The sequence below is a fragment of the Acinetobacter legionensis genome (assembly GCF_048551735.1).
In the GTDB taxonomy this organism is placed as follows: domain Bacteria; phylum Pseudomonadota; class Gammaproteobacteria; order Pseudomonadales; family Moraxellaceae; genus Acinetobacter.
Window position 1 is genome coordinate 1 of the sequence record NZ_JBIMBV010000021.1, and the last position, 57,671, is coordinate 57,671.

Annotated in this window: 49 protein-coding genes and 2 pseudogenes (1 of these 51 running past the window's edge); 14 read left to right on the forward strand and 37 right to left on the reverse strand. The window is 39.2% G+C overall.

Translation table 11 applies throughout. The features are described from left to right. Window positions 1–350 precede the first annotated feature (350 nt). The 3 genes from ACG9ZL_RS17065 (at window position 351) to ACG9ZL_RS17075 (ending at window position 2,664) form a co-directional block, all read left to right on the forward strand. On the forward strand, window positions 351–1,271 hold the full coding sequence (locus ACG9ZL_RS17065) for a LysR family transcriptional regulator (protein ID WP_419360887.1): 921 nt from the start codon (window positions 351–353) through the stop codon (window positions 1,269–1,271). 56 nt (window positions 1,272–1,327) lie between these two features. Next, window positions 1,328–1,648 (forward strand): hypothetical protein, encoded by a 321-nt coding sequence (locus ACG9ZL_RS17070; protein ID WP_419360888.1) that lies wholly within the window; start codon window positions 1,328–1,330, stop codon window positions 1,646–1,648. Window positions 1,649–1,788: 140 nt separating this feature from the next. Beyond that, entirely contained in the window at window positions 1,789–2,664 is an 876-nt protein-coding gene (locus ACG9ZL_RS17075) for a LysR family transcriptional regulator (protein ID WP_419360890.1), read from the forward strand. 138 nt (window positions 2,665–2,802) lie between these two features. Here ACG9ZL_RS17075 and ACG9ZL_RS17080 read toward each other — a convergent pair whose 3' ends face one another. From ACG9ZL_RS17080 to ACG9ZL_RS17165, 18 genes and pseudogenes are all read right to left on the reverse strand, one after another. Continuing rightward, complete coding sequence (locus ACG9ZL_RS17080) at window positions 2,803–3,960, reverse strand: fimbrial protein (protein WP_419360891.1); 1,158 nt, start codon at window positions 3,958–3,960, stop codon at window positions 2,803–2,805. Window positions 3,961–3,963: 3 nt separating this feature from the next. Beyond that, a complete protein-coding gene (locus ACG9ZL_RS17085) occupies window positions 3,964–6,543 on the reverse strand; it encodes a fimbria/pilus outer membrane usher protein (protein WP_419360893.1) in 2,580 nt (859 codons plus the stop codon). 120 nt (window positions 6,544–6,663) lie between these two features. Beyond that, a complete protein-coding gene (locus ACG9ZL_RS17090; protein ID WP_336953949.1) occupies window positions 6,664–7,374 on the reverse strand; it encodes a fimbrial biogenesis chaperone in 711 nt (236 codons plus the stop codon). 31 nt (window positions 7,375–7,405) lie between these two features. Next, window positions 7,406–8,017 (reverse strand): fimbrial protein, encoded by a 612-nt coding sequence (locus ACG9ZL_RS17095; protein ID WP_419360894.1) that lies wholly within the window; start codon window positions 8,015–8,017, stop codon window positions 7,406–7,408. A gap of 875 nt (window positions 8,018–8,892) precedes the next feature. Continuing rightward, window positions 8,893–9,143 (reverse strand): annotated as a pseudogene (locus ACG9ZL_RS17100) (transposase); the annotation flags it as partial. A 417-nt stretch (window positions 9,144–9,560) separates the two neighbouring features. Then, window positions 9,561–11,984 carry a glucose/quinate/shikimate family membrane-bound PQQ-dependent dehydrogenase gene (locus ACG9ZL_RS17105; protein ID WP_336953951.1) on the reverse strand — a complete coding sequence of 808 codons (2,424 nt, stop codon included), beginning with the start codon at window positions 11,982–11,984 and terminating at the stop codon, window positions 9,561–9,563. Window positions 11,985–12,000: 16 nt separating this feature from the next. Next, a complete protein-coding gene (locus tag ACG9ZL_RS17110; protein WP_336953952.1) occupies window positions 12,001–13,326 on the reverse strand; it encodes a carbohydrate porin in 1,326 nt (441 codons plus the stop codon). Between the two features lie 17 nt (window positions 13,327–13,343). After that, entirely contained in the window at window positions 13,344–14,804 is a 1,461-nt protein-coding gene (locus ACG9ZL_RS17115; protein WP_419328174.1) for a right-handed parallel beta-helix repeat-containing protein, read from the reverse strand. 20 nt (window positions 14,805–14,824) lie between these two features. Then, entirely contained in the window at window positions 14,825–15,664 is an 840-nt protein-coding gene (gene aroD, locus ACG9ZL_RS17120) for a type I 3-dehydroquinate dehydratase (protein WP_419328175.1), read from the reverse strand. Window positions 15,665–15,946: 282 nt separating this feature from the next. After that, the gene (gene pcaG / locus ACG9ZL_RS17125) at window positions 15,947–16,576 is read right to left on the reverse strand and encodes a protocatechuate 3,4-dioxygenase subunit alpha (protein WP_336953954.1); all 630 of its coding nucleotides are present in this window, start codon (window positions 16,574–16,576) and stop codon (window positions 15,947–15,949) included. Window positions 16,577–16,588: 12 nt separating this feature from the next. Beyond that, on the reverse strand, window positions 16,589–17,314 hold the full coding sequence (gene pcaH, locus ACG9ZL_RS17130; RefSeq protein ID WP_004722139.1) for a protocatechuate 3,4-dioxygenase subunit beta: 726 nt from the start codon (window positions 17,312–17,314) through the stop codon (window positions 16,589–16,591). A 10-nt stretch (window positions 17,315–17,324) separates the two neighbouring features. Next, window positions 17,325–17,738, reverse strand: a complete 414-nt coding sequence (gene pcaC / locus ACG9ZL_RS17135) for a 4-carboxymuconolactone decarboxylase (protein ID WP_336953955.1) — start codon at window positions 17,736–17,738, stop codon at window positions 17,325–17,327. 43 nt (window positions 17,739–17,781) lie between these two features. After that, window positions 17,782–19,134 (reverse strand): 4-hydroxybenzoate transporter PcaK, encoded by a 1,353-nt coding sequence (gene pcaK / locus ACG9ZL_RS17140; protein ID WP_419360895.1) that lies wholly within the window; start codon window positions 19,132–19,134, stop codon window positions 17,782–17,784. A 42-nt stretch (window positions 19,135–19,176) separates the two neighbouring features. Beyond that, window positions 19,177–19,956 carry a 3-oxoadipate enol-lactonase gene (gene pcaD / locus ACG9ZL_RS17145; RefSeq protein ID WP_419360941.1) on the reverse strand — a complete coding sequence of 260 codons (780 nt, stop codon included), beginning with the start codon at window positions 19,954–19,956 and terminating at the stop codon, window positions 19,177–19,179. A gap of 8 nt (window positions 19,957–19,964) precedes the next feature. Further along, a complete protein-coding gene (gene pcaB / locus ACG9ZL_RS17150; RefSeq protein WP_419328176.1) occupies window positions 19,965–21,323 on the reverse strand; it encodes a 3-carboxy-cis,cis-muconate cycloisomerase in 1,359 nt (452 codons plus the stop codon). Between the two features lie 8 nt (window positions 21,324–21,331). After that, window positions 21,332–22,540, reverse strand: coding sequence for a 3-oxoadipyl-CoA thiolase (pcaF, locus tag ACG9ZL_RS17155; protein WP_419360897.1), 1,209 nt, complete (start codon window positions 22,538–22,540; stop codon window positions 21,332–21,334). A 13-nt stretch (window positions 22,541–22,553) separates the two neighbouring features. Further along, a complete protein-coding gene (locus ACG9ZL_RS17160) occupies window positions 22,554–23,207 on the reverse strand; it encodes a 3-oxoacid CoA-transferase subunit B (protein WP_336954157.1) in 654 nt (217 codons plus the stop codon). A gap of 2 nt (window positions 23,208–23,209) precedes the next feature. Next, window positions 23,210–23,893 carry a 3-oxoacid CoA-transferase subunit A gene (locus ACG9ZL_RS17165; protein WP_224965054.1) on the reverse strand — a complete coding sequence of 228 codons (684 nt, stop codon included), beginning with the start codon at window positions 23,891–23,893 and terminating at the stop codon, window positions 23,210–23,212. 250 nt (window positions 23,894–24,143) lie between these two features. Between ACG9ZL_RS17165 and pcaU the strand changes: the two genes are divergently transcribed. Further along, window positions 24,144–24,968, forward strand: coding sequence for an IclR family transcriptional regulator PcaU (gene pcaU, locus ACG9ZL_RS17170; protein ID WP_419360898.1), 825 nt, complete (start codon window positions 24,144–24,146; stop codon window positions 24,966–24,968). A 199-nt stretch (window positions 24,969–25,167) separates the two neighbouring features. Here pcaU and ACG9ZL_RS17175 read toward each other — a convergent pair whose 3' ends face one another. From ACG9ZL_RS17175 to ACG9ZL_RS17235, 13 genes are all read right to left on the reverse strand, one after another. Continuing rightward, the gene (locus ACG9ZL_RS17175; RefSeq protein WP_419360900.1) at window positions 25,168–25,821 is read right to left on the reverse strand and encodes an ATP-binding cassette domain-containing protein; all 654 of its coding nucleotides are present in this window, start codon (window positions 25,819–25,821) and stop codon (window positions 25,168–25,170) included. Further along, window positions 25,808–26,506 carry a molybdate ABC transporter permease subunit gene (modB, locus tag ACG9ZL_RS17180; protein ID WP_336952609.1) on the reverse strand — a complete coding sequence of 233 codons (699 nt, stop codon included), beginning with the start codon at window positions 26,504–26,506 and terminating at the stop codon, window positions 25,808–25,810. The genes ACG9ZL_RS17175 and modB overlap by 14 nt, the downstream gene beginning before the upstream one ends. An 11-nt stretch (window positions 26,507–26,517) precedes the next feature. Further along, the gene (modA, locus tag ACG9ZL_RS17185) at window positions 26,518–27,261 is read right to left on the reverse strand and encodes a molybdate ABC transporter substrate-binding protein (protein WP_419328478.1); all 744 of its coding nucleotides are present in this window, start codon (window positions 27,259–27,261) and stop codon (window positions 26,518–26,520) included. 28 nt (window positions 27,262–27,289) lie between these two features. Further along, entirely contained in the window at window positions 27,290–28,582 is a 1,293-nt protein-coding gene (locus tag ACG9ZL_RS17190) for a molybdopterin molybdotransferase MoeA (protein ID WP_419360902.1), read from the reverse strand. After that, complete coding sequence (gene moaCB / locus ACG9ZL_RS17195) at window positions 28,579–29,502, reverse strand: bifunctional molybdenum cofactor biosynthesis protein MoaC/MoaB (RefSeq protein ID WP_336952614.1); 924 nt, start codon at window positions 29,500–29,502, stop codon at window positions 28,579–28,581. Before moaCB ends, ACG9ZL_RS17190 begins: the two co-directional genes overlap by 4 nt. Window positions 29,503–29,570: 68 nt before the next feature. Further along, window positions 29,571–30,269 (reverse strand): molybdenum cofactor biosynthesis protein MoaE, encoded by a 699-nt coding sequence (locus ACG9ZL_RS17200; RefSeq protein ID WP_419328462.1) that lies wholly within the window; start codon window positions 30,267–30,269, stop codon window positions 29,571–29,573. A gap of 1 nt (window position 30,270) precedes the next feature. Beyond that, the gene (locus ACG9ZL_RS17205; protein WP_336952616.1) at window positions 30,271–30,582 is read right to left on the reverse strand and encodes a MoaD/ThiS family protein; all 312 of its coding nucleotides are present in this window, start codon (window positions 30,580–30,582) and stop codon (window positions 30,271–30,273) included. Between the two features lies 1 nt (window position 30,583). After that, complete coding sequence (gene moaA / locus ACG9ZL_RS17210) at window positions 30,584–31,693, reverse strand: GTP 3',8-cyclase MoaA (protein WP_336952618.1); 1,110 nt, start codon at window positions 31,691–31,693, stop codon at window positions 30,584–30,586. Between the two features lie 186 nt (window positions 31,694–31,879). Continuing rightward, entirely contained in the window at window positions 31,880–32,515 is a 636-nt protein-coding gene (gene mobA, locus ACG9ZL_RS17215) for a molybdenum cofactor guanylyltransferase (RefSeq protein WP_336952620.1), read from the reverse strand. Further along, a complete protein-coding gene (locus ACG9ZL_RS17220; RefSeq protein ID WP_419360905.1) occupies window positions 32,512–35,307 on the reverse strand; it encodes a molybdopterin-dependent oxidoreductase in 2,796 nt (931 codons plus the stop codon). The genes mobA and ACG9ZL_RS17220 overlap by 4 nt, the downstream gene beginning before the upstream one ends. A gap of 94 nt (window positions 35,308–35,401) precedes the next feature. Next, window positions 35,402–37,027 (reverse strand): nitrite reductase small subunit NirD, encoded by a 1,626-nt coding sequence (gene nirD, locus ACG9ZL_RS17225; RefSeq protein WP_336952623.1) that lies wholly within the window; start codon window positions 37,025–37,027, stop codon window positions 35,402–35,404. A 99-nt stretch (window positions 37,028–37,126) separates the two neighbouring features. Then, the gene (nirB, locus tag ACG9ZL_RS17230; RefSeq protein WP_419360907.1) at window positions 37,127–39,673 is read right to left on the reverse strand and encodes a nitrite reductase large subunit NirB; all 2,547 of its coding nucleotides are present in this window, start codon (window positions 39,671–39,673) and stop codon (window positions 37,127–37,129) included. A 38-nt stretch (window positions 39,674–39,711) separates the two neighbouring features. After that, window positions 39,712–41,088, reverse strand: a complete 1,377-nt coding sequence (locus ACG9ZL_RS17235) for an MFS transporter (RefSeq protein WP_336952625.1) — start codon at window positions 41,086–41,088, stop codon at window positions 39,712–39,714. Between the two features lie 431 nt (window positions 41,089–41,519). Here ACG9ZL_RS17235 and ACG9ZL_RS17240 point away from each other — a divergent pair, with 431 nt between their 5' ends. Further along, complete coding sequence (locus ACG9ZL_RS17240; protein ID WP_419328451.1) at window positions 41,520–42,107, forward strand: ANTAR domain-containing response regulator; 588 nt, start codon at window positions 41,520–41,522, stop codon at window positions 42,105–42,107. Between the two features lie 3 nt (window positions 42,108–42,110). After that, on the forward strand, window positions 42,111–43,100 hold the full coding sequence (locus tag ACG9ZL_RS17245) for an ABC transporter substrate-binding protein (protein ID WP_419360908.1): 990 nt from the start codon (window positions 42,111–42,113) through the stop codon (window positions 43,098–43,100). Window positions 43,101–43,290: 190 nt separating this feature from the next. Here the strand turns inward: ACG9ZL_RS17245 and ACG9ZL_RS17250 are convergent, their stop codons facing one another. From ACG9ZL_RS17250 to ACG9ZL_RS17260, 3 genes are all read right to left on the reverse strand, one after another. Beyond that, window positions 43,291–43,824: an Ivy family c-type lysozyme inhibitor gene (locus ACG9ZL_RS17250; RefSeq protein WP_336952631.1), complete on the reverse strand. Its 534-nt coding sequence runs from the start codon at window positions 43,822–43,824 to the stop codon at window positions 43,291–43,293. Between the two features lie 48 nt (window positions 43,825–43,872). After that, window positions 43,873–44,328: a hypothetical protein gene (locus tag ACG9ZL_RS17255; protein WP_419328435.1), complete on the reverse strand. Its 456-nt coding sequence runs from the start codon at window positions 44,326–44,328 to the stop codon at window positions 43,873–43,875. Window positions 44,329–44,437: 109 nt separating this feature from the next. After that, window positions 44,438–45,034 (reverse strand): DUF4189 domain-containing protein, encoded by a 597-nt coding sequence (locus ACG9ZL_RS17260; protein WP_419360910.1) that lies wholly within the window; start codon window positions 45,032–45,034, stop codon window positions 44,438–44,440. A gap of 460 nt (window positions 45,035–45,494) precedes the next feature. On the opposite strand from ACG9ZL_RS17260, the gene ACG9ZL_RS17265 reads away from it, so the two are divergent. From ACG9ZL_RS17265 to ACG9ZL_RS17300, 8 genes are all read left to right on the forward strand, one after another. Next, a complete protein-coding gene (locus ACG9ZL_RS17265; RefSeq protein WP_419360911.1) occupies window positions 45,495–45,956 on the forward strand; it encodes a hypothetical protein in 462 nt (153 codons plus the stop codon). An 849-nt stretch (window positions 45,957–46,805) separates the two neighbouring features. Further along, complete coding sequence (gene fimA / locus ACG9ZL_RS17270; protein WP_016539504.1) at window positions 46,806–47,357, forward strand: type 1 fimbrial major subunit FimA; 552 nt, start codon at window positions 46,806–46,808, stop codon at window positions 47,355–47,357. Window positions 47,358–47,409: 52 nt separating this feature from the next. Continuing rightward, the gene (locus ACG9ZL_RS17275) at window positions 47,410–47,895 is read left to right on the forward strand and encodes a fimbrial protein (protein ID WP_336952638.1); all 486 of its coding nucleotides are present in this window, start codon (window positions 47,410–47,412) and stop codon (window positions 47,893–47,895) included. Window positions 47,896–47,914: 19 nt separating this feature from the next. Further along, complete coding sequence (locus ACG9ZL_RS17280; RefSeq protein ID WP_419360912.1) at window positions 47,915–48,616, forward strand: fimbria/pilus periplasmic chaperone; 702 nt, start codon at window positions 47,915–47,917, stop codon at window positions 48,614–48,616. A gap of 5 nt (window positions 48,617–48,621) precedes the next feature. Next, window positions 48,622–51,240 carry an outer membrane usher protein FimD gene (fimD, locus tag ACG9ZL_RS17285; protein ID WP_419360914.1) on the forward strand — a complete coding sequence of 873 codons (2,619 nt, stop codon included), beginning with the start codon at window positions 48,622–48,624 and terminating at the stop codon, window positions 51,238–51,240. Between the two features lie 11 nt (window positions 51,241–51,251). After that, window positions 51,252–52,262 carry a fimbrial protein gene (locus ACG9ZL_RS17290; protein WP_336952641.1) on the forward strand — a complete coding sequence of 337 codons (1,011 nt, stop codon included), beginning with the start codon at window positions 51,252–51,254 and terminating at the stop codon, window positions 52,260–52,262. Window positions 52,263–52,271: 9 nt separating this feature from the next. Beyond that, on the forward strand, window positions 52,272–52,820 hold the full coding sequence (locus ACG9ZL_RS17295; protein WP_336952642.1) for a fimbrial protein: 549 nt from the start codon (window positions 52,272–52,274) through the stop codon (window positions 52,818–52,820). Window positions 52,821–53,068: 248 nt separating this feature from the next. Continuing rightward, a complete protein-coding gene (locus tag ACG9ZL_RS17300; protein WP_336952643.1) occupies window positions 53,069–54,148 on the forward strand; it encodes a helix-turn-helix domain-containing protein in 1,080 nt (359 codons plus the stop codon). A 170-nt stretch (window positions 54,149–54,318) separates the two neighbouring features. Here the strand turns inward: ACG9ZL_RS17300 and ACG9ZL_RS17305 are convergent, their stop codons facing one another. From ACG9ZL_RS17305 to aptA, 3 genes and pseudogenes are all read right to left on the reverse strand, one after another. Beyond that, on the reverse strand, window positions 54,319–55,710 hold the full coding sequence (locus ACG9ZL_RS17305) for an amino acid permease (RefSeq protein WP_419360916.1): 1,392 nt from the start codon (window positions 55,708–55,710) through the stop codon (window positions 54,319–54,321). Between the two features lie 99 nt (window positions 55,711–55,809). Continuing rightward, window positions 55,810–56,307, reverse strand: a pseudogene (locus ACG9ZL_RS17310) (aldehyde dehydrogenase family protein); the annotation flags it as partial. A gap of 241 nt (window positions 56,308–56,548) precedes the next feature. After that, a protein-coding gene (gene aptA / locus ACG9ZL_RS17315) for an omega-aminotransferase AptA (RefSeq protein WP_419360918.1) crosses the window boundary here: on the reverse strand, window positions 56,549–57,671 show its 3' portion. The gene runs 254 nt beyond the window's last position; the window shows 1,123 of its 1,377 coding nt (coding positions 255–1,377); the start codon falls outside the window, past its right edge; the stop codon is at window positions 56,549–56,551.

The following is a 57,671-nucleotide window of genomic DNA, read 5'->3' on the forward strand; positions in this document are numbered from 1 at the left end:
CTTCAAAGTTAAGATGATGGTATGACAATTTTATATACTCCATAAACCCTTTAAATTAATTAGGTGGTTTATGTCGCACTTCAAGTTTTACTCTGCCCTCACTTACAATTCAAAAAATATGAAAAATTTATTCGCATAATATAAAATTTAAAATTTCTTAAAAAAATTATAATTTTAGTAAATGTTTTGGATTAGATTTATCAAAAAATTATCCATTACTTTTTATCACAACTACACATGATTAATTATCAAATTATTTTTATTGCTAAGTATATCTTCACTATATATTATTTAAGATCGGTCTTAGTGATCACAATCAAGCTTATTTAATTTAAATATGAGAAACTTTTATGCTAAAAAAAAGAATTTCCTTAAATTCTTTTAAGTTTTTTTATTATGCAGCAATTTACGAAAGTTTAACAATTGCTTCAAAAAAGTTGAATGTTACTCATGGTGCAGTCAGTCGTCAAATTAAGAATTTAGAAGATAATTTAAATACGGTGCTTTTTATACGCAAAGGGAAAAAGATTGAAATCACCAATGAAGGTTTATTATTACTTAACTGTTGCCAAAATATTTTTCATGAAATAGATAAATGCCTCATCAAACTAAACAATAGAGATACAGAATTAAATGATCTGGTTATTTCATGTGAATCCACGCTGTGTATGAAGTGGCTAATCCCTCGTTTAAAAAGCTTCAATAATCTAGATAAATCATTTAAAATCAAAATTATAACCAGTAACAAATTATACGATTTAAATACTACTGATATCACAATTTGTCGAGATGATTTTCATTGGAAAGAACATATTTATAGCATTAAATTGGTCAATGAAATAATGTTCTTTATTCAAAATCCTAATCATATTGGAGATAATTTATTAATTTCTTCATCAAGACCAAAGTTTTGGGGAAGTTTGCTAAAAATGAATCAAATTAAAGATAGAATAAATCATCTCAAATATAAAGAACTTGACCATTTTTATTTATGTATCGAAGCATGCTTATCTGGTTTAGGAGTAACTTTTGCTTCCGGCTTTATGATCGAAAATGAATTAAAGCATAATAAACTTCAACCTATTATTGCACCATTTTATGATAATTCATCTTATTATCTTCTATCTTCCTCTCCATTTGAAGAAGATTATCGAAAAATTGTATTTAAAAATTGGCTCATTGAGGAATTACATAAAACTCAACAATACTTGGAAAAATATATTCATTCTTATGACTTTAATAATGTTATAGAACATTCCAAAAAAAAATAATGAAAATTTATTTTTCTCATTTCAAATCAAGCACAATATACTAAAAAAGGAACCAAATGTTTAAACCAGAAATATCATTTAAAACAAGAAAATGGACCTGCAAACACTGCGGTTTATTAAAAAACATATCAAAGTTGCAAATCAAAGCCGGAACAGAAGTCTTTTTCAATATTAGGTTTTTCAACAAGAATTTTGATAATACATTAAAAACAATAAGTGGAACTACTTTAGACCGACAGAATAATTTTCTCACTATTATAGACAAAAAAAATCAAGATATCTATTTTATTGATCAAGCTGAAGTTCAATTAAAATATTTACCTGCACTATTTTTATATAACATGTATGGAAAATGTGTATGTTATAGCAAAAATTGAGTTAATTTTATTTTACTTTCTTAACACGCAAATATATTGATAATTATCACACAAAGTAATAATATGAATTAGTTTATGTAATAAAGAATTAATATCTATTTACAACCTTCAATTCAATATGGTTTACCAGGGTTTTTAGTATGATAGAGAGGTTATCACTTAATTCACTAAAGTTTTTTTATTATGTTGCTATCGAAGGAAGTGTCACGATCGCTGCTGAACGATTGTATGTGACACAAAGTGCTGTAAGTCGACAAATTAAAAATTTAGAAGAGTTGTTAAATATTACTTTATTTGAAAGAAAAAATAAGTCTTTGATTCTTACCGCTGAAGGCAAGGTTTTGTTAGATTGCTGTCAAAATGTATTTAATCAACTCGACAATTGTATTATCGGTATTCGCCAACAAAAATATAAAAACAACAACTTAACAGTGTCTTGTGAGGCAACGATTTCAATGAAATGGTTAATTCCAAGAATGATGAAATTTAATGAGTTAGACCTTGGTTTTGGCATCACACTTTTAACTGGTGGTGGTCACTTAGATTTTCAAAATCAAAATATAGACCTTGCCATACGAAGAAATGATTTTGTATGGGCAAATCATCTTTTTAGCGAGAAAATTGCAGATGAATTTATGTTTTTAGTAAATTCCAACCAACAGAACGCCTCTAATTTAATCTTAAGTACCTCAAGACCAAAATTTAAAAACTATTTATTCAAAGCACATCCTGAAATTTCAAAGCTTAATACGATTGAGCTGGACCATTTCTACTTATGTATCGAAGCCTGTTTATCTGGCTTGGGGCAAACTATCGTATCGGGTTTTATGGTTGAACATGAACTGGAACATGATTTTATTCAAGTCGAAAAATATCTAGATTTAGATGATTCAGCATACTACCTACTCTCCTCCACACCGATTGAAGAAGATCATCGAAAAATTGTTTTTAGAGATTGGTTAATTAAAGAAATGCAATGCACCCAACAAAACTTGTTTAATAGATTTAGCTTTTAAAATGGCAAGCAATCTAAATATATATAATATTTTAAATAAATCAGTTTTAAATTAATTTTCCTCTGGAATATCAAAACCTAATATTGAAATATGATTTTCAATATTAAGCCCAATACTTTTTTATTACATAAGTTTAAATTATTTGTAATCTATAAATACTGTCGCTTGGGCTTGTACTAGACCTGGTGTCGCTATGCTTGCTGAACGGAAATATCTCGCTTTTAGCGCTTTGGTAAAAGTGGTCGAAGTAGAGCCTGTGGGTACTATGTAAAAAGAACTTTGGCTACCAATCGCCATTGGTGTGTCAGTCGCATCTCGTAATTGCACATCCACATTACTGCGGTTTGCTAAAGCAGGATGGTTTTTTAAAATACCCTTATTATTTATATTATTTGGTGTATAGCTATCTGTAATCATTGCCAATAATATTTTATTAGGCATTGTAGTCGTACAGTTTATGCTGACATTAAAATTCTTTTCATTGGCAGTTTGATTACTGCTTAATATGCTGGTGGGTACAGTCGCTAAATTTACGATTTGATTCGACATTGTACAAGTCGGGAGTGTAAAGCTCATCCTTAGGTTTACATATACTTCTGTTGTTCCTGTTTTAGGGACCCCACTTGGCTTGATTGTTGATCCATTATAATCATCAAACTTATAGCTGATTGTACCCAAATGAATTTGAACTATAGCATTACTCAAAGCATCAATCACTGCAGCAGAAGGTTTATAAGTCGAAAGTAATTTAAAATTGAATATTGAGGATCTTACAGCAGCAATCGCTGTTCCAGCATTTGTTGATCCTCTAAAATAAGATTCACCTGCAATTGTCACAGGTGTACCTAAACCAGTATTGGGTAAAATATTATAATCAGTATTCATAGATAATATATTTTGAATCATTGGAGGGCTATGATTACCATCATGCAAATTAAAAGAAATTTTTAAATTATTCATTAACCAAATCTTGGCTGCTGCTAAAGCTGTAGGATCTGTAATTGAACCTATAATTTTAATATCGGGTCCAACTGAAAAAGGACTGTTGCCCACCAAATCTGTCCTGCCTGTTATAGCAGCAAATGTAGAACGTACCGCCACAGATGGAGTGCAACTCAGTAACATAGATTCCGAATCTAAACTATTAATGGCCTGATCATAAGGAAAATTACTAATTGTCCCAACCACTCGATTAAAAGTCACTGAACTAGATGTGTTACAGTCCGCAATAGTCGCAAGTACAGACTGTGATAATGTAAATAATAATGGAACAGAGAACCAAAAAAGCTTATTCATAATTTATTTACACTCCACATCAACAATATTGAAGTTCACTGTGGTTTTTTGTTCGAGTTGCTGTTTAGAAATCGGTGCAATCTGACAACTTTCATTTTCACTGCTACCCCAGATCACACGACTGATATTCATTAATGGCTGTTCTTTGTTAACAATCACTTGATTGCCTGCCCCAAGAATTCCAATTGTATTATTCTCGCTATCTTTAAACTGACTGCCCATTGGCAAATCTTGCCGCTGCGTTGAATGGATACGCAATAGTAAATTACTGGATTTGTTGGCTTTAAATTCAACCAACTGCGAACTGTATTTACGCGGAATTACATCGCTCTGATTGGATTCCAATGTCACGTTTGTAGGTAAATTCTTCGGATCCAAAGTAATGGTATTTTTGCTATAGGCGGAGTTAAATGGGTAGATAGCGTTACCAAAGCGATCGACTTTTACGCCCCATGCATTTTCCACATTGGCACCCTTGCCATTTTTAGCATGGATGATGGTGTATGTTTCTGGCAAGCTGTTAACAGGGGTTAAGCCATAACGATGTCCAACCACTGCACCCAGTGTTGACAATGAGTACTGTATGCTATGTGAATCAGACGAGATCGTTGAACCAACATTCATCATAGGCAAGAGGTAACTAATATTGCCATTATAACGGGTATTGTTCTGTGCATCGGAAACACCTAAACCAAATGTAATCTCATTATTGGCACCTGCTATACCAGACAATCTTGCATTTGAAGTGACTTGATCATTTTCGTTACGCTGTACACTAGAACTTGCATACATCTTCTGTTTACGCCATTCCAGTGGAATCGAGATAGAAAAAAAAGCGGTGGTGCTGCGTTCATGCTCACGATTAGTGTAATCGGTACGGCTTAAGCCAATATTGTAGCTGGCTTTTTTCCAATTATTACCATAACTTAGGTTATATTGGTAATAATCCTGGTTATCATCCCAATAGGTGTTTCTACGCGCACTCAGGTTTATATTTCCCCACCGAGTATCCGCTAAGGATTTAGAAATACTGATGCCGATATTTTCTTTTAAATTATAGTTATATAAAAAGTTATCATATTCACTTTCAGTTAGTATAGTTCGATTACGCTGATAGAGGTGTGAAGAAATACTCATGTAATCACGATTATATTTGGCATAATCTGCATATAAATATAAACTTTGAGGAATCCACGCATAACGATAATTTAAGGCATATTTCGTCCCTTGGTAACTTTTACCAAATAGCTCTGAGTTTGTATGCTCAATGATCGTAGTCACACCACCAATAGGGATATTTAATGCCAACATCCCCAAGCCGCTGGCATAGCCATTACTGATATTTAAACCAGCACCGAGGGTCAAACTATTAGTCAAACCATAATTAAAACTACCTTGGAATAATTTATCATCGGTGATTTCTGTTCGAGTACGATAACGACCACCCGCAACGCTGTAGTTATAACGTCCTTGGCGAACTAAGTCTTGATTACTTTGCAGAGACACAATAAATGTCCTCTTTTCTCCTCCTGTTTCGGTGATTTCAACAGTTAAATCACCGTTTGCAGCATTGAGATCATTAATCTTAAATGCGCCACGTGGGACTGTACGCTCATAAATTTTCTGTGCATTTTGAAATATCCTCACCACCGCATTGGTGTAGGCGAAGTTTTCAATCACAGGTGCATACTGACGATAAGCCCATGGCAACATGTCTTGTTCAGAGCTGATTTGAGCACCGACGATCGGCAAGTTATCCAGACGATACGTCATGGTATTAAATTGCCCCACACTCAAACGTGAGTTTATTGGAGTAATATCGCGGTAGAGAATATTTTGATCTGAATGGTATTGGCCCAAACCTGAGTTTTTTGACTCAAAAGCACCTGAGTGACGATAAAACCAACCCGCTAAATTTAAACCGCCATTTAAGCCTAAATATTTACTTTCTTGATCTTCATCACGATTGTAGTTAAACGCATAGCCAATAAAACCAGAGTTAACACCATTATTAAATAATTTAGGATTGATATAACCTTCTGGACGTTCCTCACGTAAAGCCTGAGGAATAGATAAAGCCAGTTTTAATTCTGCAAGATTAAAATCTTTGTAGGCATCGGCATCCAATGTTTTCATGGTCAAACAGGGTTTATTCGGCAACGTTGCACGGAAGTTATCTTTTAAATCCAAACGATCAAGCAAGTCTGGTGATAAACATAATACTGCCGATTTCTGTCCTTCCAAGTGATCAAAATGCACATTTACAGTGTCCAAAGATTCACCATTTACTGACAAATGAACCAAATACTGACCAGGCGCTACAAAGTTTCGAGAGGTGAAACCACTTAAATCTACATTGGTTTGCTCACCAAACAATGAGGCTGCATTAAACGTAGTAAAGTCATTATTACTAGCCGTTAATTCATTATAGTTCTGAGCAATAAGCTGACTATTATCTTGGGTAATTAAATGACCATCTGTATTTGTATCAGCATGAGAAAATTGCACGTCTTCCGCTGAAGTCTGAACAGTAACAGTTGACATCAACATTAAAAAAAGTTCAGACTTTTTAAAATTCAGCATAGTAATAACCTGCTCATCATTACTGTTTTATTGCTAGCGCCCTATAAAAAAGGCAACAGAACTTCAAAGCTATTTTTCAAATTCTTAGTGAAATTATTAAAAATTGTCTTAATAATAAATTTATTGGATTGTTGTTTCGTATGTTTGTAATGTACCTAAATCATTAAGCACCTCGTAAACGATTTTTTTAGTTGAGGTATCCAGTTTAAAATCTTTCAGAATTACATGAGTAAAAGGTGCCAACATAATGGCTTGGTCTGCTGAGCTAAATGCCTGGTTTTTACCACTTTCAATTTGAACCACGGTCAGATAATAAGGTGTTGGATTATTCATACTTACGTTTTGAGCACCTTGATCATATTTAAACTGCACGCTTTGCTGTGCCAAAAATGCTGTCATGGCTAACTCACTAGGTCGGTAAAATAGTTTTATCCGCGTTCTTACTGTAAAAGATAAATAGTTTTTATCTTTCAGTGCTGGATCATCTGGTGGAATATCCATCATATTGAACCAAAAAATAGATTCACGATCCTGCGGTAATTTTTTAATATCCAAAGGAATAACTCGAATAATCTGACCTTTTCGTGCTTCAACTCGAGTCAATGGCGGATTTAGAATAAAAGGAACTTCACTTGCCTTGGGAATCTTTTCTGAATCCCCTGTATCTATCCACACTTGTACAAGTGATGGAGTGTCAAAGGCATTTCGGAGCTGGACATTTACACTTTTGGATTCAGCTGGGAAAATGATGCGAGTACCATCTATTGAGACACCGGCATAAGCAAATGACATCATCAAGTAAATGAATCCAGCAATTTTTAGGTAACGCATTATTTCCCCCTCTAGCAAACAGATTCAAAAATTAATTGTATTGCAACGTATAGTTGACAACTGCAGTCACGTTTTGTCCACTTACAGTTCCTGTCTTGCTCGCATACTGTGCTTTGTAAAGCATGGTGGCGGTACCACTACCATCCGCTGCAAGCCCTGTAATTGCACTTTTAGCTTGGACACCCCAAGGCTCAGAAAGATTAACAGCAATATCTGCATCTGTTAAAATTTGGATATAAACTGGATTTGCTATAGAAGCACCACCTTCTGTTGCTTTATTCACTAATAAAGTTTTATCAGTGGTGTCTAAGTCAGCTGTAGAAATTGGACTCAGGTATAAACCTTTTAGTGCTTTATTTGTTGATGCGTCGCAATTACCTGTACCTGCAGCATTTTTTAACTGTAGGCTAAAGTTTTTTTTCGCTGCAGTCATATTGGCCGCAGTAAAGGTTGACTTAAGTACAGTGTCTAAGGTCAAAACTAAATTTTGACTGCCGTTTACTCCAGATCCAGAGCCCGCTAATGTACAAGTTTCATCAGTTATCATACCGTTAATTGTAATTGTTCCGTCTGCTGCAAAAACACTTGAACATGCTAAACTTAAAGCTAGAGTGCCTAATGCTGGCAATGTTAACTTCTTCATTCAATAAACCTCTTCAACTTTTTAAAAAAATGATAAGACGGTTTTATTATGTCGTGCATATCACGCTTAAAATCGATAGCCACAAAAAATAATACCCCCTACAAAACCACTTTCAATTTATTTTAATCTTCACCTTACACTTATAAATAAAGAACAGTTTAAAATAAAAAAACATCCTAGCAAAAATAAATAAATATCACAATATCTATTATTTCAATTACTTATCACGCAAATAAAAATTAAGAATCATGATTATTTTATTTATTTACCTTAAATAATTCATAAAACAAAACAATATAAATCAAATAATTTTTCACAATTAAAAATGCTATTTTTATTATATAAAAAGACAAACACAGATATTCTAAAATTTATCCTTAAACCAAATATAACAATATCACCCACCTCAATAACACTCAAAACATATGATTAAGCCAAATCACCCAAGATACATTTAAATTAAAAATCAAAATTTATTAATAAAATTCACTCATACTTTCCATTTATTTTAAGTTAAATATTGCTGAATTTTAATAAAAATCCTTCATTAAAATTAATTATCACAGATAAAAAAGACTAATTAAATCGCTATACATTATTATAATTTTCTCGAATTCCTTATAAATTTATGCTTCTAATGATTACTTATTTTAAAAATAAGCTTGGTATTCACTTATTTTTTATGAGCATTTAATGATCAAATGCTCTTTTTTAATGAAAAAAATCTCATTCATATTAAAAATAAGACTTAAATACAGAAATAAACGCTGTTTGAAATACTAGAAACTATTTTTTTCAAGAATAAAGTATAGAAGTTGCAGTTCTTTGGCTTTGTAATACAGAAATTTTTTCAATGTTGTTGAGCAATCTCATCAGCAAAGAAGAATGAGACTTTGAACAAAGCCGTGACCATACCTAAAGACAGACGGAATAAGGATTTCATCATTAAACAACATTAGATCGCTATATCTGAATAGGTTTGATTTCGACCTTGTTTGCCTTGCGGTTGTTCATACCACTGAGTATTGGGATCAAACCAAATGGCAATATTGCCACGATTAATGAGAGCTTGGTTGTATGAAGACCAATTAAGAGTACGGTAAATTTTAGGGCGAGGCTTATTCATTTGAAAATTATAGTGTGGAATCAGCCTTTAGAGATAGGATTGCGCAACAAAGCCTATTGAGTGATCAAAGTTTTCTTTATAGTGTATATTAAATTTTTTTTACAAGAAAATCAGAATTTATTTAAAAAATAAGCGTTATTCGAAATTCGTGAAAATCAAATATTGAAGTTGTATTCTCGGTTTAATTCACTCAGATATCGAGCTTTTTGATGATGTTGTGTAGATAACTCTATTTACTTTATCGACAGAGGAAATTGCTAAACTCGGTGTCTGTTGCTTCCAACGATGCTTAAGTCAAAAATTATTATTATTTCGATGAGTATACAAATGTATGTCTAAGCTCTTTAAATTTTAAACCCATAAAAAACTGCAACCGTTGAACGATTGCAGTTTTGTTTTTTAACGTTTTACTGCAGCTTATTTCAAACTATAAGCAATCACATAGTCACCATGATCAGGAGATTGCCGAGCACCGCCGGCAGTGATCATCACATATTGTGTGCCTGTTTTTGGTGAAACATAGCTAATAGGTGTTCCTTGGCTACCGACTGGTAAGCGTGATTTCCACAACTCTTGACCTGACGATGAATCCAGCGCGCGTAAGTAGTAATCTTGCGTTGCGGCAAAGAACACTAAGCCACCTTGTGTTGCCATTGGGCCCCCAATCGTTGGCATACCAATTGGTACCTTTAAGCCCATTTTTATGCCCATTGGTCCAGTATCTTCAACCGTTCCCATTGGAACTTGCCAAGCAATCTGGCGCGTTTTCATATCGATGGCGGTCATAGTACCGTATGGTGGTTTTTGACATGGAATATTTAACTTAGACCAAAAACGATCTTTATTGACTTTATACGGCGTACCTTTCATTGGTACAGCGCCCATGCCTGTATTGACTTTCTCGCCACCACTTGCCTGAATTGCTAAATCTTCAGGTGTCTGCTCAATCAACTGAATCCATAAACCTAAACGCATGTCGTTGACGAACATGTATTGATGACTTGGATCAAAGGCGATACTGCCCCAGTTCATGCCACCTAAAGAGCCTGGGAAGCTTAAAGATTTGTCTTTACCTGGTGCTGTATATAAGCCTTCATAACGCATGGTTTTAAATCCAATACGGCACATTAGTTGGTCAAATGGTGTAGCCCCCCACATATCCGATTCAGTCAAAGTTTGATTACCAATTTGTGGCATTTCAACTGAACGTGGTTGCGTCGGGCTATATTGTTCACCGGGAATATCGGCAGCCTTCACTGACTGTTCGATCACTTTGGTTAAAGGTTTACCTGTTAAGCGATCCAATACAAAGAATTGTCCAGATTTGGTTCCAATCACCACGGCTGGTTGATTAGTCCCATTTTTCGCAGGGAAATCAACCAAACTTGGTTGCATTGGTAAATCAAAATCCCATAAGTCATTATGAACGGTTTGATAAACCCACTTTTCTTTACCTGTGGTTGCATCTAAAGCCAATACAGATGAATTGTATTTATGATCCAAAGGTTGACGATTGCCCCCCCAAACATCCACTGAAGAGCTCCCCATTGGTAAAAATACCGTGTTCATCTTAGGGTCATATGACATTGCAGCCCAAGAGTTTGCTGAACTGCGTTTATAGGTTTCACCTTCTTTTAACACATAGTTTGGATCAGGATTACGTGGATCAAATGCCCAGCGCAATTGACCTGTGATCACATCATAAGCACGAATCACCCCACCTGGCATATCTGCGGCAAGGTTATCTGCAATACGACTACCAACCACAATCACTGTGCCCGCAATAGTCGGAGCGGAGGTCACTTCAAAACGTGGCGCGGTGGTTCCTTCACCCAAACCTTTAAGTAAATCAACCGTCCCATCAACACCAAAATCTTTACAACGTTCACCTGTGTCTGCATTGACCGCAATTAAGCGTCCATCAGGTGTGTTGGTATAAACACGGCGTAAGCAAGCGGTATTGTTTGCCACAGCTTGGACAGGTGTTGCACCCGCCAAAGTCGGTTGACTTAAAGGTTGAGTTGAATCGAAGTAGGCAACCCCACGACATCGTTCCCATGCATCTGATTTCGAGTTGACCTCTGCTTTCCACAGTTGTTTACCCGAATCTGCATCTAAAGCAAAAATATTGTTATGTGGCGTACATAAGAAAATCTTATTACCCACCTGTAACGGGGTCATTTGATCTTCTGCCCCATTACCTGAGCCTGTGGTAAAATCACCAGTACGAAAACGCCACGCTTCTTTTAATTGATGAACATTGTCGCGGGTGATTTGGTCGAGTGCGGCAAAACGACTGCCCCCAGCATCCTGACCATAGTGTTGCCAATTGCTTTGTTTCATATCGGTTTTAACAGGAACTAATGGCAATTCTTGACCTGATGCCGCCACCGTTGGATGCGGTTGGAACATTTGATAAAGTCCAATCAACATACCAAGAACCGTAACTACCCCTAAGCCATACGCAGGTAAGCTTGCACTCGGTTGAAACTGGTAGCGACGAATTGCGGGTAGGCTAAACATCAATGCAGCAAAGAGACCTGCTGGAAACATTAGTCTCGAAAATAAAGGCCAAAACTCCCAACCCGCATCTAGCAATGACCAAATGATGGTTCCCACAAAAACTAAGCTAAATAGCCAGACTCCCAGTGTTTTTTTCTTAAAAATAAAAATGGCTGATGCAAGCGTCAACACACCAGAAATCACGAAATACCATGATCCTCCGAGTGTCACTAATTTTGCACCGCCAACGGTAAAGAATAGCCCTGTCAGTAGCAAAGCCAAACCTAATATAAAACACCATATTTTTAATACGGTATGAGAGCTTGTAGACTTAGTCATAGGTCATACTCCTAGATTAGAAATTCACACGCATGCTCAAACCTGCAACCCATGCATCATCCACTTCTTTTACACCCGCAGGCTGATGGATATATTGTAGGTTCGGTCGTAACATGACCGCAGGTGACCATTGGTAGGTGTAGTTCAATTCAACATTGAGTTCATCACGTTGAACGGGCACATAATCTGCCGCAAACATGTCGTATTGGTCATAGCCACGGCTACTATTGGTTTCAATTTGGCGATTTTTATAACGATCATTGACTATATAGTTTGCTACACCAAATCCGATTGAATCATTTGGACGACTGTCAAAAGGCCCTTTATACCAAAGTGCAAGTTGTTGCGTACTTTGTACTGCGGTGGTGGCTTTATCATTAACAACGGCGTTAAAGCTTAGGAACAAACCACGTTTTGGATCCTGCCCTTTTTGGCTGAGTTGTTGTTGTGCATTAATCCAAAAACTATGTTTGCTATCATGTACCTTTCCAGCGATCGCGATATCATTGGCTTCAGCGGTCGAGTAAAGTGCACCAACTTTATACTCGCCTGCTAAACCATCAAATGCTGCTAGTTTTGGTCTCCATGCCAGTTCTACTGGAATAATGGCACCTTTGACATTATTCATATCCAAGTTAAAACCATCATTTTTGCCAGTTTTAATATTGTCAGGATTCACCTCATAAACACCAACACCCAATGTCCACTCAGGTGCGAATTGGTATTTGACATTGGTTCCCCATAAGCCTACGGGTGAGTTGTACCAAATTGAGCCAATGGATTTGCCAAGTTGCCCACCACAAAGTAATAAGTTTTGGAACTCACATTGTGAACCATTAAAGTCATCTGACATGCCCATACGTCCAACCTTGAATTGAACGGTATTGTCAGCAAAACCTTTTTTTACCCATGCTTGGGTTAAACGCCAAATTTTGCCGCGTCCATAAATTTCTTGTGAATTGCCTAAAGCGCTAGAACGAGGGTCTTTGATACGCTCCAAAGTTAAAGCGTTACCGTCACGTTTGGTAATTAAAATATTGGCGGTGGTGTCTTTCCAGCCTGCAATTTTATTTAAATCAAAGTTTACGCCTAAAGCCAGTTGTGCTGCGTTTTCAAAGCTGTTGTCATCGTTATAGCCACCATCTAAATTGGTCGCAGCTTGACTCATGATCGAAGCGGTAAATTTATAACCATCTTTTTCCAGTTGTTGGCGTTGTCCATTCCAATCGCCCAATAACCATTGGCGATCTTGTGACCAGCCTTGCTCAGCAAAACTGCTCTGAGCCGTACAAACTGCAACTACCAAGCAACTAAGTTTAAGAGATAAAGAATTTGTACTCATATTAAGCATCCTTACTTTTATTTAAGTTTTAGCGCTGAGCTAAGTTCAGATGTTGCACCTAAACGATCTGTGATACTGGCGGTGATCGATGCAACTTTCACTGTCGGTTTCCAAGTAACGGTTGCTGTGCCTTGAGCATTGGTTGCAACAGTGCTTGAGCCTAAATAAAACTCGGCTTCATGTGCGCTTGCTTGTGAGTTTCCAAAAAATTCAACTTGGTAACGTTGGTTCGGTTGTCCTTTTACCTCTACCGCAATTTGACCTTTTGCTAAGGTCAATTTAGGTGCTTGAATATTTTGATTCGGTTGGGCATTACAGCCTTGTTCATTGGGTTGCTGGCAGGTCTTTTGTAAGTTTGCTGGGTCAATTTTCACGCCATGCCCCCGTGAACCGACAAAGTGCGCATGTTCTAATCCCGGAATATCAAAAATGATTGCACCTAAACGTTGATTGGGCACACAGCTCCCACCCGCTTCACAGCGTTTGATGTCTTTGCCATTATTCCAAATTTGGTTTTTGGTTAATGTGATACGCGCATTGGCATCTTTTTCTGAACGAATGGCAACCCCAACACGATTGCCATGGACTTTATTGCTGTCAAAAATATTGCCATCACCCGTGAGGTTAAAGCCGTTGGAATTATTGGTCAGTTCGTTATAGGCAATATAATTGCGTTTGCCCCAGTTGATCTGTAAGCCATCTGAATAGTTTTCAAACTTGTTGCCAATCACTGCATTGTCATTGCCCCATAGAATTTCAATGCCTTGTGATGGCTCTGGGTTTGCAGTGGTTGAAATAAAGTGGTTATTGGCAACCAAGTTAAATGCCGCACCACGAGTTAATTCAAGTCCATCACCATTGTCTTGGAAATAGTTATTTAACACTTTGTTGTTATTGGTGGTGGTCGCAGTCGGATTACCTTTACCATCATCCCCTGTCAACATCACCCCTGCACCGCCATAGTTGTGCATAATACGGTTATTTTGGATCAGGTTATTGCTGGCACGGTTCATCAATATCCCAATACAAAAACGACGAATCTCTAGTCCTTGAATGCTCACCCCGTTGATGTCACGTAACACAATACCCGGTAAAGTTGTGGTACGAACATTGGTTCCGAACTGCCCTTCGACAGCACCCGGACAAGCTTCTACGCCTGTACCTTTAATATAATTTGAGCCATCAATCGCAATAAACTCACCTGTTTTTGCCCATTGTGTACCCATGATTTTTACAGGTGCTTTAATTTCTGGCAGTGGACTGTTGACCTTAATCACATACGGTGCTTGCCCAACTGCTTGAATCAAAATCTCACTAGCTTCACTCGGTTTGCTGTTGGCTTGTTCAATCGCCCAACGTAATGAGCCTTTTTCTGTATCATCTTGATAGCGATCTACTACATAGCTTTCTGCCATTGTTAAACTAGAAACCGCTAAGCCAAGTGCCAATGTGGTTAAACGTAACGAAATCATTTTCATGTCTAAAAAATCCTTTTAAATTATGGTGTAGGTTGAACTACTTTTAATAACTGTTTAAGTTGGGTCACATCAATTTGGCCAGGCGCAGAAGCTTCACCGATCATGCCAAAACTAAAGCTGCCCCCCATATTGGCGGTAGCAATGCGAGAAACCGTTCCGAGTTTACCCATCGACATCGTCAGCAATGGTTTTTTAGATTGTTGACTGACTTTTAAGGTTGCATTCATTAAGGTAAATACATCTTGTTTGCTTTGTGGCATTACTGCGATTTTAAGAATATCTGCACCAAGCTGATCTTGTTTAAGCAAACGTTGCACGATCTCAGCTTCTGGAGGTGTTTGTTTAAAATCATGATTGGACATCACAATCAATACTTTTTGTTGATGGGCCAATTGAACAGTGCTTTTTACCACTTGCTGATCTCGAAACATTTCAACATCCAGCATGTCCATAAAGGGCTGGCGTAAGTAGGCTTGATAGGTTTTGCCATAATCCGCATCACTTATGGTCAACTGCCCTCCTTCATTATGAGTACGAATGGTCGCAATCATGGGCTTAGAACCCAGAATCTGTTTAAGGTCATGACCCAATGCAATCACTTGTTTGGTGTCATTGGCAAAGTTGAGGAGATCTATGCGGAACTCAGCCAAATCGGCATCTGGATTATTGGCAATGATTTTTGCTTGTGCTAAGGCCTGCTCTTTGGTTTTTGCTGTAATCGGGACAATGGTTTTTACTGGGAGTTTTGCCAGTTCTGCAAGTTCAACTGGGCTTTGTGAAACAGGTTGCGCCTGTGTCATTTGAAAGGTAAATATGGAGCTAAGTGCAAGCGTCAATGCTGCAAGTTTTTGTAGTTTCATTTTTTCATCTTCCTTAATAGATTTGTTTTGGTTTTTTGGAGTCTTACCAAGTTTCCATTTAATGACAGGATAAACCTTCGGTTCGACCTCCTTTTCTTTCGGAAAAAGGAGAAGTGAAGCTTCGCAAGAAAACCATCTTGCGGAGCCTTACCCCTCACCGCAAAACCTGTTCAATCCTTTTAACTATCCTGTTTATCGCAGATAACAATATCTTGTTGATCCTACGAAGGTTACGGATAATGTTTCCAAGTATCTAATTTGATCCTAAATTTTTTAGGCGCGTTAAATATCAAAAAATACGGTTTCGTCTTCACCTTGAATGCGAATATCAAAGCGATACACGATTTCACCATCTTCTTCACTGCGTTTTGCAATCAGAGTTTGGCGGCGGACTGCCCACTCAATGCTGTTCAGTACCGCATCATTGGCATTGGCTTCAACTTCATCGTCAAAATAAATACGGGTATTCAAACCAATGTTTATCCCACGGGCAAATAACACGACTGCAATATGCGGTGCTTGAGTCGTACCTTTACGCCCTGCCACAGCACCCGGTTTAATGGTGTCAAAACTCCAAAAACCTGTTTCAAAATTTGCGCCTGTACGTCCCCAGCCCTGAAAATGCGCATCCGCTGTTTTGCCTTGGGTATCTGCCCGACTTGGATAAACCCCATTGGCATCGGCTTGCCAGATTTCCAATAAGACATCTCGTAATGGTAAACCCAGCCCATCAAACACTTGACCTTCAATACGGATACGTTGGCCTTGGGTATGTTCCTTCACCAACTGGTTATCGAAGCTATGTTCAAACACTTCAATATTGGCTTGTTGTGGCAATAAACCAATATGCACATAAGGACCACCTGTTTGTGATGGGGTTTCCTTAATTTCCTGAAAATTCCATGCATTCATTGTGTGAGTTCCTCAAGTCAAATCATTTTCAAAATAAGTCGCACGACGACCACGCAGATGAATATCAAAGCGGTAACAACGACTATCTGATTCAATGAAATTGTTTTTATCTTCTAATGCGATCAAGGCACGACGCTGATCTTCAGATGGAATGGTTTTTAAAATCGGACAAGTATCTATCAGGGTATCGCCCTCAAAATAGAACTGTGAAATTAAACGTTGTGCCCAACCATCTGCTATTAATGAAAAATGGATATGTGCGGGACGCCATTCATTGATTCGGTTACGCCACGGATATGGACCCGGTTTAATGGTACGAAAAATATAAAAACCATTTTCATCGGTTAAGGTACGACCACAGCCACCAAAGTTAGGATCCATTGCGCCAATAAATTTATCATTTGGATGGCGATAACGACCCGATGCGTTGGCTTGCCAAACTTCCAATAAGGCATTTTTCACAGGGCGACCAAACTGGTCACGCACATAACCATGCACAATAATTCGCTCACCGACAGGGAGCCCTTCTTTGGCATAGTTCAAAATCAAATCATTGTCTTTTGCACCAAAAATTTCAGGTGAAAAATGCGGTGAAGTTACTTCAGTTAATGTTTCATTAATCGAGATCAATGCATTTTTTGGCGAGCGTAATACACTGGTTTTATAGCCAGGTGTATATGCTGGCGGGTGATCTTCTGTATTTCGTTGCGGATACGCACCCAATGTATGACTTAACATGCCTATCTCCTTAATCCTGTTGTTGTGCAGCGACAGGTTGCACTTCTATTCCGAGTTCTTTAAAAACATCTTCAGCCATGTGCATTGCAGCATTTGCGGCTGGCAGTCCTGCATACAATGAGCTGTGTAAAATGAGTTCTTTGAGTTCGTCCTTGGTAACACCATTGTTAAAGCAAGCACGGAGATGCATTCTGAGTTCATCTTCTCGTCCCAATGCCAACAGAATAGCAATGGTGACTAAACTGCGGGTATGACGTGGTAAACCTTCACGTGACCACACCTCCCCCCAAGCAAAACGGCTAATAAAGTTTTGAAAATCTTGGTTAAAGTCATTCAAATTTTCTAAAGAACGACCGACATGTTTTTCACCCAATACTTCGGTGCGAACCTTTAGCCCTTGTTGGTAACGTTGTTCATCATTCATTGAAATTGTCCCCCTTTGTGATCTTATTTCTGATCTGAGAAAGTTAGGTTGCATCGGTATGCGCCACTAAGGATTTAACAAAAATTGCCACAGTCGCAGCGGTTGCAGGAATCATCAATAAGCTTAAGATCGCGGTAAAAGACCAATCATTGCCCAACAAAACAGCACCAATCCAAGCCCCAAACACTGCGCCAAAACGACCAATCCCTGTCATCCATGCCACACCAGTTGCACGACATTGAGTAGGGTAAAAACGGGCACTCAACGCTGGCATTGCAGACTGTGCCCCATTGATTGCCACACCCGCACATAACACCAGAATTGCCAATAAGGTTGGGTTACTGAGACTTTGACCTACGGCAACAGCAAATAAGCCTGCAATAAAATAGAATGCTGAGATAATGCGGTTAGGGTTAAAACGATCCATTGCCCAACCAATAAATAACGCACTCAATACACCACCAAACTGGAACAGACCGCCGATAAATGCTGCGCGTTCCATGGTTGCGCCCGTTTCACGCATCAAGGTTGGTAACCAACTGGTCAGTAGATAAATCACGACCAAGCCCATAAAGTAGGTTGACCATAACAATACGGTGCCTTTGGCAAATTTTTGAGAAAACAACATGCCAAATACATTTTTCTTTTGTGCTACAGCAGACTGTTCATCTGGGATATAAAAACTGTCAGCAAGCTGTACTTTTTCAGGAGCAATATGACTTAGGATTTTGCGAACTTTTACAGCATCTCGCCCCTTAACAATCAAGAAGCGATATGACTCAGGTAACAGCACAATCACCAATACCATTAGGATTAAAGGTGAAATACCGCCTAGCAAGAATAAGCTGTGCCAACCAAAGGTAGGAATTAGCCAACTACTGACAAAACCACCTGTTGCCATACCTAAGTTATAGCCACAAAACATACAGGTCACGAGCAGTGAACGAACACGGTTCGGACAGTATTCGGAAAACAATGTGGTGGCATTTGGCATTGCTGCGCCTAGACCAATACCCGTTAAAAAGCGCAGTACAACCAAACTGTCTAAGTTTGGGGCATATGCGGATGCCAAGGTAAAGCCACCAAAGATCAACATTGAAATGGTTAATACAATCTTGCGTCCAAAACGATCCGCAGTAGGTCCTGAAACCAACGCACCAATGATCATTCCACCCAGTGCTGCACTCATCACAGGTCCAAGTTGAGAGCGATCAATCCCCCAATCTTGTGCTAAAGCAGGGGCAATAAAACCCATTGCAGCAGTATCGATTCCATCAACAAATACAATGAGAAAACAAATAATTGCAATCATCCATTGATACTTGCTGATTGGTGCATCATTAATGAGTGCCTGAGCATCCATACTATTTTTTGGGGCAGCAAATTCCTGTGCCATAGTTGCCTCCTTGTAGGCGAATTCCTTTCTAACCCTAGACGGTTATATGTTCTGAATAAACTTGGACAATGCCTGATTGAACACTTGTGGTTGTTCAATATTGGACAAATGAGAAGCCGCCAAGATTTCAAGTTGACTGTTTGGAATGAATTGATGCATAAATTCTGCATCTTGAACCGTCGTTATAGGGTCATATTGACCTGCGATAATTAAAGTTGGGATTTGAATTTGATTGAGCTGATCTCGAACATCGGCATCTGCCAATGCTCGACACGCATTGGCATAGCCTTGTGCAGGTGTCACCGCTAAACTTTGAATGGTTTTTTGAGCAAGAACATCATGTGCATAATCAAAATGCTCACTAAACCAGCGGGTATGTGTAGTTTTGACAATTTCAGCCAATCCTTGTTGTTCAACGCTATCGGCACGGACTTTCCACGCCTCGGCTGTGCCGATTTTGGCTGCTGAGTTTGCAACAGTAATGCTATAAAAACGCTCAGGATATTCAATCGCCAGTGTGAGTGCTGTAATACCACCCATTGAAATTCCACAAAAATGGGTTTTTTCAATGTGCAAGCTATCTAAGATATCAATCACATCTTCAGCAAAGTTATGCAATGTTGCATTGGCAATCACATCACTTAATCCATGCCCACGGGTATCATAAGTAACGATTTGATAGTGTTGCGCCAAAGCATCTACTTGGACTTGCCACATACCATGATCAGTTCCCAATGAGTTAGAAAACACGATCACTGCTGCATCTTTTAAGCCTTGGACTTGAACGGCAAGTTGATGTCCTTGACGGTTCTTAATTTTCATACTGGTTTTCATGATTCAGACACTCCTTGTGCTGCTTGTAGTACTGCATCAATTTGTGCCTGAATATTGCCCAAGTAAGATGCTGGTTTAAAAATCTCATCTAGGGCTTGTGAACTTAGATGAACATTCACCTCAGTCATTTCTGACAACACTGTTTTTAAATGCTGCTGTTGCGCGAGGGCTTGCTGACAAGCTTGTTCGACCAAATGATGCGCATTTAATCGGCCAATTTTGGGTGCCAGTGCCATCATTGCTGCTTCTGCCATGATCAAACCCTGAGTACACTCAAGGTTACGCTGCATGGCTTGTGCATCGACTTGCATATGTTCAAGCACATCCGTAGTGCGTTCTAAAGCCCCTGCACATAACTGGAAAATTTCAGGAATCACTAACCATTCTGCATGCCAAGTGCCTAAAGCACGTTCATGTTCTTGCAACATGTTTTGGTAGGCACTTGCCATTAATGCAGGGACACGGTTGGCTGCTGCAAGTACGCAAGCGGCTGCAACTGGATTACGCTTATGTGGCATGGTGGATGAGCCACCACGACCTTTTGCAGTGGGTTCAAAAACTTCAGCAATTTCAGTTTGCATCAGCAAAGACCAGTCTTTTGCCATTTTGCCGACATTACCCACAATCAGGGCAAGTACACTGGCAATTTCAACGATGCGGTCACGTTCACCGTGCCATGTACACTCAGGTGAAGTTAAATTCAATGCCGCGGCATAGGCTTTAACTACGGCTGAACCTTGATCTTGTAACGAAGCCAATGAACCCACAGCCCCACCGAGTTGAGCGGTAAGCACTCGGCTTTTCATCTCGTGTAGACGGTCTAGATCACGTTTAAATGCTGCAGCCCAACGTGCAAACTTATGCCCTAATGTGATCGGTAAGGCTTGCTGTAACCAAGTCCGTCCAATCATGACTTGGGCACGATATTGTTGTGCTTGGTCTAATGAAACTTGATAAGCTTGTTGTAATTGTTTTTCGATCAGCCCTAATGCATCACGGCATTGCAGAATCGTGGCTGTATCGATAATGTCTTGGCTGGTTGCGCCCCAATGCACATAACGTGCTGTGTCTTCATCGTATTGTTTTACAATCGCAGTAAATTGCTTTACGAAAGGAATCGCAATATTTCCCGCAAGTGCTGTAGCAGTTGCCAGTGCTTGAAAATCAATTTTTGCTAGGGCTTGTTGTCCAACTTGTTCAATGATGGTAGCAGCAGATAGTGGAATCACCTCCACTTGTGCTTGTGCTTTTGCCAAAGCCACTTCAGCTTGGATCATGTAACCTAATAAGGCATGATCGCTAAAGATTGCTGTGACATCAGGCTGATAAAATAAGCTGGCGTATAACTGGCTCATCGGATACCTCACTCAACACGTTGAATAATGAGCGCGATGCCTTGCCCGACACCGATACACATTGAACATAAGGCATATTGCCCCTTGATCTGTTCAAGCTGATTTAGGGCAGTGGTCACCAGTCTGGCACCTGATGCGCCCAAAGGATGACCTAAGGCAATCGCCCCACCATTGGGATTGACACGTGCATCATCATCTGCCAAACCTAAATCACGGGTGACAGCCAAAGCTTGGGCAGCAAAGGCTTCATTTAGCTCAATCACATCCATTTGCGCTAAACTAAGATCGGCTTGTTTAAGCAGTTTCTTGATTGCAGGCGCGGGTGCAAAGCCCATAATTCTTGGTTCAACCCCCACAGTGGTTGCTGCAATAATTTTCCCACGTGGTTTTAATTGGTATTTTTCTACAGCTTCATCTGAAGCAATCAATAAGGCCGCTGCACCATCATTAATTCCCGATGCATTACCCGCCGTGACCGTGCCATCAGCTTTGACCACACCTTTAAGTTTTGTCAGTGCGGCTAAAGTCGTTGATGCACGTGGATGTTCATCGGTATCCACAAGCACAGCATTACCTTTACGCTGGGGAATAGTGACGGGCACAATCTCATTTTTGAAAAAACCTTGAGCTTGTGCTGCCGCAGTACGTTGTTGGCTGTTTAGCGCAAACTGATCTTGATCCGCACGGTTAATATTGAATTGCTCTGCCACGTTTTCAGCGGTTTGTGGCATGCTGTCCACACCATACAATTCTTTGAGTTTTGGATTGATAAAGCGCCAGCCCATAGTGGTGTCTTCAATCTTTTGACTGCGTCCAAAAGCACTGTCCGACTTACCCATCACATAGGGCGCACGGCTCATACTTTCTACACCACCGGCAATGATTAAATCTGCTTCATTGGCTTTAATGGCGCGAGCTGCCATGGCAATCGCATCCAGTGATGATCCACATAGGCGGTTCACAGTGGTTGCTGGCACTTGATAGGGCACACCCGCCAATAATGCTGACATACGCCCAACATTACGATTGTCTTCACCGGCCTGATTGGCACAGCCATAAATCACATCATCGACTTGTTGCCAATCTACTGTTGGATTACGTTGTATCAATGCTTGAATTGGAATAGCACCAAGATCATCTGCACGGACTGGCGCAAGACCACCGGCATAACGACCAAATGGAGTACGGATGGCATCTATGATGTAAGCGTTTTTCATGTTGTCTATATCCTTAAGCCGGTATCGCGTCAATCAATGGAGCACCCGTCAAAGCCTGTAATTCTTCAAAGCTCAGACCTGCAACTTTTTCAAGCACTTTTAAACCCTCTGGGGTCACATCAATCACGCATAAGTCAGTATAGATACGATCAACACAATGCTTACCTGTCACAGGATAGCTCAGTTCTTCAACAATCTTAGGTTCACCTTGCTTGGTTACATGGTCTGTGGTGATAAAGACTTTCTTGGCCCCTACAGCCAAATCCATTGCACCGCCTACCGCAGGAATCGCATCCGCCGCACCGGTATGCCAATTGGCAAGGTCGCCATTGGCCGCCACTTGGAATGCACCCAATACAGCAATATCCAAATGTCCACCACGCATCATGGCAAAAGAATCACCGTGATGGAAAAACGAGCCACCCGTTAGCATGGTGACATATTCTTTGCCTGCGTTAATCAGCTCAGGATCTTCTTCACCTTTGGCGGGTGGAGGACCAAAAGCCAATAAACCATTTTCAGAATGCAGGAATACATCTTTGTCTGTTGGCAAGTATTTTGAAATCTTGGTTGGTAAACCAATACCTAAATTGACATATGCACCATCGGGAATATCTTGGGCAACACGTTCAGCAATTTGGTCACGGCTTAGTTTTTGGTAGCTCATTGTTATTCTCCATTACCATTGGCTGCATCAACTGCAACCACATGCTGAACAAAAATTCCTGGGGTAATAATATGCTCAGGATCAAGTTGTCCTAGTTCAACCACCTCTGATACTTGTGCAATAGTGACGTCTGCTGCCATCGCCATGATTGGACCAAAGTTACGTGCTGATTTGTTATAAACCAAGTTGCCCCAACGGTCGCCTTGATGTGCTTTAATCAGTGCAAAGTCTGCTTTAATCGGATATTCAAGTACGTAGTCTTTGCCATCGATATGTCGGGTTTCTTTGCCATCTGCCAATAAAGTACCAAAGCCTGTTGGGGTAAAGACTGCACCTAAACCCATCCCTGCGGCTTGAATACGACAGGCGAGATTACCTTGAGGAACCAGTTCCAGTTCGATCTTGCCCGCATGATAGAGTTCATCGAATACCCAAGAGTCAGACTGACGGGGGAAAGAACAGATGATTTTACGGACTGCACCTGATTTAAGTAGTTTCGCCAGACCGTAATCGCCATTGCCTGCATTGTTATTGACAATCACCAGATCTTTAACGCCAAGTTCAATCAGCCCATCGATCAGCTCTGCGGGCTGTCCTGCTGTTCCAAAGCCACCAATCATAATGGTTGCACCATCTTTGATTTGGGATAGAACCTCAGTCAATGAGGTGGCATTTTTATCAATCATCTGACTACTTCCTGTACTTTGAATCACTCATTCATTTCATCCTAGAAACCGATGAAACTAAGCCGAGTGTTTTGTTCGGATTTCTAATCTTTATTCTTGATAAATTTTGTATTTACTTCTAGGCTTAAAGTTAGATTTTGTTCGATCATTATTTTTTATGTTCGATGATCGAACATTATCCCACTAAAACGGTCTGATTTGGATTGAGTAAAATTTTAATGTAATTGGCTTTAAATTAAGGATCTGCGTTATGGACGATGAAAACAACAAAACTACCCGATTAATCCATCATTCTGAAAATAAAAAGATTATTCGCCATGAAGATTTTATTGCAGGGATTGCAAAAGGGTTGGCGATTTTGGAATGTTTTGGGCCTGAACGACATCGCTTGAATATCAGTACTGCGGCTGAAAAGACAGGAATGACCCGAGCAGCAGCGCGTCGCCAGTTACTGACCTTAGAGTACTTAGGCTATTTAGACTTTGATGGACATTACTATTATTTAACTCCCAAAATTTTAAAGTTCTCTGGTGCTTATTTAGATGGTTCACCTTTACCCAAAATTTGCCAACCTTTATTAAACTTATTGACCAATCAGACTTCGCTGATTTACTCGGTGATGGTATTAGATGGTTATGAGGCAATTACCATTGCACGTAGTGCCGCACATCAGCAAACAGACCGTGTTAATCCTTACGGCTTACATTTAGGCAATCGTCTTCCTGCACATGCAACTTCTGCGGGGAAAATTTTATTAGCGCATTTAAATGTGGAAGAACAAAAGCAATGGCTGACCCAGTATCCATTAAAACGTCTTACTAAATATACTTATACAGAAAGTGAGGCGTTTATCGAATTACTGCATGAGATTAAAGAACAAGATTGGTGTTATTCATGTGAAGAACATGAATTGGGAGTTCATGCTGTTGCGGTTCCAATTTATGACTCAAACGCGGTAGTTGTGGCTGCATTAAATATTGTCTCCCCCACTATGCGCACAACAAAAGATTATTTAATTACTCATATTTTACCGTTACTGCAAGAAACAGCACGTGATTTACGCCAAGTGATTTAATAGATATCTTGAACAAGTATATTTTTAGATCATTGCTAAATGAGCTAAACCTTATAAATCATGGAATTTAGACCATTTCATAAAGGTGAGTTTATCAAAATGTAGAGTTTGTACTGCGTATCTTGCATTTAAATTTAAATACATTTGAACAGACAATACTTCCTTTTTCATGGATAAAAAGATCTAATATTATTCAAGATTAGTGAGTTTTTGGGATTTCAGTGATGCTTCCCTGATCCATATAAACCACCTGTGCATTTAAATAAGCCAGCTCATCGGCATGATGGGTGACATAAATCATGGGTAATTGAGTTTCTAGTTTAACGCTATTTAGAAAAGGTAAAATTTGATCTTTTAATTTGTAGTCCAGCCCAGTCAATGGTTCGTCCAAGAGCAATAAATCAGGAGAAGATAAGAGCGCGCGACCAATCGAAATACGTTGTGCCTCGCCACCAGACAATTGATAAGATGCACGTTGCAATAACGGCTTGAGTTGAAGTAAATCAACAATCTGATCAAAGCTAAATTTCTTGTTCTGATCTGGACACAAATTTTCTGCATATTTTAGATTTTGTTTCACATTCATATGTGGAAACAGCCATGCATTTTGGAAGACTAATGCTATTCGACGTTTGTGCATGGGTAAATTAATTTTTTTTTGATCGTCGAAAACACACTGCTGATTGAGTAAAATTGAACCCTGTTGTGGCTGTAACAAGCCGGTAATGTTTTTAAGGAATGTTGATTTCCCACTGCCTGATGTACCCATAATGCCCAGCAATTGTTTTTGCATTTGCAACTTTACCTTTAAATTAAACTCAGCATATTGAAATTGAAAATCACATTGCAGCATCTTTGCCTCCCAATTTTCGCTGATAATTCTGAAGAATATAAGCATTTGCAATCAAAGCACCAAAGGCAACCAATATGGATAAGATCACTAAACGCATAGCGCCCTGCTCCCCATCAGGTTGCTGAATCAGCGAGTAAATTGCTATAGGAATGGTCCGAGTTTCATCGGGAATATTGCCCACAAAAGTAATGGTTGCACCAAACTCACCTAAGCTACGACTAAAACACAAAATACTTCCAATTAAAATTCCGGGTAAAGCCAAAGGTAGGCTGATACTGCTAAATACCCGTACAGGGCTTGCACCCAAAGAACCTGCAACCTGTTCCAGTTGCTGATTGATCATTTGAAAAGATAGCCGAATGGGTTGCACCATCAATGGAAAAGCCACGATCATGGAGGCTAAAACAGCTCCTTTCCAATTAAATGCCAATTGAATACCTAACTGATTGAGATATTGTCCAATCCAGCCATTGGCACCAAACAGGATTAAAAGCAAATAACCTAAAACCACTGGAGGTAACACCATGGGCATTTGTAACAGTGCTTCCACCACAAACTTTAATCTAAATTGATAACGTGCCAAAATCCAAGCGAGCATGATTGCAAATGGTAGACAGAATAAAGTTGCAAAGAAGCCCACTTTCACCGACAAATACAATGCACTCCACTCTTCTGAACTTAGCATAAAGTAGGATCCTATAAACCAAAACCATACTGAACAAAAATCTTTTTAGCTTGCGCATTTTCTTTTAAATAATGGTTAAATTTCACTGCTGACTGATTGTTGATACCTTGTTGTGTCAAAGCAAGCGGATAGACAATTGGATGATGGCTGTTGCTTGGAAAAACTCCTGAAATTTTGATTTTTTTACTGATCAATGCATCGGTCTTGTACACAATCCCCACTTGACACTCACTACGTTCAACAAATGCCAACGCTGAACGAACATCATCCGTCCCCACTATTCGACCATTTAAACTGTTCAGCCAATTGAGTTTAATCAGACTTTGCTTGGCATATTTACCTACTGGCACAGACTCCATTTGCCCTGTGCATAAATGCCCTTGAAATGATTGGGCAAAATTAAATGTAGGCACAGCTTTAAACTGTTGTTTGCTTTGCAAAGGGCTAATCAACACCAATTGATTAAACAAAAATGGTTTAACCTGATTTACCTGAATCTTCTGTTTTTGGACTAAATAATTCATCCAGTCCTGATCAGCAGAAAAGAAAATATCACTGGGCGCACCGGCCTCAATTTGTTTTGCCAGTGCTGAAGATGCACCAAAAACAGTCACTATTTTAACCTCTGGTTGCTGCTTCTCATACAATTTAGCAATATCTGTCACCGCATTGGTTAAGCTTGCTGCAGCATAAATTTTGATTGTTTCAGCGTGTAATATGCTCATACTCGGCAGAAAATACAGGCCCAAGATCATTTTTAACGACCTACGCATCTTTTATCCCCTAATCTTGAATAAATAAACCTTGGAGGACTTGCCCCTGTTGTATGTTTTGATCTGAGGGTATACGCACAATACAATTGGCATCAATCAGATTACTCAACATATGTGATTGCTGTTTAGTTAAACTCTTCAAACTTAATCTTCCTTGTTCAAATACAGCATGCATTCTTAAAAAGCGCTCTCGCGCATCAGACTTCAGCGCATGACTCATAACGCCTGTCATCCAATTGAGTGGATGCTTTTGCCCCTGTAAAGAATTCACTAGAGTCGCCACATAGACTTGCATACCGATATAAACCGCAGCAGGATTGCCGGGTAAACCCAATAGGTAACAGTGAGTTTGATCTTGTTGCTGTTCTTGTCCTTTTCTTTCTTGTCCTTGTTTTTTTTGTTGAGAATACTTGGCGAAAAGCATCGGTTTACCCGGCTTTTGTTTGACCTTCCAAAAAATTTGCTGAAAACCGAGTTTTAATGCTGCGGGACGAACAAAATCATAATCTCCTACAGACACCCCACCTGTAGTAATGATTAAATCGTATTGTTCCTTAAGACGATCAAACAACTGAATTACACGATGTTCGATATCTTCAACATGAATTAAATTAACTGTTTGATTTCGGGTTTGAAACCATGCGCGGATCATGGGTGTATTTGCATCAAAGATTTTGCCTGAATTTAAACATTCGATCATATCTGCAACTTCGTCACCTGTAACGACCACAGCAATTTTGGGATAACGATAAACTTCTACTTGCTTTACACCTGCCATACTGAGTGCTGCAATAACACCGACATTGAGTTTTTGTCCTACTGATGCAATTAATTGACCGAGTGCAACTTCTTCCCCAACATCTCGAATATCAGCATGACTGTTTAAAGACTCAGTGAGTTTTATATTGTGTAAATCGATGAGCTCAACAATCTCTTGTCGAGCAACCGTTGTGGTACCTGCTGGGATTTTTGTCCCTGTAAATATTCGAATCGCTTGCCCTTGTTTCAATTCGACCTCAACCCTTTGCCCTGCACGAATCTCTCCAATCAATTCGAATTTAGAATCTGTTTGAGTCACTGCACTTGCATTGATCGCATAACCATCTACCGCACTTTGCGAAAAAATGGGTAAATTAATTTCTGAAAAAATATCTGCTGCAACATAACGATTAAGCGCTTGGTTTAAGGGGATGATTTCACTACCTAGACTTGGAGTGTGATCCACAAGTAACTGCAATGCTTGATCAACTGAAACCAAGCCTTTTTCATTGCCACAATCATGAGCGACCGCAATCTGATTCATTGATAGCCCCCAAGATGTGGAATATTTTTTTGCACATCAAAAAGATGTACCAAGGCTGGTAGAATGGCAATCAGTGACTCTTTAGCACCTTGGCGACTGCCTGGCAAAGTAATCACCAAACTATTGTCAATATAGCCCGCGACCCCTCGGCTGAGTGCTGCATAAGGGGTACGTCTTTGACCAAAACTACGAGAAGCTTCCATCAAACCTGGAATTTCACGTTTAAGTAAAGGTTGAATGGTTTCAACAGTTAAATCTTTAGGGCCTAATCCTGTTCCACCCACAGTCAAAATAAGTGGATAGTGATTCTTTTGTTGTTCAATTAACGCCAATAACTGTTCTGGAGAGTCGGCAATTACTTGATAATTCACCTGACTAAAATTGGCTTCTTCAAGAATTTCTAAAACATTTTGCCCAGCTGTATCAGGCTTTTTCCCTGAAGCCACGGTATCGGATAAGACAATAACCGATGCAGATAAAGTCTCTTTCAATACACGGGTAAAATGTGATTTACCGCCTTTTTTCAGTTGTAATTTACATTGGTCAAGGCATAAGTCTTCAGGTTCACAGTGCGGCTTAAGCATATCGTATAAGGTTAAGCCTGCTAGACTGACTGCCGTGAGTGCTTCCATTTCTACACCTGTAGGACCAATGGTTTCGACAGTCGCAATAATTTCGACATGTTTTTCATGCAACTCATATTCAACATCTGCACGATAGATCGGTAAGGGATGGCACAAAGGAATTAATTCATCAGTGCGTTTTGCTGCCAAAATTCCAGCAATACGTGCGGTTTTTAGTGCGTCCCCTTTTTCTGTACTTCCAGTGCGTAATAGTTCTATGCAATGTGCAGGTGCATATAAAATTCCTGTTGCTACGGCTGTACGGTAGCTTTCTGCTTTCATACTCACATTTTTCATTGCCTGTTCCTTCTCTTACGATATTACTTACATGGCCAGACATATTTAGCTGAGTTACTCAATCAGGTTTACATATGCCATTGGTAAATCGTCTGTTCACACTGGTTGCTCAGCAACATTTTCTGTTTTGCATCATGTTGTAGATTGTTCTGTGCTGTATGTCTGTGCTGTGAATCTTGGTAATGGGAATGACTTGGTAAAGAATGATGATGCTGCGCGGCTCCATGCCTATGCTCAAAATCGCGCCCACAACTATGCTCAGAATCATGTTGACTCAATGAATCCGTTTGTGTGGCTGTATCCTGTTCAACATAATCTTTCCGAATACAGCACCCAGCAACATATTGGCTACTACCATCTAAATAAAACTCCTCTTTCCATACAGGAACTTCGTGTTTTACTCGTTCTACCGCTTCTTCACATGCGGCAAAGGCTTCACGTCGATGTGCTGCATAAGCAATCGCAATAATGGCTTTTTCGCCGATATTTAAGGTACCAATACGATGAATCACCCGTACATAAGCCACAGCGAATTTCTGTTGAATCTCTTGCTCAATTTGACGAATCATTTTTTCTGAAACCGGCGCATAGCTCGTATATTTCAATGCTTTCACCGCTTTGCCTTCATGGTGATTACGTACTGTTCCAATAAAGATGCCAATACCACCGCATTCAGGAAAGTGTAGGATCGGATCAAAACTCTCCTGAGTTAAAGGAGTATCCTGAATCCTATTAAATTGCTTGAGTGTAGAATCAAATGTACTCATCTCAACCTCCTGCAACCGGTGACAGTAAAACAACTGTACTATCAGATGTTAATAGGGTCTGACGCGGAATAATGTCTTCCCCCATTGCACATGCACAGTGTTGAATCATTTTTCCTGCGTCTGGATATGCACGCACCACGTATTCTAAAACATCAGAAATGAGCATGTTTGACTCACATTGCAGGATTAAATCTGCTGGCAATACACGTTCAATTGCACCAAAGCATTCAATTTTTACCGTCATCTGCTGCGGTATATTCTTCAGTTGATTAACATTATTTGGCGTATTTAGAATTTTAAATTGATCTGACATATTAACCTCCAATCATATACATACTGATTTTTCGAGATGACGAATGTTTTGAATTTAGCTGTTGATGAATCTCATTAAAGCCTTGCTTTTTCTGCCAAATATAATCAGACAAAGTATCTTGTAATTGTCTGGGTTGCGGTAATTCTAGATTTATTGGCGAATATACAACTGCATTTGGTGAGTGACTTTGAACAAACTGAGTCTCAGCGAAATAATGTGAATCATGGTGCAATGCCTGAATTTGTGTTTTCAGGCTAATTCCCTTTGGAGCAAATAGGCAGTTATAAAAATCACCTTGTGCGGTTAACCGTATACGGTCACAAGTGCCACAAAATGAATTGGTTATGGTCGAAATGATGCCTATAGGATAATCATTAATAAAATACTGTCGTGCAGGCTCGGAAGATTGTCCTTGTTGTAAAGTGACAGTAAAGTCTTGCTTTAATTGCTCTAAAATTTCCTGCTCAGTGACAATATCGGCTTGCGTCCAAAGCCCCTCTCCATCTAAAGGCATAAACTCGATAAAACGCATTGTAAGATGCTGTTGAATGGACCAATGTGCTAAGGGTAAAACCTGATCATCATTGATTCCTTTGATCAATACAGCATTGATCTTGATTTTAAAACCTGCCTGCTGTGCTGCTGTAATGCCTTCTAATACTGGTTGTAACTCTTTTTGAGTCAAGGCCTTAAATTGTGCTTTATCTAAACTGTCCAAACTAATATTCAAATCATCTAAACCCGCTTGTTTTAACTGGGTTGCGTATTGTTTAAGGTAGTGTGCGTTGCTAGTCATTGAGATCCGTTTTAGGCCCAGTTTTTTTAATTTTTGTAGTTGATCAATGAAATGCACCACACCTTTACGCATTAATGGTTCGCCACCAGTGATTCGAATCTGCTCAATCCCATGTCGCACCATAAACTCGCAAAAAATATACAGTTCTTCAAAACTGAGTAAATTATGCTTTTTGATCCATTCTGGATGTTCAGGCATACAATAGACACACTTAAAATTACAGCGATCTGTCACTGAAATTCTGAGTTTGCGCTTAGTGCGACCATATTGATCGACAAAGGCGGCACCCTCTTCGTATTGTGTCATTGCATTCATATACACATCCCAAGCACTATTTAAGTTCAAGATTTTTTAATACTTAAAATCTGCGCTATTTTATTGACATTGAAATTGCAAAAAGTGTTCCAACTTTGATCATCTACAGCTAAATGTGAGCTAAAACCGATTTGACCTCTATTAAAAATACCGAGATTTGCAAAAAATTAAGCAAAACTAAGCCAGTCAATTTAAAAACTTAAGCTGTTGGTATTGTTGTAATTCATCCAAAGAATTGATGCTGTGGAAAAACAGTGCATGATTCTCAAATAATGCTTCCTGAGCGTGCAAATCAGAAAAACATATCTTTAAACTGCGCTGTCCTTGTTCAAGATGAGTACAGATTCGATTGAAAGCGCTCCGTTTTAATAAACAAAATGGATATAACGCTTTACCATTGATATTGACGTAAGCCACTTCTGCCAAAGGATGACTCGCTAAAGTGACATGTAAGCGTTCAATGACCTCAGGTGGAATAAATGTCACATCACAGGGCACAAAAAGTACATAGTCAGATTCAACATAAGACCAAGCACTTTTAATTCCCATCAAAGGACCATAAAAGCCAGTTTCATCATCTTGATAGCAATACAAACTTGGAATAAGCTTCTGATAAATTGAATAATCGCGATGACTATTGACCCAGACCTGTGATACTCGGTTTTTTAATTGTTGATGGATCTTGATGAGTTGAATTTGATCATCAAACTTCTGTAACAGTTTATTGATCCCATTCATACGTCGCGCCTGACCACCGGCGAGAATCACAAGATCAGTTTGTGGATATTGCTTGGCTTTCTTGGGTTTTATAATTCTTTTCATAGAGTAAGCTCCGCTTGACAGGCTTTAATCAATCCGCGAATTTCAGGTAGACATGAACCGCAATTACCACCTGCTTTTAAACATGCAGTCACTTGTTTTTCATGATTGATATTGTTTTGTTTAATGGTTTCAATAATTCGATTTTTGCCTACCTTAAAGCAACTACATACCAATGGCCCCTCACTATCGCCTATTGACATGACTTGTCCAGCAAGTAAGGCTTTACGATGCATCGCACTTAAACGATCACGTTTAAACAAACTTGCGACCCAATCACGATCTGGTAATAATGCTTTAGGTGCGATATATAAACTTGCAATAAGGCGCCCCTCTTTTAGCACTACACTATGGCTGATATGTGCAGTTTGATCTTCCAAGTTAAGCCATTCAAAACTTTCATCCTCAAAGGGTAAAAGTTGCTTGAGATTTTGGGTGGTGTGGGTAAAACGACGACGATCTGCCAATTCATACCGCACTGCTTTGGCAGTCTGAATTTTTGTCCACCACACCGTATTTTCAATGCTATTTTTAACAATATGTTCAAAGCCTTCACGAACATAAAATACCCCTTGCCACTGGGTATAAAATGGCTGAATCAACACAGGGGTATGTTTGAATTCTGGCTCCCCTGAGATTGCGTCCACCACTGGATTGACCACTTTGCCAATACGTGCATCCGAAGCATATTGATCATTCCAATGAATCGGGGCGAAAATTTGTCCACGGCGGATATTGTCACTGAGTACAGCACGCAAGACACAATTGCCCCAATCCGATTTGATTTCGACCAATTCGCCTTCTTTCAAGCCATACTTCAATGCATCATTGGGGTGAATTTCACAAAAGGGTTCTGCTTTATGGGTGCTTAAATTGGCAGATAAACCTGTGCGAGTCATAGTGTGCCACTGATCTCGAATCCGTCCTGTATTGAGAATTAAAGGATATTCAGCAGTGCTTTGATGGACTGGATCTATCGCCATTGTGGCAATAAATTTAGCTTTGCCATCTGCATGACTAAATTGTCCCTGTGAAAACAATTGTGCGAATGCATGTTCAGTCTGATTGCGCATGATCACAGGCCATTGAATGGGTTCCAATTGATCATATTCATCTAATGAAAGATCAGTTAAACCTTGTAAATTGAAGTAACGAAAGCTTTGGGTATTTGATCGCGCATTAATCTCTGCGTTTTGATACGCAGATAACAGAGCATGTTCTTTAAAAATCTCGTGGCTATTTGCAAAATCAAAGCCAGTAAATCCGAGCTTTTGAGCCACTTGTGCCACAGCCCACCAATCCGCTTTGGCCTGCTCAGGCGGGTCTAAAAAAGCACGTTGTCTTGAAATACGACGTTCTGAATTGGTGACCGTACCATCCTTTTCTCCCCACCCCAAGGCAGGTAAGAGCACATCGGCAAACTGAGTAGTGTCGGTATCTTTGCAAATATCGGAGACTACAACAAACTCACAGCTGTTTAAAGCACGTTTGACCTGATCGGCATTGGGGAGGCTGACTACAGGATTGGTTGCCATAATCCAAATTGCTTTAATCTTGCCACTTTCCACTGCTTCAAAAAGATCAACTGCTTTTAATCCCATATGCTTGGCAATGCTTGGACTGTTCCAAAAATTTTGTACAAGCTGTTGATGTTGTTGATTGTCTAAGTCCATGTGTGCTGCCAGCATATTGGCAAGCCCACCCACTTCACGTCCGCCCATTGCATTGGGTTGTCCTGTCATAGAGAATGGAGCTGCACCCAACTTTCCAATTTTGCCCGTCAACAAATGACAATTGATGATGCTATTGGCTTTGTCCACGCCACGTGAAGACTGGTTTACCCCCATTGAAAATAGGGTCATGACTTTTTCAGTTTGGGCAAACTTTTCAAAAAAGAGTTGAAGTTTTTCTAGCGAAATTCCTGTTTTCACTGCAACATCTTGGATATCTGTTTCAGCTTGCGAACTTTTTAGTGCCGTATCTAGCCCTTGAGTATGTGCCTCAATAAATGCGCTATCCGCATAGTTATGTTGATGTAAATATTGTAATAGCCCATTAAACAAGCAAACATCTTGACCCATTAGAATAGGCAAATGTAAATCAGCTGCTTCACATGTAGCCGTAAAGCGTGGATCAATCACCACCACAAATAAATCACTTTGCTTTTGTTGTCTTAATTCTTTGGCTTGCATGATGCGTTGATACATCACGGGATGACACCATGCTGTATTTGAACCGACCAAAATCACCATGTCAGTATGTTCAAAATCGTCATAACTTGCAGGTACCAAATCCTCACCAAAAGCACGCTTGTGTGCAGCAACTGCCGAAGACATACACAATCTTGAATTGGTATCAATATTGGCTGTACCCAAATAGCCTTTAACGAATTTATTTACCACATAATAGTCTTCTGTCAACAACTGACCAGAAACATAAAATGCGACACTGTCACGACCATATTGCTCGATATAGTGTTGGAATTTATTGGCGATTAAACCTGTTGCGCTATCCCAATCTGTGACTTGCTGATGGGGATGACGTCCAAGCATCGGCTGTAAAACACGTGTGCCCAACCCCAGCGTATCAGCCAAATTACTGCCTTTAATACACAGTTTTCCGTAATTCGAGGGATGCTTAACATCGCCAACCACAGAAACTTTTTGTCCTAGCGTAGTGTCTTGCACTGTTGCTGTGACACCACAGCCTACACCACAGTAAGGACAAGTGGTTTGTGTGCTTGTGATCTTATATTCTGTGGAGCTCGGCAGTTCCATTACAGGGATACTATTCATTGCTGCTGTGCTCCTCAATGCTATACATTCACTTGAATATGGCTTTCATTTAATCTCCCCCTCCTTTTAAGATGAAGGGGTTAAGCGATATAAATCAGCCTGCTTTTTTTAATGCAAAATCCCGACCAAATAACAATTTATTGCGAATCGAAGAAATTGGGGTTTGATCAGCAATCAATTCAGCGTACCAAGTGCCATCCTCTGTATCACCAAACAGTACCGCACCAACGACTTTATCTTTTTGAATAATAATGCGTTTGTAGATTTGACGTTTTTCATCATTCAGAATAATGTCTTCGAAATCTTCTATAGGCTGACTGTTTTCTAAATCAATACGGCCTGCTGAAAAAACATCACAACCACTGACTTTTAACTGGGTAGGAACCGTCGGTGCTTTAAAGGTCAAACTGCCGTGTTCGGCCAAATGTGATGCACAGATAAAGGCTTGCCCCCATAAAGGTTCTACCAAACCAAACGTTTGGTTACGATGCTCAATACATTCACCCACTGCATAAATACTTGGATCATAGGTTTGCATGGTGTCATTAACCAACACACCGCGATTACAGCGTAAACCCGCACTTTGTGCCAAAGCCATATTGGGACGAATACCCACGGCAAAAACCACCAGATCTGCATCTAAAAGTGTGCCATCTTGTAACCGAACTTGGGTGACATGACCATTTTCACCAAGTAATTCTTCTGTATTGGCTTCTGTGATGATCGGAATACCTTTTTGCTCAATTGCTGTTTTCAACATTTGACTGGCTTTGGCATCAAGTTGGCGATCCATAATACGATCCATCAAATGCAAAACCGTCACATTCATACCACGTTGCTTTAAACCATATGCGGCTTCTAGCCCCAAGAGACCACCACCAATCACCACTGCATTATTTTTAGATTTACAGTAGTCGAGCATATTATTGACATCATAAATATCACGAAAGCTCAAAACGCCATCCAATGCTGCGCCTTTGACCGGTGGAATAAATGGTTTTGAACCCGTTGCTAAAATCAAACGGTCATAACTCACCACCACACCTTTTTCGGTATAAACTTGCTTACGAGGACGGTCAATACGTACCACAGCATCACCTGCAATAAAGCGAATATTTTTATTCGCATACCATGAATGGGGGTGCAGCATAATGTCGTCAATGGTTTTATCCCCTGATAAGACAGGCGACAGCATAATCCGGTTATAGTTCCCCCAAGGCTCCTCACCAATCACCGTCACTTCATAACGATCAGGTGCCATATCAAGCAAATCTTCCAGGCAACGCATTCCTGCCAATCCGTTCCCCACCAGAACTAAATTGATTTTTTCCTGAGCCGTACCATTATTGGTGATATAAGTTTTTTGTGGGGTTGGACTGACCCAGACACGACCATTTTCAATTTTGCTTGGAAAAACCAGTAATTTTTGATCTTTGTCTTCTAAACAACGGCCTGTTGCTAAACTAAAATGTTGCTTATAAATCGGTGATGCAACTACACGTTCACCTTGTAAATCACCAATTATTCCACGTGACATAACAAAGGCTTTGCTAAATGGGTCTTGGTTGCTCAGCGCATATACACGCTTTTCACTGCCTACCCGAAAAATAGCCACTTGTTGTTGCCCGAGCAACGCGCCTACACCAGTATTGGGCGTAATGTCTTGCAATGCACAAATATCGAGCCAGTCGAGTTCGTTCATATCTTTTAAAATGGTCATTGTGTTTGTCCTTTTAACAACGTTTATCAGCTCTTCCACAAGGCTTGTTTTAAGCTGTGGAATTGTGGAGTAAGGCCAATAAAGCAAGTATTCATATGCTTATGCTTCAACTACAGGAATACGGCTCTGATCACGTTCTGAGTCAGTTTTTGGGCGAATTTGCCCACGTACTTGAACAAACTGAATATGTGGATCTTGCTGTTGCTCAGCTTTGGCATTAATAAAGGTCACAAAACGTTTACGGACTTCAGGATCTTCCACCGCAGTTCGCCATTCGTCTTGATAAGTACCCACCACATGGCTCATTCGGCGTTCTAGTTCAGCAGCAACTCCTAAAGAATCATGCACAACAACATCTTTTAGATAATCCAAACCACCTTCCATATTGTCACGCCATACCGAAGTCCGTTGTAAACGATCCGCTGTTTGGATATAGAACATAAAGAAGCGGTCGATATATTGAATTAAAGTTTGCGTATCTAGGTCAGAAGCTAAAAGTTCTGCATGGCGAGGTTTCATTCCCCCATTGCCACAAACATATAAGTTCCAGCCTTTCTCAGTGGCAATCACCCCAACATCTTTGCTTTGTGCTTCGGCACACTCTCGTGTACAGCCCGAAACTGCCATTTTTAATTTATGTGGGGAACGCAAACCTTTGTAGCGATTTTCAAGGAAGATGGCTAAACCGACCGAGTCATCGACACCATAACGACACCATGTGCTCCCAACACAAGATTTAACGGTACGTAATGACTTGCCATAGGCATGACCAGACTCAAAACCAGCATTGATCAGCTTTTCCCAAATTTCTGGCAATTGATGGACTTGTGCTCCAAATAAGTCTACCCGTTGCCCACCGGTTAGCTTGGTATATAAACCATATTCTTTGGCAATCTGCCCAACTGCAATCAAACCATCTGGTGTCACTTCACCACCTGCCATACGCGGTACAACAGAATAAGAACCATCTTTTTGAATATTGCCTAGGTAGTAGTCGTTACTATCTTGCAACCCAGCATGATTTGCAGTGAGAACAAAGTCATTCCAACAAGATGCCAAGATATTGGCTACTGTCGGTTTGCAAATATCACAACCTAAACCATGCCCATGTTGTTGAATCAAATCATCAAAAGTTTTAATTTCATTGACCCGTACCAAGTGATACAACTCTTGGCGTGAGTAAGCAAAGTGTTCACAAAGATGATTATTGACCGTTACCCCTTGGCGTTGTAATTCAGATTTTAAAACTTGGGTCACTAAGGGTGCACATCCACCACATGCGGTTGCGGCTTTGGTACATTTTTTTAACGCACCTAATGAGGTCGAACCCTCGGCAATGGCACTACAAATATCTGCTTTAGACACGTTATTACATGAACAAATCGTGGCACTGTCTGGCAATAAATCTACACCACTACTTCCCGCTTTTGCCGTAGATTGTGCATAGCCTGGCATGATTAAACTTTCTGGATTTTCTGGTATCGCTAAGCCATTCAACATCATTTGCAATAAGTCGTTATATTCTTTGGCACAACCAACCAGTACCGCACCAAGTAATTGGGTTTTCTCTGCATTGACCACGATCTTTTTATAGACCATTGCATCCTCATCAGCATAGAAATAGCTCAATGCATTTGCAGTCATGGCATGCGCATCGCCTACCGATGCCACATCGACACCCATCAGTTTTAACTTGGTGCTCATGTCTGCGCCAGCAAATGTGGGGCAACTTTGTTGCATCACATGTTTTGCTGCAATCCTTGCCATGTCATAACCGGGTGCAACTAAACCATAGATTTTATTGTTCCATAATGCACATTCACCAATCGCATAAATATCTGCATCGGAGGTTTGGCAGTAATCATTAATCGCGATACCGCCACGTTCACCTAACGCTAAACCACATTGGCGAGCCAACTCATCACGCGGGCGAATCCCTGCAGAAAATAGAATAATATCTGTTTCAAGTTCTGAACCATCCGCAAACTTCATCACATGGGTGCTATTCACGCCATCTTCTATCGATGAAGTGGCCTTTTGCGTGTGAACCTTTACCCCTAAATTTTCAATTTTGGACCGTAAAACTTTCCCGCCCAAATCATCAATTTGTACTGCCATTAAACGAGGTGCAAATTCAACGACATGGGTTTCTAAGTCTAAATCACGAAGTGCTTTCGCGGCTTCTAAACCGAGTAAACCACCCCCAATCACCACACCAGATTTTGCAGATAGACTTGCTGCCCGTATTGCATCTAAATCATCAATGGTACGGTAAACAAAACAGTTTTTACGATCATGCCCCGAAATTGGTGGAACAAAAGCATAGGAACCCGTCGCAAGCACCAATTTGTCATAGTTGATCACATCGCCATGATCGGTGGTGATGCATTTATGGATGGTATCAAGATGAGTGGCTTTGGTATTTAAACGCAGGTCAATTCCATAAGCATCTGCAAAGTCCGCACGACAAAGAGTTAAATCTTTGACAGATTTACCTGTGAAATATTCAGTCAAATGTACCCGATCATAGGCCAAACGGGGTTCTTCTGCCAAAATCGTGATTTCAACCTCATCACCTGCATGTTCTAGCACAGATTCAATAAATTTATGCCCAACCATTCCATGACCAATCATCACTAATTTCATATCGATTCTCCTCGATTGTTTTTGCTCTTGTTATTCAATTAAGTCGCACTGTTTTGTTTAAGACTTACAGCATTTTGTTCCATGCTATTTCGCTCCAGTACAGCAGCTTCAAATAACTTTTGCTCTTTCTCTTTATGTTCAACCGAGAAACGGATCATCAATACACAACTTGCAGCAATCACTACCAAACCACCTAAAACCATCAGCGTCGTTTGAATATCCAACATGCCTTTTAATAAGAAACCCGCAGCAACAGCACCGACATTACCGCCTGCCCCGATAATGCCCGCCACACCACCCAAAGCATCACGATCAATAAATGGAACCAGTGCATAGGTCGCACCGCAGGCCATATGGGTAAATAAAGCAAATACGGTCATGACCAGAATCGCCAGAATCGCGGTATTCATTTGTGAAAAGACAATCAGGAATACGCCTTCTAACAGGATCATGGCAAACAACACTTTCGTGCGACCATCGAGACCTTTTTTAGTCGCCACCTTGTCAGAAACGATACCACCAAGCGCACGGGCAAACAGTGCAAGTAAACCGAAAATCCCTGCTGCCATCCCTGCTTCTTTTAAACCAAATTTAAAATGATCCACGTAGTACATTGCGACAATGTTATGAATGAAAATTTCAATACCAAAACACGCTGCATAAGCACCAAATAGAATCCAAACGCGGTAGTTTTTTGCAGCATGCATCAAAATTGCCATACCGCCTTTTTTATCACTCCCCACATGCAGACCTTGTGCACGAAGCTCTTTAAAATCACCTTGTGGACAGTCTTGAGTAAACTTCCAATACATTGCACCGACAATTAACATCATCACACCAGGTACAATTAGTGCAATTCTCCAGCCCATGGTTTGTTCAACACCGAACATCACCAATGCTGCGAGCATCAAAGGCATCAAGGCTTGAGTTGCGCCTCCACCTGCATTACCCCAACCTGCTGTGGTTGCATTTGCAGTGCCTACGACATTTGGTGCAAACATAATACTGGTGTGATATTGGGTGATAACAAAGCTGGCACCAATTGCGCCAATCAAGAGTCGGAAGAATAGAAAAGACTCATAACTATTGGCTGATGCCACCCCAAATACAGGGATACTGCCGATAATCAATAATGCGGTATAGGTTTTACGTGGGCCATATTTATCGCATAAAGGACCAACAATCAGACGCACTACAATCGTGATTGCAACAGCAGCAATATTAATATTGGCGATTTGATCTTTGGTGAGATGGAATTCACCTGCAATAACAGGCATTAACGGCGCACAGGCAAACCATGCAAAGAAACAGACAAAAAAAGCAAGCCAACTCATATGGAAGGCCCGCATTGCTGCACTGCTAAAATTGAAAAGATGAATCTTTGTTGCTTTTTTCGCATCTAAATTTGAAGACATAGCTTCGATCTCCTGAACTGAACGCATATAAGTTGCTGTTATGCACGAGGCATATCAGTAACGATCAGAACGGACGTCGTTGGCCGTCTTACAAATTTTGAAAGTCTTCATTGACTTGATTTAAACTATGCATAGTTCATGCCAGTTTAATATTTCTAAATATCTAATTTTTTATTTTGCTTGAATACTCAGTACTTATGATTGAATAGTTGTACCTTTATCCTGTGATACACGTTCATGCTTTTTATCCGCACGGATAAAATGTAAATCATAAAACTGCATGTTTAGAAGGCAAATTGCGTCAATAAAGTGCATCAATTTTCTTTAACATTCTGTGACTATGCTTTAAAACAGCACTATTCATGCGAAATATTGGCATCTAAATTGCTTATATGCTGAAAGTTCATGTCAGGACATACTTGAGTAGCGACATGCCAAAATTAAGAATTGCCCTGATCGATGATGATATAGAGCGGGCATCTTTTATCAAATCCTCTTTGATCGAACATGATTTCGAGGTGGTCGCATGTCTGATGATTGACCATTTAAATAGTACCGATCTTCATCACTTATATGCTGATGTGATTTTGCTGGATATGGACCATCCACATCGAGATATTATTGAAAGCTGTGTAAGTCAGTTTGATTTACCCACTGTGCTTTTCACTAAAAACTCGCAAAAAGACACCATCAAAAGTGCTATTGAAGCGGGTGTAACCGCCTATATTGTTGATGGGATTGATCCTGAAAAACTGGAAAGTATTTTAGAAATTTCGATTGAGCAATTTAAAAAACATAAAAAGCTCTTAAAAGATCTCAATGAAACCAAATGCAAACTTGCTGACCGTAAAGATATTGAAAAAGCCAAAGTGATGCTGATGCAGATGCATCAAATTGAAGAAGAACAAGCTTTCAGTTTGTTACGAAAAAACGCCATGAGTCACCGTATCACCATGGGGGAAATGGCAAGAAAGTTAATCGATGCTCAAGCCTTGCTCCAAGCAAATTTCAAGGAATAAACAATGAACACACTTGAAACCACGGACATTGAATTAGGCTATATTCCTTTGCTGGATTGCACTGCAATACTTTGGGCACAACATCAAGGTTATTTTACTGAGCAAGGTCTGAAGGTTAGGTTGGTGAAAGAGCCTTCTTGGGCCAGTTTACGTGATCGTTTAGCTTTTGGCATTTTAGATGCCGCACATTGTCTTTCTGCCATGCTTCCCGCTGCTGCGACAGGCAATGATCAGCTGGGTATTCCCTTACAAACCTCATTGGTGTTGAGCACCAATCGTGCATTTATCAGCTTGAGCCAAAAACTCTGCTATGAGTTAAAAATTCACACGCAAGATACTGCGCAAGCGTCAGCAGTGAAAGTAGTTCAAGCCTTAAAACAAGGCGACAAAATACAACTGGCCCATGTATTTAAACAGTCCATCCACCATTATTGTTTAAGAGAGTGGTTGGCTTTGGCAGATCTAGACTTGGCAAAAAAATACCAACCATCCACACTGCCCCCTTCCTATATGGTGGATGCGATTTCATCACAACTCATTGAAGGATTTTGTGTCGGTGAACCGTGGAATATCCAATCGCAGATTGAAGGTTATAGTTATGTAATTGCTGAGAGTAAACAGATTATTCCTGAAGTGGCGGATAAAGTTTTAGCCACCACCCATGACTGGGCAAACAAGCATCCGAATACGTTAAATGCATTGCAGACGGCGATTCAAAAGGCACAACATGATTTAAGCACCTTGCAATCACTGCAACCTATATGGCACATGTTAGAAGACAGCGAGATTATCCGCTTCAACTGTTCACATTTGGTGCATACCTATGCGTTTCATAAAATACAAAATATTATTCGTTCTTTTGGGACACAGGACCGACCTAAACCAGATGATTTTGAATGGATTATTCAACAAATGTGCAAATGGGATAACTTAGAACTCGATACGGCACAAATCAAAAAAATTTCGACACAATGCACGGGTGATTTAATTTAAAAAATGACTAATTTAAAATGTATCAAGCTGCAAGTTGCTTTGACAAAGATGCAGAAAACTAGACATAAAATGTTCACCATTTTATAGCGCTAAGCTCACTGCATCATTATTTAATATTCGAATAGTTATTAATTACGGTTATTTATACATTACTAAGCTTAAGGATCAAGTTGCATGATCATTTTGCAAATTAACCCGCCGCACTTTCCGCAACCCATTGTGAAAATTTACTTGGAACACCTTTAGTATTTTCATCAAAGCCAAAGAATTTAACACCATCTTCAGTATCTGAATAAGCCGCCATGACTTTACCTGTTTTGGTATTGATCGCAATGACGGCCTTACTCGAACCCGCCCCACGTGGGTCATAACCACTGCCTACCAGCCAATCACCCTGACGCTGCATTGCACTGGATACCACTAAAGCTGAAGTGAGATTTGCATATGATTTGCCAACTAATTGCTGAAAACGAGCTTTCCAAGGTGCTGCCTGTATAACGTCATGTGGGTGTTTACCATCTGGTTTCGCCATACCCGTTGTTGGAACAGGACGTGTACCACACTTGCTTTTGATTTCTGACTCATAGCCGATATTACCAACTTCTTGCACATCGATAGTACGCCCAACCTTATCGGCACACTCAGCCCATTGTTGTGGTGTTTTTGCCTGTGCAACAATTGGCGTGACCAGTATACCTGCCAATAAAAAACTAAAGATTTTCATGATTTATTTCCTTTAAATATGTACTTAACATCGCGATAACAATACGCTTTAATAACCAGAGCTTTTAACTAGTTTTGGGGTATCTGCTTTTTCGACTGATACCAATTTTGCCAGATCAGTACCATCACTTTCGCCCTTATAAACCGCATATTCTCCAACCGTTACAGTTGCATGTCCTGTATAGCCAATATAGCCTTCCTTGGGTCTTTTGTTGAGTTTCAATGCCTGAGCTGCCTGTTGAGTATCATTGAAACAAAACCAGCGTGAACGGCGATCATCCGGCTTACGCGGTATCAACTGATCTGAAGGCGCACTGGGATGAAAACAGATAACATCACCTGCCACTTCATCATCAAAATAATATGAATATTCTCCATTTACTGTAATTTGACCACGATATTGATCAAATTCCTGTGTGCTTTTTTGCAGTTTCAAGGCATCTGCATGTGCAAACAAGGGCAAAGCTAAAATACTGCCCAGTAAAAAATTAACCGCTTTCATCATTTTTATCCTTTAAAAAGATCCGATCTTTTATTTAAATATATTTTACTTCAAATACTTATCTCGGGTTTATCACAATAGGAGATGTTACTTAAAGCAGAACCGCTATGTATTACCACCAATAAAATATACTGGCGCCCGGTTCGTAATAAGTACTACATGCTGAGTAAACCACTTTACACTCTTGCTTGTTTTTACTTTGACATTCATAAGCAGCTAATGCTTTGGCGCCTGCGGGCGTACGATCAATTCTAATCACAGACTCTTGACCACCTTGAGTCGGATCAGCCAAGGCAACACATTTATTGTTATAGGTAAAGATGACCTCACAATTTTTACCTCCCTTTTTTTGGCAATTTTCCAAGGCTACTTTTTTTGCCCCACGTTCGGTTCTTGTCGCTTGGGCATAACCTGTAGGTCGAGAAGGTGCTGCCTTATCTTCAGCAATCGCGCCCCAACGTTTTTCCCAAAGTGAGGGTTCCCATTTATATGTGCCACCACCGCCACCACCATTACTACCGCCACTTGGAATCGGTGCACACCCTTGCAAGCCTTGCCCACCAATTGGATAATAACCAGGAGGACAATTGCCCTCTGCGGCCACATGGCCTGACCATATCAAAACAACAAACGCCAACACAAGCGTGTTTGCAATCCCCATGAATTGTTTTAAATAGTGTTGCTCTGCGATCGTGAATGTTTTAAACATAATAAAAGCCCTCATGGCCAATAACCATCAATAAATTGAATGATTTTCACTTAGAAAAACAAACAATATATGATCAATTTTCCGATTGATGGAATGTTAATATTTTATCTAACGTTCAAACTTAGATTAAAACTTCTACAACTTTTTTCTGCAAGCCCTTTTTTATTCATTAAATTTTCTATAAGCATTACCAGTAAGATTAAATACAGAACGGCTAAACACAATAATTAAATCATGTGAAAAATCAATACAAAAACATATTTTTAAAACTAAAAAAATTCAGATAAACTCTAACACTGCATACGACATTAAATCGCCAGTAAATATTTCATGCGATAAGATGATCAAATTAAGTTGTGAAAAATAATTCAACTGATTTTCTAAAAGCAGGAGCAAACTGATCGATTTGAATGAAGACATAAAAGAAAAATCGTGATGTATTGATATACAAAGGAATAAAATGAAACTGACTAGGACATTTACTTTACTCATAGTGCCAATTGTACTCACTGCATGCCAATCCAACAGTGTAAATAAGCTGATCAGAGATCTGCCCTCTCCCGATGGACGTTTTCATGTAGAAGTCCTACAGTGCCGAGCCAACGATGTCATGTTTGGTGGTGCAACACAAGTTCAGGTTTCAGTTCTAAAAAAAGGTGAAACTGAAAAATGTCGATCATTTATTTATGCATTGGCGCAATTTGATGTAAGAACCATCGACTTTGGCGCAAAGGATAATGCTTTACACATAGAGTGGTTGTCAGACACTGAACTTAGTGTGTGGCATCGTAGTTTTGCAACATCTCAAGGCAAGAATTATATAGGGCCAGATGTACAGCATAGCCAGGCGAACTCTCCAATTAAAGTTATTTTTTCGCCTTTGGCTACGCAAATTGGAATGCCTTCTCAGATTAAAAAATAAAACGCTATCCACAATAAACCGTTATATAAATCGTCTAGTTTTGATTGCTGTTGTTATGCAACTGCCCTTTATGGGTCAAGTCTGTCCTCCGAGAAGGTTACTGTGATCTAGTTATAGTCTTCTATTTACATTGATCATCCAATAATGACCTATCTATTAGCTCCCAGCCAGAATGCTCAAAGCGGTTTATTTTTTCATGCTTAAACTTAATCAGTAAACCTTCATTGTATGTAGTAAATACTTTTTATGATTACTGGTGAATTTCATGAAATAGATCGCATTTAAGCGCTTTACCTCTTAGCGAATACTTAATCATACCCTTAAAAAGCTGAACTCCTCTGCTATTAATAACTGCTTCAAGCATCTTTCCTATCGCATTATCCCAACTCTAAGCCATTAGCACGCTAAAGCAAATATTCAATAAGATCAGTCCATCATGAGTGCTTCCAATATCCAAATTCAAAAATAAACATTTGATATTAAATAAAGTTTAATTCTAATAAAATATTATATCCATCCATTCAATGATCATTTTTATCAAAAAAAACATAGCAAGTTTTATCAATATTAAGCAACGACGTTCTACCCAACACATCTAATAAAAGCCCTCTAAAATAATCACATTAATTCATATACTTTTCATAAAAAGAGATAAGGTCGTCAAATACAAATTAATTATGCACAAAATACAAAGTTATTTATTGTGATGTGCGTCACTATAACCCTGCATTTATTTAAGTACATTACTATTTTATTAAACAGTGCGACTAAGTGTAATTTATTGAAATCATAAAAAATGATTTTAAATAAATATTAAAAATCAACCTTCTAAAATGAATGGGTTTTACTATGAAATTAGCTCTATTAAGTACTGCAACTTTATCTGCTTTAACACTTTCTGTTTCAGCTTTTGCTGCTGATCCTGTAACTGTTAACGGTGGTACAGTACATTTTACTGGTGAAATCGTAAATGCAGCATGTGCTGTAAGTACAGAATCTTCAAATCAAACTGTTGATTTAGGTCAATACCGTACTGCACGTTTAGCTGTTGCTGGCGATAAAACAACTCCAGTACCGTTCCAAATCAAACTTGTTGACTGTGATCCAACAGTTCAAGCAACTGCAGCTGTTGCATTTTATGGTCAGTCTGTAACGTCTAATGCAAACTTACTTTCAGTTGCTGCTGGTGGTACAAACTCTACTGCTGCAACAAATGTAGGGATTGAGATTGCCGATGACACTTCAAAAATCTTAGGTGTTACGGGTGCAAGTTTTTCTACACCTAAAACATTGATCACAGGTGATAACACACTTCAATTCAGCGCACGCTATGTAGCTACAGGTGCATCTACACCTGGTCAAGCAAATGCTGATGCAACTTTTGTAGTGAAATATGAATAATTTATCTGCCTAAGATAATTATTAAATATTTGATTACATGAGCTTATTTACCATGAAAAAGTATATAACCCTGATTGCTGGAATATTAGTAAGTACTCATATTTACGCAGAAAGTTATGTATTTGGTGGAAGAGCTCATTTTCAGGGAGTTTTGATAAATCAAAGCTGTTCAATCTTAATTGAGAATAATGCTGCTGTATCTATTAAAACTCCCAATTCTCCAATTCAAATCAATTTTTCATTATGCCCTGTAAGCATCTACGACAATCTCGCCATTGGTCTATCTGAACAAAATAAGCCAACACATGAGATGTTTTATACAGACCCAAAAGCAAGAAATGATTTTGATATTAATCAAGAATTAAACATTCAAAGTCTTGAACAGACCGGTCTGGATCAGAAATTTATTCGACAAATTGATCGACCTGAACGTTATGACAGTTTCGCTAAAAATAGGATTGGTATTCTCCTCAACCAAACTTCAGAAAAGTCATCCGCTCAAGCATCGAATATTTTAATTTCTGTTTTTTATCCATAAATGAATTCTAAGGACTTATATGAAACTGAACTTATTTAAAAATGGTGTTCTTAGTATAACCTTAGCCTGCTTAGCATCCACCAGCTGGGGCAATAACAATATTATTGGGGGTATATCACTTGGAGCAACTCGTGTTATTTACCCAACCGATGCCAAGCAAGTTTCATTGGCTATTGTCAACAGCAACAATAAAGAACGCTTTTTAATTAACTCGTGGATTGAAAATAATCTAGATGAAAAATCAAAAGATTTTCTTATTACTCCTCCCTTATTTGTCGCAGAAGCAAATAGCGAAAATACATTAAGAATTGTCAATGTTGCCACTAACTTACCACAAGATAGAGAGTCGGTATTTTGGGTCAATGTTAAGGCAATTCCTTCGATTGATAAATCGACTTTGACTGACAAGAATATTTTACAACTTGCTGTTTTATCTCGAATCAAACTGTTTGTAAGACCGATAAATCTAAAAACTAAACCTGAAGCCACATTAGAAACGCTTAAGTTTTCAAAATCAGCAGAAGGAATCATGGTTAACAATCCATCTCCATATCATGTTTCTTTTGTGAACGTTTTTGTTGATAACCAAAAAGTGCCAAATGTGATGGCGAGTCCTTTTGCCCAAACAAAAATTTCAGCGACTTCAGGTAATAAACTGAGTTATCAAACGGTCAATGATTACGGTGGTTTAACAGCTAAAGTTGATTTAGAACTGAAGTAATAATTATGAATAGTCTATTTTCAATGCCATACAATGTTGTATGCGTAAGGAGACATATCAAGCGATATCCAGTGGGTATCGCAATGACTATGCTGATTTCAATCGTAGTCCCAAGAACCAGTCATGCAGAACAGGTTTTTAACCCTGCATTTTTAACAGATAACTTATCCAATTCACAAATCTCTGATTTAAGCAGATTTGAGAAATCGACCCATCAATTGCCAGGCGTGTACCGGGTTGATGTGTATGTCAATGATCAATACGCGTTTACTCGCGACATCAATTTTATTGAAAAATCAGGCATTCAAGATACAACTGGGTTATTTCCGTGTTTAGACAGCAAAACATTGCAGGGATTTGGGGTCAATATTGCCCAATACGAGCAATTGTCTACCTCAAACCCACAATGTGTAGATTTTATTTCAATTATTGAAGGTGCAAATAGCCACTTTCAATTTGATAAACAAAAATTATTGATCAGTTTACCGCAAGCTTCTTTACGCAACCAAATTCGCGGCTATATTCCACCCGATCAATGGGATGAAGGGATCAACGGCTTTTATACCAACTATAATATTTCGGGCTATGACAACTCTAAAACAGATACCAACAGTTTCTTTTTACGTCTGGATAATGGACTCAATATTGGCTCATGGCAGTTCCGACATTCAGGTAGTTTTAACGCTAATTCGCACAATGGTAAAACCACAAATCAATGGAATAATTTAAACACCTATGTACAAAAAACAATTATTCCTTTAAAAAGCCAGCTGGTGCTTGGTGACGGTTCAACAAGTAGCGAAATATTTGATAGCTTTGGTTTCCGTGGCGCACATTTGTCAACTTCTGAGGCAATGTATCCTGACAGTCAGCAAGGCTATGCACCTACTGTTCGTGGGGTTGCAAAAACCAATGCAAAAGTAGTGATTAAACAAAATGGTTTTGTGATTCATCAGGTAAATGTCGCACCCGGACCATTCCTTATCCAAGATTTAAATCCAACCTCAATCAGTGGTGATCTTTTGGTTACCATTGAAGAAAATGACGGTTCGATTCAAAGCTTTCAAGTGCCCTATTCAAGCCTTCCTGTTTTACAACGTGAAGGACGCACAAAATATAGTCTAGTAGTGGGTGAGTACCGCAGTGGATTGGATTCTCAAGATAATCCTTCATTGTTACAGGCAACTGCAATTCACGGTTTAAAAAATGGTATTTCCGTTTATGCTGGGACGCAATTGTCAGATAAATATAAGAGTGCTCTGGTGGGTCTAGGAGCCAACCTTGGAGATTATGGGGCTTTGTCTTTTGACCTTACCCATGCGGACAGTGAGTTGGCAGATCAATCCTCAAGCAGTGGACAGTCTTTGCGTTTTTTATATTCAAAATCATTATTAAGCTCTGGGACAACCTTCCAATTATTAGGCTATCGTTATTCGACCAAGGGTTTCTATACCTTAAATGATGTTGCTTATAATCGTATGAGTGGTTATCACGTTTCCGAAACTCAAGATGGAAATCAAGCCAATACACCAATCATTACGGATTACTACAATTTATATAATTCTAAAAAAGGTCGCTTTGAAGTCAACATCTCACATTCACTTGGAAATTATGGTTCTTTATTTGTCTCAGGCAATCAGCAAACCTATTGGGATACCAACAAAAAAAATGAATGGGTTCAAGCGGGTTATGCAAACTCATGGAAAGCACTGAATTACTCATTCTCAGTCAGCCGTAACAAATATTCTGAGATTAATCAGAGTGACACCATGTATGCCATGAATCTGTCCTTCCCATTGGATAAGTTATGGCCGAAAGCCAATTTCCGTAATCATCCAATCCAAAATGCATACAGCACTTTTTCGACCACACAAAATTCAAATGGTAATGAGTCCTATATGGCAGGTTTAAGTGGCACCTTACTGAAAGATCGAAATTTAAGTTATAGCATCAATCAGGGACAAGTCAGTAAGCACGGTGATATTGGTTCAGTCAGCCTAAATTACAATGGTAGTTACGGCACAGTAGGTGCAGGTTATAGCTACGAAAAGAACTCAAATCAGTTTACCTATAATGCATCTGGTGGCATTTTAGCGCACCGTGATGGTATTACCTTTGGTCAGCCTTTAGGGAGCACCTCAATCTTGGTTAAAGCACCCGGTGCCAAAGGTGTAAATATCGAAAACTATACAGGCGTTAAAACCGATTGGCGTGGATATGCCATTGTTCCTTATGCAACTGAATATCGTGCCAATCGTGTTGCGCTGAATTCAAATACGTTCAGTAATAATCTCGAAATCAGCAATAACGTTGAAAATGTCGTCCCAATTAAAGGGGCGATTGCCAGAGCAACGTTTAACACCAGTTTAGGTGTAAGAGCACTTATCACGTTATCCCATAACGGCAAGTTTATCCCGTATGCAAGCAGTGTGATTGAAAAAGGAAGTTCAGCCACCAGCATCGTTGCAGACGATGGCCGGGTTTATCTAACTGGACTTCCGCTCAAAGGCACCTTGGAAGTGAATTGGGGCGAATCTGCTGAAGGAAAATGTTTGGCAAACTACGATATTTCAGACATGGACCTTAGCAAACCCGTTATTCAATTTGATCTTGAATGTCAATAAGGAGAGATCATATGAAATTTAAGCTTTTAATTTCCAGTATGTTGCTACTTGCTTCAGCTCCATCTTTTGCAGTTGTCTGTTGGAACAGTAAAGGAAATGGTGTTGTGGATGAAGTTTTTTATGATCTATCCAATAGTTTCAGCAGCTCTAATAACGCTGTAGGTAAAATTGTAGAGCTTAAAAAGAATTTTTCTTCGCAAGTTTATGGAACCTGCCCTGCTCATAATTCCAATATTAGTCGAAATAGAACCATGCGTAGTTATGTTTCCGACCTCTCTGTCGTAGAAACGATTGATCGATATAAATACTTACCGATCAACGACTATTTAGTCGGTGCTATGAAAATTACCGATAGCTTTGCGGGAGATTTTTACCCCCCTGCAAATTATGTACAGATGGGTACAGATCCCAATGTAAGTAAAGGCCAACCCTTTGGTATTTGGGATTCAAACTTTACCTTTCGCCTCAAAGTGATTAAACCCTTTATTGACTTTGTGCCTATCCCTAAAAAAACCATGTTTACCGTATATGTCACAACGGGTTCAGCAGATCCATTAAGTATCCCTGTTTATAAGATTAGTTACAGTGGCTCTATTTCGGTTCCACAAAGCTGCAAAATTGGCACAGGTGATTTTTTAGAAATTAAGTTTGGGGAAATTCCAGCCTATGCCTTTAGTCAGGCTGGTCCTGGCAATAAACCCAACAATGTCAATAAACAGAGTCATACCTTAGCAATTCAATGTACCAATATTGATGCCCAAGCAATGCTGACACTTCGGCTTGAAGCTGAAAAAGCCACTGGAGATATGATGATCTCAGATAATCCAGATATTGGCTTTAAGATGTCAGATCAAAACGACAATGTGTTATTGCCCAACAATATCAACAGTGTGATTCCGTTTAATCTCAATCAACAGCCAGCAAATGTGACCATCAAAGCTTGGCCTGTCAGTATCACTGGAAATAAACCAGAAATTGGTCCGTTTAAGTCTAGAGGATATCTCAGAGTGGATTTTGATTAGGAGAAACCAATGAAAAATAAAGCAAGATATATGGCTGCTGCCACAATGATATGTTGTTTAAATATTCATCAGCTCTCTCATGCTCAAAATACCAATGTAGAGCTGGGTCGTGTGAATATTGAACTTTCAGGGATCGTAACTACAGCAACATGTGGCGTGTTAAGTTCTGAACAAGATAAATATATTCAGCTTGGAAGCGTTGCGAGCAAAGACTTACCTAGTATAGGTAGTCAATCAAAGCCAACCCCGATTCATTTTGAGATGAGTAACTGTCCGCCAAATGGTTCTGTGACGATCACTTTTGATGGGCCCCGAAATACTGAAAATTCTGAACTTTTAGCGCTCGATGCCTTAGCCAATAAAGCTGAAAATATTGCCATAGAAATTCGAGATCAAGATAAAAAAAGATTAGCTTTAGGCAAGAAAAGCGAAGCCTTTAGTACAGACATCAATGGCAATGTTTCAGCGATATTTTATGCAAATTATATTGTGACCAAAGCACAAGCCTTAGCAGGCATTGCAAATGCAAATGCTCAATTTTCTATTCAATACGATTAAGAAAATAAAACGATTCATTATTGACGGTTAACACAATTGATTATTCAGACTCTTTAAGGCAAAGCGTTAAGAATTCATCATTCTCATTTGAATGACACCAAAATAGCTGAGAACTTTTATCTATTTTAACCATTCAAATCTCCTCGCAGCTTTAAAGAAAATGAATACATCGCATATAACGACAATTGTTTGATTACTTTAAATAAAAAATAAATACATAGAAATATCTAATGATATGGGGAGAATCCATGAAAACTTTTTTTAAAATAAAAAGTGTGAATAAGGGTATGGCATTTCTATTAGATGATTTTTGTAAAAAAAAAGGGTTAGATTTTTCAAACCCTACTGACTACCATTTAAATGATCATATTCCATTTGGAGAATGGCTCAGGCGGATAAAAGAAATCAACACACAATATCCTCAAGCTGGCGTGGGATTAGACATTGGTGCTTTAGTCCAGCCAAAACATATGGGTATCGTAGCGTATATGGCGCAGTCAAGTAATACTTTAGCAGACTACATCAAAATACTGAGTCGATACGAAAAGCTATGGTTCAATTATATCCCTAAAAAAGTTCTGCTTGATGAAAACTACTTTTCAATCTCATGGGATAAACCCGCTTATTTACAAGTAGGTTTATATACTCAAGAAACGATAGTTGTTGAAGAAATACAGGTTTCTGTGCTCTTTCATCATTTAAAACAACTCATTGATTCAGGTGAAAATATTTTTCATCGTTTAGAACTTGCGATCCCTAAGCCAAATGATATAAAAAAATACCAACAATTGTTTAACTGCCCAATTCAATTTGATGCAAGTCAAACTCGGATTGTGATACTCAGCTCACTACTGGAAACTAAATTAAAATACTATGATCCTATTCTTTTAGAAATTTTATTTGACCATGCCGATATATTACTTAGTAAAATGCCTCAGGAAGATTCATTCTTAGAGTTAGTTAATCTGAGTATGTTGCAAGCACTTGAGAATAATAATGTTCAAATTCACTCTATCGCAAAGTCATTAAATCTATCGGCAAGAGCACTACAAAAATATTTAAAAAATAGAGGTTTATCATTTAAAGAAATCTTATGTAATATTCGGCAAAATTTGGCAAAAAAATATCTGCAAAACCAAAATTTATCCATAACAAAAGTTGCTTATTTACTTGCTTATAAAGACCAAACTTCCTTTAATCGTGCTTTTAAAGCATGGTATGGTGTTTCTCCTTCGATGTGGAGAAAGCAAAATATCAATAAAAAACTGGATATTAATGAAAAGTTTGAAACTCGTTTCAATGAGCAGAATGTTTATGCAAGAGAATAAAATAAGCCCATGCTTTGTAAAACACCGAGAGAATCCAGCATAAGTTGTTATTGTTACTACAAGGCATGAAGAAAAAAACTACAGCGTTCATACATAATACAAACCTTGTACCGCTGTTTTACCCTCAAAGTACAAAGTTTGATTATTTTTCTATAAGCGTAAATGATCCTTTAATCCAAATGCATTACTATGAGCTTTGTAGTTTTATTCTTACGAGTCACAAGAATTCCACAAATTACTACAACTGAGGTTACTCCTAAAGATAAGGTGGTCTCATAACTATATTGAGGCGATAAAAACATATATGCCAATACACTCATAATCACGACAATCACAAACCATGTCAGCCAAGGAAATAACCACATTTTAAAGGTAATTTGCTTCCCTATTTTTTCTAGTTTACGTCTTGAGCGTAACTGAGACACTGCAATCACTAAATAAACCACCAGCGCAATTGAACCCGTTGTTGACAGTAAAAATCCAAAAACTTGCCCAGGGAACATATAATTCACGGCGCAACAAATCAGACCAACAAAAGTTGAAGCAAACACTGCAACTGTCGGCACACCTGCATCATTAATTTTAGTCACAACTTTTGGCGCTTCTTGACGTGTACCCAATGCAAACAGCATACGTGAAGAGGTATATACAGCTGCATTCATACAACTTGCAACTGCAATAAAGACCACCATGTCCATAATCAATTTAGTTTGAGGAACATTGAGACTGACCAAGACATATTGAAATGTCCCCAATTTTTGTAAATCTGGGGAACGCCAATCAACTAAAGCAACCGCAAGGAAAATTGAAACAACAAAGAATAAGATAATTCGGTAAAGCACCAAATTGGTAGCACGTTTAATTTTATCTTGTGGATTTTTAGACTCTGCTGCTGCAATGGAAAGGATTTCAACACCGAAAAAAGAAAATGCTGAAATTAAAATAGCTGATAGAACACCACCCATTCCATGCGGCATAAAACCGCCATTTGAAAATAAATGGCCAATACCACTAACATCGTGCGCTAAAGGCCAAAGCCCAAATACTGCCGATGCACCAATAAAAATAAAAAGCAGTATTGCAACAACTTTAATTAACGCAAACCAAAACTCAAACTCACCAAAACTTTTGGTACTAAAGAAATTGGCTAAACTGAGTAAAATAATAAAAGCAAAGGCATAAATAGCACTGGAAACTTGAGGAAACCATGCATGTAAAATTTCAGCACCTGCAATTGCTTCGATAGGGATCACCAAAACCCAAAACCACCAATACAACCATCCCACGGTAAAGCCTGCCCATGGGCCAATTGCTTTACGGGCATAAGTAGAAAATGAACCTGTATCTGGTTGCGCAACAGCCATTTCACCAAGCATACGCATCACCAGAAAAACGATAATACTGGTAATAATATAAGCCAGTACAGCAGCAGGACCTGCTTTGGCAATTGCAGCTGAAGAGCCCACAAATAAACCAGCACCAATAACGCCACCGATACTAATCATCGTGATATGTCGATTGGAAAGTCCTTCACCTAATTTTGTTGTTTTAACACCATTCATATTTTATTCCTTAAAAATACTTTTAAAATCGTGATCTACATTGTTAAATCCTTATTAAAAATAGAGAAAATTAATGACCTTCCCTCTATACACAAAAAATTAATTTAAGGTGGGCATTGAAAACAGCTTAGCTTCACAAACGTGTGAAGAAGGCCAACACGGGGTAATGGTTTTACGACGCGTATAAAAATGCACTCCATTTGGCCCAAAAGCATACCCATCACGGGTATATATACAGATGCCATCTCCATACTCATGATCATTAATCAGTTGCATCGCCTGTTGCATGGTTTCTATGCGAATCACTTGTAGAACAGGGTCAAAAATTTCTTGCTGATAACTGGTCATGTCTGATGAAACCTGATCAATTAGCGTTGAGTCAACAAAAAATCCAGTCTTATAACCTATAGGTTTGGTATCACAACCATCGACAACGATTTTAGCACCTTGATGTTCAGCACTTTGGATAAAAGCTTGAACTTTATCGTTATGTACTTGCGAAATGAGCGGTCCAAAGTCATTTTGTTGATCTTCATGATAACCAAACTTCAGTTGTGCAATTTGAAGCACCTGATTCACCAACACGGTATTAGCAAGCGCAAATTGTTTACGGATCTCTACTGTGGCTGGTTGATATAGAGGGTGTTTTCTTGCCGACTTAACAACCAGACTGTCGTGAATAAAATATCCAACCCGCTTGAAGGATTGTATTGCATTAACATCAATCAACTTATCACCATTAAAATTTTCTAAATTGTTCATTACATTTCCTTATCTATTCTCATTCCCTTCTATACCACGTGATTTAGTGTCATTTTTGCTTAAGCGCTCATCTTACTTATTTCACCTGATAAATTGCTTCACCTACTGCATTCATCAAACTCGTTAATTGCACTTCCGTGCTGTTAAACATCGGGCCAAACTGGATGGTATCCCCGCCAAAACGGACATAGAAACCGGCTTTCCACAGTTTCATTCCAATTTCAAAAGCTCGAATCGTGGCATCGCCATCACGCGGTGCCAATTGCAATGCACCAATCAATCCACAGTTCCGAATATCGACAATATGAGGTGAACCTTTTAACTCATGGACAAGCTTTTCAAACCTTGGCGCTAAGTCAGCAGATTGAGAAATTAAATTTTCTTGTTCAAGAACATTCAGCGTTGCTAGAGCAGCGGCACAAGCAACAGGATGGGCTGAATAGGTATAGCCATGGGTGAATTCAATCGCATGTTCGGGTAGATCTTGCTGCATAAATGCATTGTAAATTTCATGGCTTGCGACCACACCACCTAATGGAATTGCACCATTGGTAATCTGTTTAGCAAAAGTCAAAAGATCTGGGATAACTTCAAAATATTCTGCCGCAGTCCATTTGCCGATGCGCCCAAAGCCTGTAATCACCTCATCAAAAATCAGTAAAATATCGTGTTGGTCACAAATTTCTCTCAAGCGTTGTAAATAACCAACAGGTGGCACGATACACCCTGCTGAACCTGAAACAGGCTCTACTATTACTGCTGCAATATTAGAAGCATCATGTAATTCAATCAGCTTGAGCATTTCATCAGCCAGCTCAACCCCACCCGTCTCTGCACAGCCTTGGGTAAAACTTAAGTGCGCTTGCAAAGTGTGAGGCAAATGATCAACATCCATCAATTGACCAAACATTTTACGATTGCCGCCTATTCCACCTAGACTGGTCCCCGCCACGTTTACACCGTGATAGCCACGTGCCCGACCAATCAATTTGGTTTTGCTTGGTTTTCCTTGAATACGCCAATAGGCACGTGCGATCTTGATGGCGGTGTCCGCAGATTCTGAACCTGAGTCGGTAAAAAATACGTGCTGCAATTTTTCCGGCATCAGCTGAACAATTTTTTCAGCCAATTGAAAAGATAAAGGATGTCCAAATTGGAATGCAGGTGAGTAATCCAATTTTGCCAATTGCTTACTCACA

What these genes read in the sequence shown, in the direction of transcription:
- ACG9ZL_RS17260 (WP_419360910.1), bottom strand. Translation starts at nt 45,034, where the DNA reads ATGTTTAAAACATTCACGATCGCAGAGCAACACTATTTAAAACAATTC.
- ACG9ZL_RS17090 (WP_336953949.1), bottom strand. Translation starts at nt 7,374, where the DNA reads ATGCGTTACCTAAAAATTGCTGGATTCATTTACTTGATGATGTCATTT.
- ACG9ZL_RS17240 (WP_419328451.1), top strand. Translation starts at nt 41,520, where the DNA reads ATGCCAAAATTAAGAATTGCCCTGATCGATGATGATATAGAGCGGGCA.
- ACG9ZL_RS17255 (WP_419328435.1), bottom strand. Translation starts at nt 44,328, where the DNA reads ATGATGAAAGCGGTTAATTTTTTACTGGGCAGTATTTTAGCTTTGCCC.
- moaCB (WP_336952614.1), bottom strand. Translation starts at nt 29,502, where the DNA reads ATGAAAAATGTGAGTATGAAAGCAGAAAGCTACCGTACAGCCGTAGCA.
- fimD (WP_419360914.1), top strand. Translation starts at nt 48,622, where the DNA reads ATGAATAGTCTATTTTCAATGCCATACAATGTTGTATGCGTAAGGAGA.
- modB (WP_336952609.1), bottom strand. Translation starts at nt 26,506, where the DNA reads ATGCTAAGTTCAGAAGAGTGGAGTGCATTGTATTTGTCGGTGAAAGTG.
- pcaF (WP_419360897.1), bottom strand. Translation starts at nt 22,540, where the DNA reads ATGAAAAACGCTTACATCATAGATGCCATCCGTACTCCATTTGGTCGT.
- ACG9ZL_RS17275 (WP_336952638.1), top strand. Translation starts at nt 47,410, where the DNA reads ATGAAAAAGTATATAACCCTGATTGCTGGAATATTAGTAAGTACTCAT.
- pcaH (WP_004722139.1), bottom strand. Translation starts at nt 17,314, where the DNA reads ATGTTAAGTCATACATTGGGTGCGTATCCGCAACGAAATACAGAAGAT.
- ACG9ZL_RS17235 (WP_336952625.1), bottom strand. Translation starts at nt 41,088, where the DNA reads ATGTCTTCAAATTTAGATGCGAAAAAAGCAACAAAGATTCATCTTTTC.
- ACG9ZL_RS17080 (WP_419360891.1), bottom strand. Translation starts at nt 3,960, where the DNA reads ATGAATAAGCTTTTTTGGTTCTCTGTTCCATTATTATTTACATTATCA.
- ACG9ZL_RS17110 (WP_336953952.1), bottom strand. Translation starts at nt 13,326, where the DNA reads ATGAGTACAAATTCTTTATCTCTTAAACTTAGTTGCTTGGTAGTTGCA.
- pcaK (WP_419360895.1), bottom strand. Translation starts at nt 19,134, where the DNA reads ATGGCACAGGAATTTGCTGCCCCAAAAAATAGTATGGATGCTCAGGCA.
- ACG9ZL_RS17175 (WP_419360900.1), bottom strand. Translation starts at nt 25,821, where the DNA reads ATGCTGCAATGTGATTTTCAATTTCAATATGCTGAGTTTAATTTAAAG.
- ACG9ZL_RS17220 (WP_419360905.1), bottom strand. Translation starts at nt 35,307, where the DNA reads ATGAATAGTATCCCTGTAATGGAACTGCCGAGCTCCACAGAATATAAG.
- ACG9ZL_RS17095 (WP_419360894.1), bottom strand. Translation starts at nt 8,017, where the DNA reads ATGAAGAAGTTAACATTGCCAGCATTAGGCACTCTAGCTTTAAGTTTA.
- ACG9ZL_RS17205 (WP_336952616.1), bottom strand. Translation starts at nt 30,582, where the DNA reads ATGTCAGATCAATTTAAAATTCTAAATACGCCAAATAATGTTAATCAA.
- ACG9ZL_RS17070 (WP_419360888.1), top strand. Translation starts at nt 1,328, where the DNA reads ATGTTTAAACCAGAAATATCATTTAAAACAAGAAAATGGACCTGCAAA.
- ACG9ZL_RS17290 (WP_336952641.1), top strand. Translation starts at nt 51,252, where the DNA reads ATGAAATTTAAGCTTTTAATTTCCAGTATGTTGCTACTTGCTTCAGCT.
- ACG9ZL_RS17265 (WP_419360911.1), top strand. Translation starts at nt 45,495, where the DNA reads ATGAAACTGACTAGGACATTTACTTTACTCATAGTGCCAATTGTACTC.
- ACG9ZL_RS17250 (WP_336952631.1), bottom strand. Translation starts at nt 43,824, where the DNA reads ATGAAAATCTTTAGTTTTTTATTGGCAGGTATACTGGTCACGCCAATT.
- ACG9ZL_RS17200 (WP_419328462.1), bottom strand. Translation starts at nt 30,269, where the DNA reads ATGAGTACATTTGATTCTACACTCAAGCAATTTAATAGGATTCAGGAT.
- ACG9ZL_RS17085 (WP_419360893.1), bottom strand. Translation starts at nt 6,543, where the DNA reads ATGCTGAATTTTAAAAAGTCTGAACTTTTTTTAATGTTGATGTCAACT.
- mobA (WP_336952620.1), bottom strand. Translation starts at nt 32,515, where the DNA reads ATGAAAAGAATTATAAAACCCAAGAAAGCCAAGCAATATCCACAAACT.
- pcaC (WP_336953955.1), bottom strand. Translation starts at nt 17,738, where the DNA reads ATGAATGATGAACAACGTTACCAACAAGGGCTAAAGGTTCGCACCGAA.
- nirD (WP_336952623.1), bottom strand. Translation starts at nt 37,027, where the DNA reads ATGACCATTTTAAAAGATATGAACGAACTCGACTGGCTCGATATTTGT.
- ACG9ZL_RS17190 (WP_419360902.1), bottom strand. Translation starts at nt 28,582, where the DNA reads ATGAATCAGATTGCGGTCGCTCATGATTGTGGCAATGAAAAAGGCTTG.
- modA (WP_419328478.1), bottom strand. Translation starts at nt 27,261, where the DNA reads ATGATCTTGGGCCTGTATTTTCTGCCGAGTATGAGCATATTACACGCT.
- ACG9ZL_RS17115 (WP_419328174.1), bottom strand. Translation starts at nt 14,804, where the DNA reads ATGAAAATGATTTCGTTACGTTTAACCACATTGGCACTTGGCTTAGCG.
- moaA (WP_336952618.1), bottom strand. Translation starts at nt 31,693, where the DNA reads ATGAATGCAATGACACAATACGAAGAGGGTGCCGCCTTTGTCGATCAA.
- ACG9ZL_RS17245 (WP_419360908.1), top strand. Translation starts at nt 42,111, where the DNA reads ATGAACACACTTGAAACCACGGACATTGAATTAGGCTATATTCCTTTG.
- ACG9ZL_RS17165 (WP_224965054.1), bottom strand. Translation starts at nt 23,893, where the DNA reads ATGATTGATAAAAATGCCACCTCATTGACTGAGGTTCTATCCCAAATC.
- nirB (WP_419360907.1), bottom strand. Translation starts at nt 39,673, where the DNA reads ATGAAATTAGTGATGATTGGTCATGGAATGGTTGGGCATAAATTTATT.
- ACG9ZL_RS17295 (WP_336952642.1), top strand. Translation starts at nt 52,272, where the DNA reads ATGAAAAATAAAGCAAGATATATGGCTGCTGCCACAATGATATGTTGT.
- pcaG (WP_336953954.1), bottom strand. Translation starts at nt 16,576, where the DNA reads ATGAATGCATGGAATTTTCAGGAAATTAAGGAAACCCCATCACAAACA.
- ACG9ZL_RS17105 (WP_336953951.1), bottom strand. Translation starts at nt 11,984, where the DNA reads ATGACTAAGTCTACAAGCTCTCATACCGTATTAAAAATATGGTGTTTT.
- ACG9ZL_RS17065 (WP_419360887.1), top strand. Translation starts at nt 351, where the DNA reads ATGCTAAAAAAAAGAATTTCCTTAAATTCTTTTAAGTTTTTTTATTAT.
- pcaD (WP_419360941.1), bottom strand. Translation starts at nt 19,956, where the DNA reads ATGAAAATTAAGAACCGTCAAGGACATCAACTTGCCGTTCAAGTCCAA.
- pcaB (WP_419328176.1), bottom strand. Translation starts at nt 21,323, where the DNA reads ATGAGCCAGTTATACGCCAGCTTATTTTATCAGCCTGATGTCACAGCA.
- ACG9ZL_RS17305 (WP_419360916.1), bottom strand. Translation starts at nt 55,710, where the DNA reads ATGAATGGTGTTAAAACAACAAAATTAGGTGAAGGACTTTCCAATCGA.
- ACG9ZL_RS17160 (WP_336954157.1), bottom strand. Translation starts at nt 23,207, where the DNA reads ATGAGCTACCAAAAACTAAGCCGTGACCAAATTGCTGAACGTGTTGCC.
- ACG9ZL_RS17280 (WP_419360912.1), top strand. Translation starts at nt 47,915, where the DNA reads ATGAAACTGAACTTATTTAAAAATGGTGTTCTTAGTATAACCTTAGCC.
- ACG9ZL_RS17075 (WP_419360890.1), top strand. Translation starts at nt 1,789, where the DNA reads ATGATAGAGAGGTTATCACTTAATTCACTAAAGTTTTTTTATTATGTT.
- ACG9ZL_RS17300 (WP_336952643.1), top strand. Translation starts at nt 53,069, where the DNA reads ATGAAAACTTTTTTTAAAATAAAAAGTGTGAATAAGGGTATGGCATTT.
- aroD (WP_419328175.1), bottom strand. Translation starts at nt 15,664, where the DNA reads ATGAAACTACAAAAACTTGCAGCATTGACGCTTGCACTTAGCTCCATA.
- pcaU (WP_419360898.1), top strand. Translation starts at nt 24,144, where the DNA reads ATGGACGATGAAAACAACAAAACTACCCGATTAATCCATCATTCTGAA.
- fimA (WP_016539504.1), top strand. Translation starts at nt 46,806, where the DNA reads ATGAAATTAGCTCTATTAAGTACTGCAACTTTATCTGCTTTAACACTT.